General features: G+C 70.0%; 49 protein-coding genes, 1 tRNA gene and 2 pseudogenes (2 of these 52 running past the window's edge). 25 read left to right on the top strand and 27 right to left on the bottom strand.

Annotated features, from left to right (window positions below; genetic code table 11):
- The 5 genes from AB0881_RS04635 to AB0881_RS04615 form a co-directional block, all read right to left on the bottom strand.
- A protein-coding gene (locus tag AB0881_RS04635) for a hypothetical protein (RefSeq protein WP_366614187.1) crosses the window boundary here: on the bottom strand, window positions 1-250 show its 5' portion. Its footprint begins 89 nt before the window's first position; the window shows 250 of its 339 coding nt (coding positions 1-250); it begins with the start codon at window positions 248-250; the stop codon falls past the left edge of the window.
- A 51-nt stretch (window positions 251-301) separates the two neighbouring features.
- Window positions 302-682, bottom strand: coding sequence for an RRQRL motif-containing zinc-binding protein (locus AB0881_RS04630; protein WP_366614185.1), 381 nt, complete (start codon window positions 680-682; stop codon window positions 302-304).
- 609 nt (window positions 683-1,291) lie between these two features.
- Complete coding sequence (locus AB0881_RS04625) at window positions 1,292-1,489, bottom strand: hypothetical protein (protein ID WP_366614184.1); 198 nt, start codon at window positions 1,487-1,489, stop codon at window positions 1,292-1,294.
- Window positions 1,490-1,491: 2 nt separating this feature from the next.
- Window positions 1,492-1,833 (bottom strand): hypothetical protein, encoded by a 342-nt coding sequence (locus tag AB0881_RS04620; RefSeq protein WP_366614182.1) that lies wholly within the window; start codon window positions 1,831-1,833, stop codon window positions 1,492-1,494.
- 97 nt (window positions 1,834-1,930) lie between these two features.
- Window positions 1,931-2,305, bottom strand: a complete 375-nt coding sequence (locus tag AB0881_RS04615) for a hypothetical protein (RefSeq protein ID WP_366614180.1) — start codon at window positions 2,303-2,305, stop codon at window positions 1,931-1,933.
- 360 nt (window positions 2,306-2,665) lie between these two features.
- Between AB0881_RS04615 and AB0881_RS04610 the strand changes: the two genes are divergently transcribed.
- On the top strand, window positions 2,666-3,331 hold the full coding sequence (locus AB0881_RS04610; protein ID WP_366614178.1) for a GntR family transcriptional regulator: 666 nt from the start codon (window positions 2,666-2,668) through the stop codon (window positions 3,329-3,331).
- 53 nt (window positions 3,332-3,384) lie between these two features.
- Here the strand turns inward: AB0881_RS04610 and AB0881_RS04605 are convergent, their stop codons facing one another.
- Entirely contained in the window at window positions 3,385-4,218 is an 834-nt protein-coding gene (locus AB0881_RS04605) for a hypothetical protein (protein WP_366614176.1), read from the bottom strand.
- A gap of 228 nt (window positions 4,219-4,446) precedes the next feature.
- Entirely contained in the window at window positions 4,447-4,980 is a 534-nt protein-coding gene (locus AB0881_RS04600; protein WP_366614174.1) for a hypothetical protein, read from the bottom strand.
- A 508-nt stretch (window positions 4,981-5,488) separates the two neighbouring features.
- Here AB0881_RS04600 and AB0881_RS04595 point away from each other — a divergent pair.
- The 8 genes from AB0881_RS04595 to AB0881_RS04560 all read left to right on the top strand — a co-directional run bounded on the left by AB0881_RS04595 (window position 5,489) and on the right by AB0881_RS04560 (window position 12,119).
- Window positions 5,489-6,244 (top strand): IclR family transcriptional regulator, encoded by a 756-nt coding sequence (locus AB0881_RS04595; protein WP_366614172.1) that lies wholly within the window; start codon window positions 5,489-5,491, stop codon window positions 6,242-6,244.
- Window positions 6,241-6,666 carry a RidA family protein gene (locus AB0881_RS04590; protein WP_366614170.1) on the top strand — a complete coding sequence of 142 codons (426 nt, stop codon included), beginning with the start codon at window positions 6,241-6,243 and terminating at the stop codon, window positions 6,664-6,666. Before AB0881_RS04595 ends, AB0881_RS04590 begins: the two co-directional genes overlap by 4 nt.
- Entirely contained in the window at window positions 6,663-7,817 is a 1,155-nt protein-coding gene (locus tag AB0881_RS04585) for a M20 family metallopeptidase (protein WP_366614168.1), read from the top strand. Before AB0881_RS04590 ends, AB0881_RS04585 begins: the two co-directional genes overlap by 4 nt.
- On the top strand, window positions 7,814-9,052 hold the full coding sequence (locus AB0881_RS04580; protein ID WP_366614166.1) for an alanine racemase: 1,239 nt from the start codon (window positions 7,814-7,816) through the stop codon (window positions 9,050-9,052). Before AB0881_RS04585 ends, AB0881_RS04580 begins: the two co-directional genes overlap by 4 nt.
- Window positions 9,053-9,061: 9 nt before the next feature.
- Window positions 9,062-10,381: an MFS transporter gene (locus tag AB0881_RS04575; RefSeq protein ID WP_366614164.1), complete on the top strand. Its 1,320-nt coding sequence runs from the start codon at window positions 9,062-9,064 to the stop codon at window positions 10,379-10,381.
- A gap of 24 nt (window positions 10,382-10,405) precedes the next feature.
- Window positions 10,406-11,362 (top strand): TIGR03557 family F420-dependent LLM class oxidoreductase, encoded by a 957-nt coding sequence (locus AB0881_RS04570; protein WP_366614162.1) that lies wholly within the window; start codon window positions 10,406-10,408, stop codon window positions 11,360-11,362.
- Between the two features lie 56 nt (window positions 11,363-11,418).
- Entirely contained in the window at window positions 11,419-11,967 is a 549-nt protein-coding gene (locus AB0881_RS04565; protein WP_366614160.1) for a response regulator transcription factor, read from the top strand.
- 79 nt (window positions 11,968-12,046) lie between these two features.
- A tRNA-Lys gene (locus AB0881_RS04560) sits at window positions 12,047-12,119 on the top strand.
- A 299-nt stretch (window positions 12,120-12,418) separates the two neighbouring features.
- Here the strand turns inward: AB0881_RS04560 and AB0881_RS04555 are convergent.
- Entirely contained in the window at window positions 12,419-13,837 is a 1,419-nt protein-coding gene (locus AB0881_RS04555) for a tyrosine-type recombinase/integrase (RefSeq protein WP_366614158.1), read from the bottom strand.
- 100 nt (window positions 13,838-13,937) lie between these two features.
- Between AB0881_RS04555 and AB0881_RS04550 the strand changes: the two genes are divergently transcribed.
- Window positions 13,938-14,261 carry a hypothetical protein gene (locus AB0881_RS04550; RefSeq protein WP_366614326.1) on the top strand — a complete coding sequence of 108 codons (324 nt, stop codon included), beginning with the start codon at window positions 13,938-13,940 and terminating at the stop codon, window positions 14,259-14,261.
- A gap of 221 nt (window positions 14,262-14,482) precedes the next feature.
- Window positions 14,483-14,622: pseudogene (locus AB0881_RS04545) on the top strand (NUDIX hydrolase); the annotation flags it as partial.
- A gap of 26 nt (window positions 14,623-14,648) precedes the next feature.
- Here the strand turns inward: AB0881_RS04545 and AB0881_RS04540 are convergent.
- From AB0881_RS04540 to AB0881_RS04520, 5 genes are all read right to left on the bottom strand, one after another.
- The gene (locus AB0881_RS04540; protein WP_366614332.1) at window positions 14,649-14,807 is read right to left on the bottom strand and encodes a hypothetical protein; all 159 of its coding nucleotides are present in this window, start codon (window positions 14,805-14,807) and stop codon (window positions 14,649-14,651) included.
- 398 nt (window positions 14,808-15,205) lie between these two features.
- A complete protein-coding gene (locus AB0881_RS04535; protein WP_366614156.1) occupies window positions 15,206-15,787 on the bottom strand; it encodes a hypothetical protein in 582 nt (193 codons plus the stop codon).
- Between the two features lie 43 nt (window positions 15,788-15,830).
- Window positions 15,831-17,114: an ABC transporter permease gene (locus tag AB0881_RS04530; RefSeq protein ID WP_366614154.1), complete on the bottom strand. Its 1,284-nt coding sequence runs from the start codon at window positions 17,112-17,114 to the stop codon at window positions 15,831-15,833.
- Window positions 17,111-17,851: an ABC transporter ATP-binding protein gene (locus tag AB0881_RS04525; RefSeq protein WP_366614152.1), complete on the bottom strand. Its 741-nt coding sequence runs from the start codon at window positions 17,849-17,851 to the stop codon at window positions 17,111-17,113. Before AB0881_RS04525 ends, AB0881_RS04530 begins: the two co-directional genes overlap by 4 nt.
- Complete coding sequence (locus AB0881_RS04520) at window positions 17,848-19,056, bottom strand: HlyD family efflux transporter periplasmic adaptor subunit (protein ID WP_366614151.1); 1,209 nt, start codon at window positions 19,054-19,056, stop codon at window positions 17,848-17,850. The genes AB0881_RS04525 and AB0881_RS04520 overlap by 4 nt, the downstream gene beginning before the upstream one ends.
- Before the next feature lie 140 nt (window positions 19,057-19,196).
- On the opposite strand from AB0881_RS04520, the gene AB0881_RS04515 reads away from it, so the two are divergent.
- From AB0881_RS04515 to AB0881_RS04505, 3 genes are all read left to right on the top strand, one after another.
- Complete coding sequence (locus AB0881_RS04515; RefSeq protein WP_366614149.1) at window positions 19,197-20,228, top strand: HlyD family efflux transporter periplasmic adaptor subunit; 1,032 nt, start codon at window positions 19,197-19,199, stop codon at window positions 20,226-20,228.
- A 163-nt stretch (window positions 20,229-20,391) separates the two neighbouring features.
- On the top strand, window positions 20,392-20,595 hold the full coding sequence (locus AB0881_RS04510) for a nitroreductase family protein (RefSeq protein ID WP_366614147.1): 204 nt from the start codon (window positions 20,392-20,394) through the stop codon (window positions 20,593-20,595).
- Between the two features lie 156 nt (window positions 20,596-20,751).
- Entirely contained in the window at window positions 20,752-20,961 is a 210-nt protein-coding gene (locus AB0881_RS04505) for a hypothetical protein (RefSeq protein WP_366614145.1), read from the top strand.
- 402 nt (window positions 20,962-21,363) lie between these two features.
- Here AB0881_RS04505 and AB0881_RS04500 read toward each other — a convergent pair whose 3' ends face one another.
- Window positions 21,364-23,562, bottom strand: coding sequence for an MMPL family transporter (locus AB0881_RS04500; RefSeq protein ID WP_366614143.1), 2,199 nt, complete (start codon window positions 23,560-23,562; stop codon window positions 21,364-21,366).
- A 34-nt stretch (window positions 23,563-23,596) separates the two neighbouring features.
- Window positions 23,597-24,235, bottom strand: coding sequence for a helix-turn-helix domain-containing protein (locus AB0881_RS04495; RefSeq protein WP_366614141.1), 639 nt, complete (start codon window positions 24,233-24,235; stop codon window positions 23,597-23,599).
- 60 nt (window positions 24,236-24,295) lie between these two features.
- Between AB0881_RS04495 and AB0881_RS04490 the strand changes: the two genes are divergently transcribed.
- Window positions 24,296-25,072: a DUF4097 family beta strand repeat-containing protein gene (locus AB0881_RS04490; RefSeq protein WP_366614139.1), complete on the top strand. Its 777-nt coding sequence runs from the start codon at window positions 24,296-24,298 to the stop codon at window positions 25,070-25,072.
- Between the two features lie 36 nt (window positions 25,073-25,108).
- Here the strand turns inward: AB0881_RS04490 and AB0881_RS04485 are convergent.
- A pseudogene (locus tag AB0881_RS04485) lies at window positions 25,109-26,001 on the bottom strand (Tn3 family transposase).
- Between the two features lie 292 nt (window positions 26,002-26,293).
- Window positions 26,294-26,599, bottom strand: a complete 306-nt coding sequence (locus AB0881_RS04480) for a hypothetical protein (protein WP_366614137.1) — start codon at window positions 26,597-26,599, stop codon at window positions 26,294-26,296.
- Between the two features lie 317 nt (window positions 26,600-26,916).
- On the opposite strand from AB0881_RS04480, the gene AB0881_RS04475 reads away from it, so the two are divergent.
- Entirely contained in the window at window positions 26,917-27,252 is a 336-nt protein-coding gene (locus AB0881_RS04475; RefSeq protein WP_366614135.1) for a hypothetical protein, read from the top strand.
- Window positions 27,253-27,825: 573 nt separating this feature from the next.
- Here AB0881_RS04475 and AB0881_RS04470 read toward each other — a convergent pair.
- From AB0881_RS04470 to AB0881_RS04460, 3 genes are all read right to left on the bottom strand, one after another.
- Window positions 27,826-28,359 carry a tyrosine-type recombinase/integrase gene (locus AB0881_RS04470; RefSeq protein WP_366614133.1) on the bottom strand — a complete coding sequence of 178 codons (534 nt, stop codon included), beginning with the start codon at window positions 28,357-28,359 and terminating at the stop codon, window positions 27,826-27,828.
- Window positions 28,356-28,649 carry a hypothetical protein gene (locus AB0881_RS04465; RefSeq protein ID WP_366614131.1) on the bottom strand — a complete coding sequence of 98 codons (294 nt, stop codon included), beginning with the start codon at window positions 28,647-28,649 and terminating at the stop codon, window positions 28,356-28,358. The genes AB0881_RS04470 and AB0881_RS04465 overlap by 4 nt, the downstream gene beginning before the upstream one ends.
- A gap of 114 nt (window positions 28,650-28,763) precedes the next feature.
- Entirely contained in the window at window positions 28,764-29,234 is a 471-nt protein-coding gene (locus AB0881_RS04460; RefSeq protein WP_366614130.1) for an Arm DNA-binding domain-containing protein, read from the bottom strand.
- 339 nt (window positions 29,235-29,573) lie between these two features.
- On the opposite strand from AB0881_RS04460, the gene AB0881_RS04455 reads away from it, so the two are divergent.
- The 4 genes from AB0881_RS04455 to AB0881_RS04440 all read left to right on the top strand — a co-directional run bounded on the left by AB0881_RS04455 (window position 29,574) and on the right by AB0881_RS04440 (window position 38,167).
- A complete protein-coding gene (locus AB0881_RS04455; protein WP_366614128.1) occupies window positions 29,574-31,169 on the top strand; it encodes a TIGR02677 family protein in 1,596 nt (531 codons plus the stop codon).
- Between the two features lie 64 nt (window positions 31,170-31,233).
- Window positions 31,234-32,577, top strand: a complete 1,344-nt coding sequence (locus tag AB0881_RS04450) for a DUF2398 family protein (protein ID WP_366614127.1) — start codon at window positions 31,234-31,236, stop codon at window positions 32,575-32,577.
- Entirely contained in the window at window positions 32,574-36,911 is a 4,338-nt protein-coding gene (locus tag AB0881_RS04445) for a TIGR02680 family protein (protein WP_366614125.1), read from the top strand. Before AB0881_RS04450 ends, AB0881_RS04445 begins: the two co-directional genes overlap by 4 nt.
- Window positions 36,911-38,167, top strand: a complete 1,257-nt coding sequence (locus AB0881_RS04440; protein ID WP_366614124.1) for a TIGR02679 family protein — start codon at window positions 36,911-36,913, stop codon at window positions 38,165-38,167. The genes AB0881_RS04445 and AB0881_RS04440 overlap by 1 nt, the downstream gene beginning before the upstream one ends.
- Window positions 38,168-38,537: 370 nt before the next feature.
- Here the strand turns inward: AB0881_RS04440 and AB0881_RS04435 are convergent, their stop codons facing one another.
- Entirely contained in the window at window positions 38,538-39,227 is a 690-nt protein-coding gene (locus AB0881_RS04435) for a hypothetical protein (RefSeq protein ID WP_366614122.1), read from the bottom strand.
- Between the two features lie 821 nt (window positions 39,228-40,048).
- Between AB0881_RS04435 and AB0881_RS04430 the strand changes: the two genes are divergently transcribed.
- Window positions 40,049-41,827, top strand: coding sequence for a DUF262 domain-containing protein (locus tag AB0881_RS04430; RefSeq protein WP_366614121.1), 1,779 nt, complete (start codon window positions 40,049-40,051; stop codon window positions 41,825-41,827).
- A gap of 999 nt (window positions 41,828-42,826) precedes the next feature.
- On the opposite strand, the gene AB0881_RS04425 is transcribed toward AB0881_RS04430, so the two are convergent.
- The 5 genes from AB0881_RS04425 to AB0881_RS04405 all read right to left on the bottom strand — a co-directional run bounded on the left by AB0881_RS04425 (window position 42,827) and on the right by AB0881_RS04405 (window position 50,978).
- A complete protein-coding gene (locus tag AB0881_RS04425) occupies window positions 42,827-43,120 on the bottom strand; it encodes a hypothetical protein (protein WP_366614119.1) in 294 nt (97 codons plus the stop codon).
- 222 nt (window positions 43,121-43,342) lie between these two features.
- Window positions 43,343-46,198, bottom strand: a complete 2,856-nt coding sequence (locus AB0881_RS04420) for an ATP-binding protein (protein ID WP_366614118.1) — start codon at window positions 46,196-46,198, stop codon at window positions 43,343-43,345.
- The gene (locus AB0881_RS04415) at window positions 46,198-46,635 is read right to left on the bottom strand and encodes a hypothetical protein (RefSeq protein WP_366614117.1); all 438 of its coding nucleotides are present in this window, start codon (window positions 46,633-46,635) and stop codon (window positions 46,198-46,200) included. The genes AB0881_RS04420 and AB0881_RS04415 overlap by 1 nt, the downstream gene beginning before the upstream one ends.
- 60 nt (window positions 46,636-46,695) lie before the next feature.
- Window positions 46,696-47,100, bottom strand: coding sequence for a TerD family protein (locus tag AB0881_RS04410; RefSeq protein WP_366614115.1), 405 nt, complete (start codon window positions 47,098-47,100; stop codon window positions 46,696-46,698).
- 467 nt (window positions 47,101-47,567) lie between these two features.
- Window positions 47,568-50,978 carry a DUF4132 domain-containing protein gene (locus tag AB0881_RS04405; protein ID WP_366614113.1) on the bottom strand — a complete coding sequence of 1,137 codons (3,411 nt, stop codon included), beginning with the start codon at window positions 50,976-50,978 and terminating at the stop codon, window positions 47,568-47,570.
- A 1,036-nt stretch (window positions 50,979-52,014) separates the two neighbouring features.
- Here AB0881_RS04405 and AB0881_RS04400 point away from each other — a divergent pair.
- From AB0881_RS04400 to AB0881_RS04390, 3 genes are all read left to right on the top strand, one after another.
- Entirely contained in the window at window positions 52,015-52,893 is an 879-nt protein-coding gene (locus AB0881_RS04400; RefSeq protein WP_366614112.1) for an aminoglycoside phosphotransferase family protein, read from the top strand.
- A gap of 213 nt (window positions 52,894-53,106) precedes the next feature.
- Window positions 53,107-54,102, top strand: coding sequence for an aldo/keto reductase (locus tag AB0881_RS04395; RefSeq protein ID WP_366614110.1), 996 nt, complete (start codon window positions 53,107-53,109; stop codon window positions 54,100-54,102).
- A gap of 542 nt (window positions 54,103-54,644) precedes the next feature.
- Window positions 54,645-55,664 (top strand): hypothetical protein, encoded by a 1,020-nt coding sequence (locus AB0881_RS04390; RefSeq protein WP_366614109.1) that lies wholly within the window; start codon window positions 54,645-54,647, stop codon window positions 55,662-55,664.
- Here AB0881_RS04390 and AB0881_RS04385 read toward each other — a convergent pair.
- Window positions 55,661-56,494 carry an AraC family transcriptional regulator gene (locus AB0881_RS04385; protein WP_366614107.1) on the bottom strand — a complete coding sequence of 278 codons (834 nt, stop codon included), beginning with the start codon at window positions 56,492-56,494 and terminating at the stop codon, window positions 55,661-55,663. The two genes, AB0881_RS04390 and AB0881_RS04385, sit on opposite strands and share 4 nt — an antisense overlap.
- Window positions 56,495-56,587: 93 nt before the next feature.
- Between AB0881_RS04385 and AB0881_RS04380 the strand changes: the two genes are divergently transcribed.
- On the top strand, window positions 56,588-57,671 hold the 5' portion of the coding sequence (locus AB0881_RS04380; protein WP_366614105.1) for an MFS transporter. 302 nt of this gene lie beyond the right edge of the window; only the first 1,084 of its 1,386 coding nucleotides appear in the window; it begins with the start codon at window positions 56,588-56,590; its stop codon lies off the right edge, out of view.

The raw sequence follows: 57,671 nt of genomic DNA, 5'->3' as shown, positions 1-57,671 counted from the left end.
GGGTGCGGGCGGTCTGGCACGACACGTGCAGGCGCCGGCCGATCTCGGTGGGGTGGTGCCCGGCGGCCAGCAGCCGGGCGGTGGCCAGCAGCCGCTCGGCGGGCGTCAGCGCCACGCGCCGCTCACCGGCCGCGGCGATCTCCACCGCGATCGGGTCCACGAACCCGTCCTCGGGCAGTGACCACGGCGACGGCATCCCGGGCCTCCGGTCGGCCGAGGCGGCGGGCAGGGTCGGCAGGCAGGCGGTCATGGTCAGGGTCCTTTCAGCAGATCAGCCGCAGGGTGGCGGAGTCGGGGGAGGTCAGGCGGCGTCGAGTTCCCACGGCTGCGCGCACTCCAGGCAGCAGCCCAGGCGCCGGGGCAGGACGTAGCCGCGATCGGTGCGGCAGCGCGGGCAGGTGCGCCGGGCCGCAAGCGCACGGGCCAGCGCGGCCCGCTGCGCGGGCGTCGGGGTGCGCTTGGGCAGCGCGCGGCGGCGGTCGTACAGGTAGGCCACCCCGATACCGCGCCAGCGCCACCACAGCACTTGCGCCACCACGTCCTGACCACCGGGACGCAGCCCGGCAGCAGCCAGCTGGCGGCGCGTGGCCAGATGCTCAGGGGCCATCCGCCACGGATAGGTCGGAATGCCGTACCGCTCCCCGCGTGGATCCCAGAAGCGGGCCGGGCTACGGCGGCCCACAGCGCACCCCCAGCAGCTCGTTCAGAGTGCCGGTCGGCAGCGCCCGGCCAGGGCGGGCCGCGCGGGCAGTGGTGCAAAACCGCCACCACTCGCCCCCGCGGTGCCGCGCCGCAACGTAGGCGCGTACCTCAGACACGTGCTCAGCGGCGGCCTGCCGGTTCGGGAACGGGCCCAGGGCCAGCGCGGATTCGGCCATCCGGGCGCTGGTACGCACCGAGACGTAGAACCCGACCACCAGCGGCGGGCGGGCAGCCGAGGCGGGGGCGGTGGCGCGCGGAACAGGAGACAGGGACATGGGCGTGGGATCCTTTCCGGCGCCACACCGAAACAGGCCGGGCCCGCACCCCGGCCGCGATCGTCGCGGAACAAGGGGGCGGGCCCGGCCCTGAGGGGTGCGGGATTGGCCGGTCGCGGGCTACTTCTTCTTGCCGGCCCCGGACTTGGCGTCGTAGGCGTCCCGGACCTTCTGGGGCTCGCCGTTGGGCCAGGTCGAGGACTTGCCCTTGGTCGGGTTGTCGGCCATCGTGGGGACTTCCTTCCTGTGAAGGTCCCCGGGGGCGCCGTGCTTGGTAGGTGGGGCACCCCCGGGGTTTACCTGTGTGTGGACACTCAGGGACGGGCGGCGCCGTCCACGTCATCGGGGCGCGCGGGCGCGCTCACGTCGGCCTCCAGGTACAGCGAGACCAGACGCGAGTCACCGCGGCGCGGGTAGAGCCGGGAGGTCTCCAGCACGGCCACCACCCCGCCGATACGGGCGGCGGCGGCCTCGACCTCCTCGGGCTGGCCGGTCAGCCGGATCTTCACCACCCTCAGGCCACCTGCACGTTGCGCTCGTAGGACGTGCTGGCGTACAGGGCCTCCAAGGCCACGTCCCGCAGCCGCGAGAAGCCGTAGGACACCCCGCCGATCACGAACTCCACCCCGTGGGAGTAGTCGTTGGCGTAGTACCCGTGCTCGATACCGGCCGCGGCCAGCGCCGCCGCGGCCCGCTCGATCACCGCGAACGCCTCGGCCTCGCTGCCACCGAGCGCGAACTTGATCGACCCGTGGTCGTAGTACGGGATCTCCGGCACCTGCTCCAGCAGGTCGGCCAGCATCCGCAGACCCGCGATGTACCCGGACCGCGAACGGTCCTTCTCGTCGATCAGCATGGACGTTTCCCTTCTCTGGGAGTTGTGGACACAGCAAGCAGCGCCCCGGCCTGCTGGGCCGGGGCGCTGCGACAAGGGCAGAAGGAACGGTGAAAGTTCAGCGGGCGGCGGCCAGCTGGCGCACCGACGGCGCCACCGGCGGCTTCGGTCGGGGGATCACTCGGGTCCGGCGACGCTGCCCCGCCTGACGCGACGCATCGGCCAGCCGCGCTTCCCACTCGGCGACCGACAGATCCAGCCGGACCCGCTGACCGCTGCCCGCGCACCGCTGGCGCGGCGGCCGGAACTCCGCCGGCCACGCCTCGGCACCCGGCTCATACGGGGCCCGGTGCGCGGTCACCATGCCGCGCTTGATCGACTTCCACACCCCGCACGAGGGGCACGCGATCAGGGTGCAACCGTGTTCAGACATGCTCAGCAGGTTGGGAGCGACGCTACTGGCCAGGATGGGCGGGCGGCCGTTGTGACGCATGGAGCAGAACCCTCCGGAGATCGAACGGGAACCTTTGCGTTCTCCGCCCCACACAAGACACCGCCAGACCAGCGGCGCCCAGTTGTGTGGGGCAGGCAGCGCAAAGCGCTACGAAGGTCGTTCCGTTGGCATCACGCGAACCGCGCCGGTCCAGGGACCTCATTGATCGTCAACCCGAACACGCTGGGGCGCCGCTCGCCGATGCCTGTGAAGTTGTCAAACCGGTGACTCCCCTGTGCCAAGCGGAGCACCTGACCGCAGCGTATACGCAACTTCGTATACGCACAACCTCTAGGTATACGATGATGCGTATACGCTGGTGATGACGCCACCGAGAGCACAGAAGGGACTGATCAGGCAATGACAGAACCGGCCTACGTCCGCATCGCGAGCGAGTACGCCCGTCGCATTCGGGGCGGGGAACTCCCACCCGGCGTGCAGCTACCGAGCTACGCCGAGATCGCCCAGCAGAACGGCGTGTCGGACATCGTGGTCCGCAAGGCGCTCGAACTCCTCCAGAGCCAGGGCCTCGTTCGGTCCGTCCGCCGGCGCGGCATCTTCGTCGCTGACCGCCCCAACCTCGTTCGCGTGTCGCCCGAACGCCAGATGGAGACCGCCGAGCGCTCGTTCCAGAACGAGACCGATCGCCAGATCCAGGTCGAACGCGAGACCACGCAGGTACCCGCCACCGGCGAACTCGCGGAGAATCTCGCCATCCCGGCGGGGCAGGAGATCAGCCACGTCATCACCCGCGCCACCGAGGACGGGCGACCCATCTCAATCTCGGACACCTACCAGCCATCGGACATCACCGGCATCTCGGAGGCCGTCTTCCTGGAAGAAACGATCTCCGACCAGCTCCCGACGGCGGCGCACGCCGACTGGCTACGAACAACGCCCGGCGATCTCGTCAAGACGGTCCACCAGCGGTTCCTCTCCGCTGACGACCGAGTCATTATGATTTCCAAGGTCTCATATCCCCGAGACCGCTACGACGCGTTCGTCTTCCGGATGGCCCTCAAGTAGAGGGCACACCAAAGGGGTGCCGATCAGTCGGCACCCCTTTGGTATGCGTGGACTCAGGCTCGGACCCAGCCTTGCGCTACGTCCGCCTCTCTCCACCAGGAAACGAAGTCTCGATCTACGGAGTCCAGCCGCCAGTTGGCGGACAGAGCGTCGAAGAACGCATCGTTCCCCGTCTTGCCGCCCTTTGGCTCCCCGATGTAGACGAGCCGCTGTCCCCCGGCGGCCTCAAACTGAGAGAGCACCTCGGACGACATCGCATCTCCCCATCCAGGTGGCCAGCAAAGGAACAGAACACAATCTCCCGGACGAGCAAGAGCCGCAAACTCCGTCAGATTACCAACGGGATACCAGGTGTCAGCCTGTCCAGCGGCGCCAGGGAATGAAGCATTGCCCGCCCTGTCTGGCGGCTCCGAGTCATAAGCCTGAACAGTCAGTCCGGCATTTGCCAACTGCCCAGCCCAGTATCCCCGCCCGGCCCCGAGTTCTACGATCGGAAGGTCTGCACAGAAACCCGCCATCCATTCGATGGTTTGCGGGGCAGGTATCGCATACGCATAGGTGGCTTGCAAAATCATTTGAGCGAAAGCGAGTCGTGCACTCCCGTCCGCTCGACCACCGTTCACAACGCGTCGGCCGTCACACTCGACCACCAACGGCTCAACGATGTCCCAATACGGGTTCGGACTCACGGCGCGGCCGCCGGTCATGTAGTGGACGAACCGCAAGTCAAACTGTGCATCGGCTTGAGTGTCCCCGGTTCCCGCCAGCCGCCCAGCCGTGTCCAGGTACTCGGCCACCTTGGGGTACTCGGCCTGAAGTCTCTGCTCGTCCTTGAGCAGCGAGGTGAGTTCGTCCCATCGGCTTGATGTCATGGTCAGCTTGGCCATGCTGTGAGTTTCTCGCACTGAACACGTTCATGCCACCACCTTCGCGACGACGCACGGCCCTGACTCACTACGGGGCGCCGAGCGGGCCCGCACAGATGGACGGGCCACAGGTTGCGAGGTCCTGTGCGGACTCACGACGGGCCAATGACGAGGAGCAGATGTCACCGGGGTCACGCCCCCGTTCCCCTCTACCCGACACGCGACCGTGTTCACGTCACTCCGAGGACTTCACTCACTCTCACTTTCGAGGATTGTTTCAATAAGTTCGTTGAGATTCTTGAGCGCACTCCCCTTCTCTTCGTTTAGGAAGTCAATGAAATTGACCACGGCCCAGGCCGCAAAAATCCATGCCAAACTCTCATCCCGAGACACCACCCCATATCGTTCCCGCCACTCTCTCGGCTCCTGGCCAAGGAAGGTGGCGGTCAGACCTCCGGCGATCATCGGAAGTACGTCGGCCGGGACCTGTTCAACCTCACCAACTTTTCGTACCGCCGCGGGGACAAAGTCCAGCGGTGGTTCATCGAGCTGCCCCATCGAGTTGAAAAGGAAGTAGATCAGGGTCATACAGCCCGACCAAATGTCGTAGACCCCCTGATCCGTAGCCGTGATCGGCTGGAATCGCCGCATGAACTCTTCGGCGGACGGCGGTTCCTCGATCTCATCGTTGAGGAGTCTCACCATCTCGATCGCGGTATCAAGATCGCCGAACTCATCCAGGAAGTCACGATCTGGACGTTGCGGATCATCACGTGTATCCATGAGCCCGAACGTAACCCCCGCGCCGGGCCAAGCGCCGGGCTTCGCCGGAACTGGTCCCCCCGTTGAGTCGACTATCCCCAGAGCCTGGACCATCGCTGAGTCGGCTACTGCAAACTGACCGAGCGGGGGCCGCCAAGAAGGTGGGAGCGAGGCTGGGAGCGGGCGATGCCTGCATGGTGCGCCCAGGTACGGCGAAGCTGGTCCCAACTGCTGCCGGTATCGGCTCTGACCTGGCCGTACGGGCGTGACTAGCGCGTCTCGATGTGCGCGATGCCCTGTTGTGGTCCTGGGTGTCGGGGGTTCAAGTCCCCTCACTCACCCCAGCTCGCAAGGGCCTGATCCCCGTTCCGGGTGATCAGGCCCTTCGCCATTTCCGCACTTTTCTCCTCGCTCGCATTCCTTCGCGCGCCGCACTGTCGGCATCTCTGTTGCACGAGGCGCAACGACTGTTGCGCCATTTGTGGCACCTGTCCTAAGGTCTGCGGAACTCGCAGGTGAGGAGGGGTGGGTGAGCCAGAGCCTGACCCGTGTGCTGCGGATCCTCGTCGAGCTGTCCGAGGGGCCGCGTTCGCTGGACGAGCTCGCCGCGGTGACCGGCGTGCACAAGTCGACCGTGCTCCGGCAGCTGCGCGTCCTGGAGTCCGAGCGGTTCGCCTTCCACGACGCCGCGCACCGCTACCACCTCGGCTCCCGCCTCTTCGCGCTCGCCGACGCGGCGCTGGAGCGGCGCGAGGTCCGCGGCGTCGCCGCGCCGCACCTGTCCCGGCTCAGCCGGTCCACCGGGCAGACCGTCCACCTCGGCGTCCAGGAGGCGGACGAGGTCATCTACCTGGACAAGTACGAGGCCCGCCACCAGGTGCGGATGTACTCCCGGATCGGCCTGCGGATGCCGCTGCACTGCACGGCCATGGCCAAGGTGCTGCTGGCCGGGCTGCCCGCCGGCCGCCGCGCGGAGATCGCCGCCGGGATCGACTACACCCCGTTCACCCCGAACACGATCACCGAGCCGGACCGGCTGCTGGCCGAGCTGGCGCGGGTCGCCCGGCAGGGGTACGCCGTCGACGACGCCGAGCACGAGACGTTCATGACCTGCATCGCCGCGCCGATCCGGGACGCCGGCGGCCGGGTCGCCGCCGCGATGTCGATCTCCGTTCCGGACATGGTGCTGGACCGCGAGCAGGTGCTCGGGCTGCTGCCCGAACTGACCCGTACCGCACGCGCGATCTCCGCGGAGTGCGGCCACATCGAAGGAGGAAGCCGATGACCGACAGCGCGCCGAACGGCAAGACCGAGATCCGCACCGGCGGTGCCCCCGCCCCCGCGTGGGTGTTCTCGCAGGGCGTCCGCAAGGGCCCGCTGCTCCAGGTCTCCGGCCAGGGGCCGCAGGACCCGGAGACCGCCGAGTACGTGCACGCCGGCGACGTCAGGGCGCAGACCCGCCGCACCCTGGAGAACGTCAAGGCGATCCTGGAGGCGGGCGGCGCGGGCGTCGAGGACGTCCTGATGCTGCGCGTCTACCTCACCAAGCGCGAGGACTTCGCCGCGATGAACGAGGCGTACGGCGAGTTCATCCGGGAGAACTGCCCCAGCGGCGTCCTCCCCTGCCGCACCACCGTGTTCGTCGACCTGCCGCACGAGGTCATGCTCGTCGAGATCGACGCGCTCGCCGCGGTGGCCGGGGCGTGACCGTGCGGCCCGACATCGAGGACCTGCTCGGGCGGATGATCCGGATCCCCAGCGTCAATCCGCGCGAGCGCGCCGAGCCCGCCGAGACGCCGCTGGCCGAGTTCGTCGCCGCGTGGGCCGAGGAGCACGGGATGCGCGCGCGGCTGGGCGAGGTCGCCGACGGGCGCGCCAACGTCCTGGTCACGCTGGACGGCGACAGCGCCGAGACCGTACTGCTGGAGACCCACCTCGACACCGTCGAGACCGCCGGGATGACGGTCGACCCGTACGAGCCGACGATCAAGGACGGGCTCCTGTACGGGCGGGGCGCGTGCGACGCCAAGGGCCCGCTCGCGGTGTTCCTGGGCGCCATGGCCGCGCTGGCGGCGGGCGGGCCGCGGCCGCGCACGGTCGTGCTCGCCGGGGTCGTCGACGAGGAGCACGTCTACCGGGGCGTCCAGGCGATGCGGCGCGAGTTCGCCGAGCAGGGCATCGCGCCGGCCGGCGCCGTGGTCGGCGAGCCGACCTCGCTGCGCATGGTCACCGCGCACAAGGGCTGCATGCGGTGCCGGATCACGGCGCGCGGGCCGGGCGGGCACAGCTCCGAGCCCTGGGGCAAGACGAACCCGATCACCACGGCCGCGCGGATCGCCGCGTACCTGGCGGACGAGTACGCCCCCGCCCTGGACGCCCTCGCGCGTCCCCTGGTCGGCCCGCCCTCGCTGGCCGTCACCATGATCGACGGCGGCTCCGGACCGAACGTGCTCCCGGAGAGCGCCACCCTCACCCTCGACCGCCGGACGGTCGCCGGCGAGGACCCGCACGAGGTGTGGCGGGAGCTGCGCGGCCTGCTGCTGGCCCGCTTCCCGGACGGCGTCGAGGTCGCCGAGCCGCACGTCGTCGACTACGCGCTGGAGACCGACCCGGAGTCGGCGTTCGTCCGCGGATTCGCCGATGTGCTCGGCGCGTCCGGCCACGACCCCGCTCCCAAGGGCGTCGGGCACGGCACCGACGCCTCCAAGATCGCCCTGGACGGGGTGCCGGCCGTCGTCTTCGGCCCCGGCGCCATCGCCCAGGCCCACACCCCCGCCGAGTTCGTCCCGCTGGACGAGCTGCACGCCGCTCGCGACGTGATCGAGGCGCTGCTGCGCCGTACCGGAGGGGACCGGTGAACGGACCGCTCGACGACGGCACGGTCGGGCTGCGGTTCAAGGGGCTGCCGCCCGCCCTGGCCGCGGAGACGCTGGACGGGATCGGCGGGCGCGGCCTCGGCCTCTTCGACTCCGGGTTCGGCTGGCCGCTGATGGTGCTCCGCGACTCGGCGCTGCGGCACAACGCCGCGGTCATGGCCGGGTACGCCGCCGCGCGCGGCATGCTCCTCGCCCCGCACCTGAAGACGACCTCGTCACCGCACATCGCCGGATACGCGATGCGGGAGGGCGCGTGGGGCGTCACGGTCGCGACGCCGTTCCAGGCCCGGGTCTTCATGGCCGCCGGGCACCGCCGGGTCCTGCTGGCCAACCAGCTCGTGGAACGTTCCTTCGCCCGCGAGGCCGCGGCCTGGACGGCGGCCGGGAAGGACCGCGAGTTCTACTGCTACGTCGACTCCGTCGCCGGCGTCGAACTGCTCGACGGGGCGCTCGAACCCGGCACGTCCCTCTCGGTACTGATCGAGGTCGGCCACGCCGGGGGGCGCGGCGGCTGCCGCGACGACGCGACGATCTCCGCCGTCACCGCCGCCGTGCGCCGCAGCGACCGCCTCATCCTCGCCGGCGTGTCCGGCTACGAGGGCTCGGTCAGCCACGCCCGCGACGGCTCGGGGCTCTCCTCCGTACGCGCCTACCTGCGCCGGCTGCGCGCGACGATGGCCTCCGTACTCCCGTACTGCGAGAACCCCCTGATCTCGGCCGGCGGCAGCCTCTACTTCGACCTGGTCGCCGAGGAGCTGGCGAGCGACCGGTACCGCGTGATCGCGCGGCCCGGCGCGTACCTCACCCACGACCACGGCCTCTACCGGAGCCTGTCCCCGCTGGACGGCGACGCCGCCGGCCCGCCGCGGCTGCGTCCCGCCATCGAGGTCTGGGCCCCGGTCCTCACCCGCCCCGAACCCGGCCTCGCGATCCTCGGCGCCGGCCGCCGCGACCTCAACCACGACGAGGGGCTCCCCGCCGTCCTGGAGATCCGGGACCACCTCGGCCGCGACGCCCGCCCGGCCGGCGGCTGGGAGATCACCGCCCTCAACGACCAGCACGCCTACGCCCGGCTCCCCGAAGGCTCCCCCGCCGGCCCCGGCGACCTGGTGAGGCTGGGCATCTCCCACCCCTGCACCGCCCACGACCGCTGGCTCACCGCGGTCATCGCCGACGACGCCGACACCGTCGTCGCGGTCGCCCGCTGCTACTTCTAAGGACCCCCCGTGACAGCCGACCTCCTCGCCGCGGGCCGCCGTACGCGCACCCGCTTCGCCGTCCTCGGCGCCGACTTCGTCATCCTCGCCCTGAACTACGCCGACCGCGCCGTCATCGGCGTCGCCGCGCCCGTGATCATGTCGGAGCTCGGCATCTCGAAGTCGGCGTTCGGCTGGATCCTGGCGGCGTTCGCGTTCACGTACTCCCCGTTCGGCTTCATCGGCGGCTGGCTCGCGGACAAGTACGGCCCGCGCCGGGTGATGGGCTGGGCCGCGATCGTCTGGTCGCTGTTCACCGCGCTGACCGCCGCCGGCATCGGCTTCGTCAGCCTGCTGATCATCCGGCTGCTGTTCGGCTGCGGCGAGGGGCCGCAGGCCACCGTGACCGCGAAGGTCATGCACAACTGGTTCCCCAAGCGCGAACTCGGCATGGCCGTCGGCGTCGCCAACGCCGCCACCCCGCTCGGCGGCGCGATCGGAACCCCCGTCGTGGTGGCGATCATGTCGGCCACCCAGGACAACTGGCGGCTCCCGTTCATCATCTTCGGCGCGATCGGGATCTTCTTCGCGATCGGCTGGTTCGTCGTCGTCCGCGACACGCCCGAAGAGCACCCCCGCGTCTCCCCCGCCGAACTCGCGTACATCCGCCAGGACGTCGAGGAGGAGAAGGCCGCCGAGGACGCCGGCCCCTGGTGGCGGCAGCTCCGCCTCCCCGCCGTGTGGGCCACCGCGATCGCGTTCTTCGGGTACGCGTGGATCCTCTGGACGTTCCTCAACTGGTTCCCCACCTACCTCATGGACGAGCGCGGCATCGACCTCGACGGGCTCGCCCTCGGCGCGGCCGTACCGTGGATCGGCGGCTGCGTCGGGCTCGCGCTGGGCGGGATCTTCACCGACTGGCTCGTCCGCCGTACCGGCCGGTCCAGTGCCCCGCGCCGCTGGACGGTAGTCCTGTGCCTGGCCGCGACCGGCCTCCTCTTCGGCTGCCTCGGCCTGGTCACCAACACGGTCAGCGCCGTCGCCCTGATGACCGTGGTGGTCTTCCTGCTCTACTTCACCGGGGCGCAGTACTGGCTGATCATCGGTGAGGCGGTGCCCGCGGCGACGTACGGCTCGGTCTCCGGCGCCGTCCAGATGTTCGCCACCACGGCCTCGATCATCGCCCCGGCCGCCACCGGCTACCTGGTCGAATCCCGCCTCGGCTGGTCCGGCATGTTCGCCATCGCCGCCGCCATCGCCCTCCTGGGCGCCGCCGCCCTCGCCGTCTTCGGCCGCCACCGCACCACCGCGAATGTTTCCGGCGGCCCCCTCGGGCATAACGGAGCGTGATCACCAGCGCACCGGAGGGCGACCATGAAGATCGGCTACAAACTCTTCGCCGAGGCGTACGACCCCAAGGAGATCGTCCGCCAGGCCCAGAAGGCCGAGGACGCCGGTTTCGACTTCGTCGAGATCAGCGACCACTACCACCCCTGGCTCTACAGCCACGGCCACAGCGGCTTCGCCTGGTCCATGCTGGCCGCGATCGCCGCCCGCACCTCCACGATCGGCCTCGCCACCGGCGTGACCTGCCCGTTCATCCGGTACCACCCGGCGATCATCGCTCAGGCCGCCGCCACCACCGCGATCCTGTCCGACGGCCGCTTCACCCTCGGCCTCGGCTCCGGCGAGCGCCTCAACGAGCACGTCGTCGGCGGCGGCTGGCCCTCGGTCACCGTCCGCCACGAGATGCTCCGCGAGGCCCTGGAGATCATCCGCCTGCTCTGGTCCGGCGGCTACCACTCGTACGAGGGCAAGCACCTCGACCTCGAGGACGCCCGCGTCTTCGACCTCCCCGACGAGCTCCCGCCCATCATCGTCGCGGCCTCGGGCGACCGTTCCGCGAAGATCGCCGCCACGCAGGACGGCCTCTTCGCCACCGAACCGAGCCGCGAGGTCGTCCAGACCTTCGAGAACCACAACGGCTCAGGCCCCCGCTACTGCGAGATCCCGCTCGCGTACGCCAAGGACGAGCAGTCCGGCGCGGCCTGCGCCCACAACCTCATGCGCTTCGGCCTGACCGGCTGGAAGGTCCAGGCCGAACTCCCCAACCCGATCAACTTCGAGGCCGCCACCGCCCTCGTCACCGAGGACGACATCAGGAAGAACTTCCCCTGCGGCCCCGACCCCGACCGCCACGTGGAGGCCGCCCGCCTGTACATCGACGCGGGCTACGACCACCTCACGCTGATGAACGCCGGCACCTCGCCCGACGCCTTCTTCGACTTCTACGCCACCGAACTCGCCGGTCGCCTCATTGGCTCCCGTTGATCGGCCGGTTATGCTCCGAACCCTACAACCGACAATGACACCCCACCGGAGACGGGATGAGTGTCGACGAAACGGCCCCCCTGCGCGTCCTCGTGGTGGACACCGATCCCCACGCCCGCGCCGCCGTCATCACACGCCTGGCGGCCGAACCCCAGCTCGAGATCGTCGCCGAGTCCGACGGCCACGACGCGATCCCCCTCGCCGAGCGCCTCCATCCCGACATAGCCCTCCTCACACCCCCCACCTCGTCCCTCACCCCCGCCCTCACCCCCATCGCCCGCGTCTTCATCCTCACCGCCACCGACATTCCGCCCCCCGACGGCGCCTGCGGCACCCTCCCGCCCTCCCTCACCCCCATCGACCTCCTCCGCAACGTCCGCGACGCCAGCCGCGTCTCCCACGGCCTCTCCGCCCGCGAGGCCGAGGTCATGGACCTCATCGCCACCGGCCGCTCCAACGGCGAGATCGCCCGCCAGCTCTTCCTCAGCGAGAAGACCGTCAAGAACCACGTCAACCGCATCTACGCCAAGCTGGGCGTCAGCTCCCGCGCCACCGCCATCGCCCTCTGGCGCGGCCTGATGAGCGCCCTCCCCGCCAAGGATTAACCGATTCGCACTGCTCCCGACCTCCTGCTAACCTTCTACATGTCGCCAGGGAGGCCCCACCGGCCCCCCAGACCGACAAGCGCCGTTAGCTCAATTGGCAGAGCAGCGGACTCTTAATCCGCGGGTTCGGGGTTCAAGTCCCTGACGGCGCACCCGCCCTGACCAGCGACGACATCCCGTACGGGATTCGTCGCTGTCGTCATATGGGGCCGAACTGAGGCCAACCTGCGCCCGTCACTATGCGTGCATTTGCGGCGAAACGTTCTCGACCCTATTTGTGTCGTACAGCGTCCCGTACGGGGGCATGCAGCATCGTGCGTGGACCCCATCGGATCGTCACGCCGTCTGGTGTTCGGTTGTCCTTTCCACATCGAAGAATCAGTGACGGGGAGCCGTAAAGGCTCTGGTCATACGTTTCGAACCAACGCTTACCGGCCGGCGGCGGTGCGGCTCAGCGTCTTTGCGGACGCCCGATCTGGCGGTTCGGATGAGCGCTCGACCGGCCGGTCCGCACTCTCCGGTCGGCGCGGTTTTTGCGTCCGCGTCGCTTCTTGGCGGTTGATGCGCGGCGGCGGGTGCGTTTGGTTCCCGGAACGAGACGGCCGGCTTTGAGGACGTGGGCGGCGGTCTTTTCGGCCGCTTTGTGGGCGACCTCGGGAAGGACGGAGGTGTAGGTGTCGGCGGTGAGCACGATGCTGGAATGGCCGAGCATCTCCTGCACGACCTTCAACTCCACACCGGCCGCCAAGGCGAGGGTGGCCGCTCCGTGCCGCAGGTCGTGCAGCCGGATCGGCGGCAGCCCATGATCGGCGATCAGCTTCTTGAAGGTGCGCGTCAGCCGGTCCGGAGCCATCGGGTCACCGTTGAGGCAGGTGAAGACGTACCCGCTGTCGCGGTAACGCTTGCCACCCTGGGTGCGCTCCTGGCGTTGGCGATCTTTGTGGTCGCAAAGCGCGGTCACAGTGGTGCGGTCCAGCGCAATCACCCGAGCGCTGCGAGCGGTCTTGGGCGGACACGCCGTCAGGTATCCGTCATACTGCTGCAGTTGCTGGGTGATGACCGCAGCGCCCTCGTCCAGGTCGACGTCGCACCAGCGCAGCCCGGCGGCCTCGCCGCGGCGCAGGCCGCGCAGTGCGATCAGGTGGTAGGCGGCGTAGAGGCGGTGGTCGTCGATGGCGTGCAGGAACTCGGCGGTCTGCGCCGCCGTCCACACGGCCACCGCCGGCCGCTCCCCGGTCTTCTCCCAGTGCTCGACACGCGCCGAGGTCCACACCACCGCCCGCGGACGACGCGCACCCGGCAACTCCACCCGGGCCGCCGGATTGTCGAGCAGCAGGCCCTGGCGGATGGCGGCGTTGAGCGCCGTCCGCAAGGTCGCACGGATCCGATTCAACGTCGCCGGCGACATCGGCTTACCCAGCGCCTCACCGTGCCGGGCGATCGCGGTGAACATCGCATGCACATGCGCCACCGACAGCTCGGCGAGAAGGAGCTTGCCCAGGTACGGGGACAGGTACAGACGGACGTGACTGGTATAGCCGCGGACCGTTGAGGAGGTTCGGTTACGGGTCGCGATCCAGTGCGACAGCCAATCCCCCACCGTCAGCAAACTCGACCCCGCGTCGCCCGCGCTGGGCGTCCGGAGCCGGGTCAGCGCCTCCTCGGCCGCCTTGCGGGACGCGAAGCCGCCACGGCGGATACGCCTGCGGCGGCCATCCAGGTCGGCGGGGAGCTCTAGGCGCAGGTACCAACTGCCATGCCGCCGACCAGGCACGAGCCTCGGACAGGAGCGGCCCCAGGGTTTACCGGTCTTAGGGTGCAGACAGCCGCAACGCCGGTACACCCCACCGGCACTCGTCGAAATCGTCACCGCCGACACCTACACCTCAAAGAGCGCGAGGGGACGCTCAACGCGGCAAGCCGCTGATTCCTTGCTGTGAACGGAACCCGGTGGACTCCAAGTCTCTGCGCTGGTTTTCGCTTACGCCAGCCGGTATAACGTCCTGGACGGCACGACCAGGATCGACAACGAAGTCCTGGACGTCATCGGCTCCATGGTCGGCCACCAGGAAGTCGCCGCCCACCGCGGCGCGGACTGGGAGAAGGCCATCCTCTCCGGATACACCGCTTGGAAGAAGCTCCGCGATCTGGGTGGCGGCATGATCGACCTCGACATGCCGACTCAGACCCTCACCGTCACGCCGCTACCGGTCTCCCAGGCAGCTCACGGCGGCAGGCCCCCCGCTTTCAGGTGCTGGCCGGCTCTCGGTCGTGCGCCTCGTTTGCACCCTTGAGGTGGGCATCCCCACTTGCCCGGCATGGGATCTGCAGCACTCCCGCGTCTTATGACTGTGCGGGCTCAGCCGGTGACGTCCATGCATTCAAGCGTTCGGGCCGAGCGGTCACTTCGACGCCCCGATCCGATCGGAACATCACAGCAGTCGTCCGCCTTGGCATGCCGGAGAACGCCATGATGCACTCGGATCTGGCCACCTCCCATCGGTTCAGCGGGGACATGAAGCGTCGCATCGACTACTACGACGATCCCGCGGCGCCTGCGGCAAACGGCTGGTCCCGTCGGTGAACGTGGCTGCCACCAACGAGGCCGAGGAACTGTTGCTGATTCGCCGCACTGACAACGGCACCTGGGCGCTGCGCGGGGCCGCCCGGCCTGGGGGGGTTCAGGACGGGGACGGGCCGGGTGACTGGGAGGGCAGCAGGGCGCGGCAGGCCTCCAGCGCCTTGGCGATCTTCGGGTCGCTGGTCTCAAGGGCGCCGGGGCGGGCGTTCTCGGCGACCGTGGCGCCGTTCTTCTTCATGCAGTCCCTGAAGGCGACCATCGCGGCACCTCCCCCGCCTTGCCCACCAGGCCGGCCGTTCATGCCCGAGGGACGCACCGACGCGCAGGCCTCCATCGCCTTCTGCCGCTCGGGCGACATCGACCCCATGCCGCCACCGGGACCACCCGGGCCACCGGAGGGCCGCTCCCGCGGAGGCTGCCCGGAGGGCGCCCCGCCCCGCTGCCCCTCAGGCCGCTCCGGCATCTCGACGCCCTGCTTCTTCAGGCACTCTCTGTACGCTTCCATGGCGTCGCCACCCGCGTTGGAGGGAGAGGCGTCGGGCGACTTCCCGCCGCCGCAGCCCGTGAGTGCCACCGCCGCCGCCAGCGTCGCGGCGAGCAGACCAAGGCGGCTCGATGAGATGGATCGGGACATACCGTGCCTTCCTCTCCTGTTGTCTAGTTGCCGGGGCGGGCGCCTGAAGCGCCTTGGGTGATGGTGGTGGCGGTGACCTTGCCGGACGCGTCGCCCGTTCCCTGAACGGTGACCGCCGCGCCCGGTTGCAGATCCGACACCTTGCCCACCCGGCTGACCTGGACCTTGGTGGCGTCACCAATTTCGACGGTGACGACCGAGCCGTCCGTGGTCTGGACGTAGAGGGTGCCCTGGCTGACGACCTTGACGGTGCCGACCGTCGCGCCGCGGCCGGGCGCCGCCTGCCGTCCGCCCGCGCCCGGCCCGCCTCCGCCGGATCCACCGCCACCGGGCATGCCCCGGCCGTTCCCCGCGGCGGGTGCGCCGGAGGGTTCGCCGGACGTGCCCCAGTGCTTGTTCGCTTCGATGCCGCTGGCGAAGCCCGCGGCCAGCAGCAACCCGCAGATCAGGACGAGGGTCACGGACGGCCGGGATCGTTCCTTGGGCGCTGCTGCAAGCGCGGATCGCACGTCCTTTTCGAACGGGGAGGTGCTCAGCACGTCCTCCGGGTGGTCGCCGTGCGCGGGGACGGCGTCGGCCACCGAAGGGGGGCGCTTGCGTGCCACGGGGTCCTCCAATTCCATGGAAGCGGGGTCGGTGAAGGTCGGGTCATTCATGCCGGAGCGCCTCGATGGGGCGCAGGGCGGCGGCGCGGCTCGCGGGATAGCCACCGAAGAACAGGCCGATGCCGACCGACACGCCCACCGCCAGCGCGATCGACTCCGGAACGATCACGGGGTCCACGCCGGCGATGGTGAACCGGCTGCCGATGATCCCGGCGACGACCCCGCCGAGCCCGCCCAGCAGGCTCAGCACGGTCGCCTCGGTCAGGAACTGGCCGAGGATGGCGCGCCGCGGTGCCCCGATCGCCTTGCGGATGCCGATCTCCCGCGTCCGCTCGGTGACGCTGACGAGCATGATGTTGGTGATGCCGATGCCGCCGACCAGCAGGCTGATGGCGGCGACGGCACCGAGCAGCACCGTGAAGGTGCGGCTGGACTCGCTCACGGTCTCCTGGAGTGCCGCCTGGTCCTGCACCGTGAAGTCGGCCGTCCCGCCGGGGGTGATCCCGTGCCGCTGGTTGAGGATCTGGGTGACCTCGGCACCGGCGGACTCGGTGGTGTCCGTGCCGGTCGCCTGGACGACGATCTGGTCGATGCCGCCGAAGCCGGTCAGGCTCTGCCGGACGGCCGTCACCGGGGCGATGGCGATGTCATCGGAGTCCTGGATGCCGGAGGAGCCCTTCTCCTTGAGCACCCCGACCACGGTGAACGGCACCCCGTTGACGGTGATCTGTTTGCCGAGCGGGTCGACCGTGCCGAACAGGTTGTCCACGACCGTCCGTCCGATGACCACGACCTTGCGTCCTTGGTCCACGTCCGCCTGGGTGAAGGCCGCGCCGGAGTCGACCGTCCGGTCGGTCGCCTCCAGGTACGTCGGGACGCTGCCGACGAACTGCCCGACCGGATGGCTGGCGCCCTCGTGAGCGGACGTGGCCGACTGCGCCGTGACCACCGGGGACGCCGACTTGACCGACGGGGCGGCGGATCGGTCCTGCAGCGCCGCGGCGTCCTCGACCGTCAGGTCCTTGGCCTGCACGCGCGGCCCGGTGGCCTGCTGCTGCCCGGCCCCGCCCCCGCCGCGCGCCCCGGCGAATCCGCCCGGCCCGCCCCCGCCGCCCGGTCCGCCACCGGTCGTGGACGGGCGGACGGTCAGCGTGTTGGACCCGAGCCGGGCGATGTTCTCCTGGATCTGCAGTGCAGACCCGTTGCCGACGGCGACCAGCAGGATCACGGCGGCGACACCGATCAGGATGCCGAGCGTGGTCAGCCCGCTGCGGAGCTTATTGGCCGTCAGCCCGCGCAGCGCGAACACGACGATGTCGCGGTTCACCTGGGCACGCTCCCGTCGACGAGCAGGGCGGGCGGCGGCCCGTCCAGCGGCGCGTTCCGTTGATCGGCGACGATCCGCCCGTCCACCAGCTTGATCACCCGTTTGGCGCGGGCGCCGACGTCGCTCTCATGGGTGATGAGCACGACCGTCCGACCCTGCGCGTTGAGCCGGTCGATGATGGCCAGCACGTCCGCCGTGGAACCGGTGTCGAGGTTGCCGGTCGGCTCGTCGGCAAGCAGCAGCGCCGGGGCGGTGACCAGGGCCCGCGCGATCGCGACCCGCTGCTGCTGCCCGCCCGACAGCTCGTTGGGCTCGTGCCGGCCGCGGTCGCCGATCCCGACCATCCGCAGGGCCGCCTGCGCCCGGCGCCGCCGTTCGGACGTGCCGACCCCGCCGTATGCGAGGGGCAGCTCCACGTTGCCCAGGGCGCTCATTCGCGGGATCAGGTTGAAGGACTGGAAGACGAAGCCGAGCCTGCGGTTGCGCAGGACCGCCAGCTGTCCCTCCGTCAGGGTGCCGACGTCGGTGCCGTCGAGCAGGTACCGGCCTGCGGTCGGCACGTCCAGGCATCCGAGGATGTTCATCAGCGTCGACTTGCCGGACCCCGAGGTGCCCATGAATGCGACGTAGTCGCCGCGGTGCACCTGGAGGGACACGCCCCGCAGGGCGTACACGGACGTGTCGCCCTGCCCGTACACCTTGGTGACGTCCCGCACGTCGAGGACGGGGGCGGTCACGGTCGGCCGCCCATGCCGCCGCCGAGCCCGCCGCCGGGCCCGCCGCCGGGCCGACCGCCTCCGCCGCCGGGGCGCATGCCGCCGCCCTGGCCGCCACCGGTGTCGGTCGTCGTGGTGATGACGACGCTCTCGCCCTCGGTCAGTCCCGACTTGATCTCCGTGCCCTGGTCGCCGCTCAGTCCGGTCTGCACGACCTTGGTGACCTGCGCGCCGTTCTGCACGACGGTGACCGTGCTGCGCCCGCCCGCCGTCCGCACCGCGGCGGAGGGCACGTACAGGACGTTCTCCGCCTGGCCGACCGTCACCTGCACCTGGGAGGTCTGGCCGAGCCGGATGCCGTCCGGGCTGTCGGTGAGCGCCACGTGCACGCCGTAGCGGACGACGTTGTTCTCGGTCGTGGGGGTCTGGTCGATCGACGTCACCTTCCCGGAGGCCGACTCGCTCGCCAGCGCGTCGAAGGTGACCGTGGCCGACGCGCCCTTTTTGACCTTGGTGATGTCGGCCTCGGTGAAGGAGGAGGTGATCTCCAGTCGGTCGGTGTCGGCGATCGTCATGAACCCGGAGGACGACGCGGAGCCCCCCTGGACGGCGGAGCCCGAACTGCCCCCGCCCGCGCTGCCCCCGGCCGCGCCGCCCTCGGCCGTGCCGCCCTGCCCGCCCCCTGTGCCCGTGGACCCGCCGCCCGAGCCGCCCGATCCACCGGACGGGCCGCCCACGGTGCCGTTGAGGGCGGTGATCGTTCCGGCGTAGGGAGCCTTGATCATGGTGCCCGCGAGCGCCCGCACGGCGTCGTTGTACTCGGCCTCGGCCGAGAGGTGGGCGGAGCGTCCGGACGCTGTCGAGGTGTCGCCCTCGGCCGCGGCGTCCAGGGCGGCCTTGGCGGAGGTGACCGCGTCCCGCGCGGCGGTGTCGTCGAGAGTGGCCAGGACCTGCCCCTTGGACACGGTGTCGCCGACCTCGACGTTGATGGCCTCCACGGTCCCGGAGGAGCCGAAGCCGAGCTCGGCCGTCCTGGAGCTGCTCACCGAGCCGGGGGCGGAGACGGTGGCCAGCAGCGTTCCGCGCGCGACGGTGCCCGTCCGCGACTGCGGCGCGGCCTGCCCTTCATCGGACAGCGCGAAGAAGGCGTAACCGCAGGTCGCCAGCAGGACGGCCGCGAGCCCGCCGTTGACCAGCAGGCGCCTCGGAGAGATCTTGGGATGCACCTGAGGAAGGCTGGCCGACCTGCACTGGAACGTGCTGAGAGACAGATGAGAAAACCATGAGAGAAGGCGCGGCGCTTCTCATCCAGATCTCAGTGCCCATCGGACCGGTATAGCCGCAGGTTGCGGCATCCTCGACTGTCATGAACCGACTCGTTCCGCCGGCGTGGTCACGCCGCGTCCCCACCCCGGTCTGGGTGGCGCTCGCCCTGCTGGCCGTCCTTGGGGCGCTGGGGCCGTGGGCGGTATCGGACGGCGCGGCGACCCCGGCGGCGACCGGCAAGGAGACCCGGATACCGGCCGACGACGGCGTGGCCGCGGCCGGGACGGTGCAGAGCGCCGACCGGCGCGACCTGGCCTTCGCAACGTCGGGCACGGTCACCGACGTGCAGGTCCGTGTCGGCGACCGGGTGAAGACCGGTCAGGTGCTGGCGCGGCTGAACGACACCGAGGCCCGCGAGCAGCTGGCGGTCGCTGAGGCGGCACTCGAAGCCGCCGAGGCGGGAGAAGACCCCACGGCAGCGGCCCCCGGCGACTGCGTCCAGCTCATGAGCTACAGCAGGACGGCGCCCACATCCACACCCGGCACGACCTCTCCTCAGCCCACGGCCACGGCGCCCCCCACGCGCTCGGCGCGGCCGTCGCCGACCCAGGTCGAGTCTCCCCGCCGCACCCCCGCCCCCCGCCGCACCCCCGCGCCCGGCGGCACCTGCAACGGCCAGGGCGGGACGGGTTCCAGCCAGAGCGGCCAAGGCGGCCAGACTGAATCGCGCGTGGCCCGTGCCGAGACCGCGGTCAGGGAGGCCAGGCGCACCCTGGAGGGAACCAAGATCACCGCGCCCATCGACGGCACCGTCCTGTCCCTCGACGGCACCACCGGCACCCAGGTCTCCGGGGCCGGATCGACCGGTTTCATCACCCTCGGAGACCTGTCCGAACTCCAGGTCGAGGGCATGTTCTCCCAGACCGACGTCGCCAGGTTGCGGATCGGCCAGAGCGCGGAGATCACCGTCTCGGTGCAGCCGGACAGCACCTACACCGGCAGCGTGGTGCATATTGATCCGGCCGCCACGACCGATGGCGACCTGGTCCGCTACGGCGTCAAGATCGCCTTCGACGACACCCCGGACGGCCTGCTGATCGGCATGAACGCCAGCGTCACCGTCGCCCCGTGACGACTCCAGAGCGCTCCACGCGACCGCCAGTCCGCTCCTGGGAGGTAGCCCTTAGATAGCGGTTAGCTGATGCGGGCGTCAAACGCGGCCGCGTGACCTGGGACGCGCGCGCGGCGCCACCCGGCCGTGCCCGCCGGTGCCAGCCGTCCCTAGGATCGGGCGGATGGAGGAGGAGCCGTTGCGAGCACCGGTGTCGTCGCTGCGGGCCACCCGCTGGTTCGACGACCGGCCGGTGCCCGCGGCGGAGATCGTGCGGATGCTGGAGGCGGCCCGCTGGACCGGGTCGGCGCGCAACCGGCAGCCGTGGAGGTTCGTCGTCGTCCAGGACCGCGGCCCGCTGCGGGAGCTCAGCCTGCTCGGCGGGTAGGCCCGCGAGGAGGGTGAGTGCAGAAATTAGCGGTAGCGGCTACCTGGGGCCAGATGCGTTCTAGCGAGCGCGGCGTCGGGCTGCGGGGTCGGTGTCCGCGGTGACTTTGGCTGAGGTCTGTTCGCCGAGGCGGACGTAGGCACCGAGGCTGGCCAGGTGGGCGTGGCGGGATTTGGCCTGGAGTTCGGCGGCGGTGCGGCCGGCGGCCGCGAGGTGCTGCAGCGCCGAATGGCGCAACTGGTGGAGTGGCCAGCCGTTGCCGTGCGGGTCCAGGGCGCGGGTGGCGGTCTTGAACAGGTGTTCGGCGCGGGGGTGGGACAGGCGGCCGCGGCCGCGCCGTTCCAGTGGTCCATCACCGCGGCGTAGTCCTCGGGGGCCAGGTCGGCGACTGGGGCCGCGCCGCCGATGACGTCGATGAGGCGGGCGAGGGTGTCGTCGTAGCTGGCGCGGGTGGTGGCGGTGGGGATCTGGTCCAGGTAGCGGTCGACGGTGGCCGCGAGGGTAACGGCGCCGGACGGGTTCGGGCGGCCGGGGAAGGCGATGACGGGCACCGGGGACCTCCGCATGCCGGTGTGACACATAACGTTGCCGAGTCGCCTGCGCCGCGGCGGACAGCGAGGTGGGCGGACGCGAGCTGCTGCCGGTCAGCGTGACAGGCAATGCGAGTTCTGTGTCACAACCCCCGGTCCCATATTCGCCCGATCTCTCCCGACTACTACGGGGACCCCTGTTTTGCCCAGCCCGCCACGTGGCGGGCTGGGCAGGTGGTCACCTGGAGGGCTCCACCGGTTCGGTGGCGTGTGCAACGTCTTGGGCGTATGGGTGGCGGGGGTCTTGCAGGGTGGCGCCTTCGATGTCGAGGTCGGGCAGGAAGCGGTTCAGCCACTTGGGCAGCCACCAGGCGGCGTGGCCGGTGAGGGCGAGGATGGCGGGGACGAGGGTCATCCGGACCAGGAAGGCGTCGGCCAGGATGCCGGCGGCCAGGCCCAGGGCGATGGGTTTGAGGGTGAGGTCGTCGGTGGTGACGAAGCCGGCGAAGACGGCGAACATGATGAGGGCGGCGGCGGTGATGACGCGGGTGGCGTGCCGCGCGCCGGTCAGCACGGCCTCGCGCGGGCGGCCGGTGTGGACGTACTCCTCACGAATTCGTGAGACCAGGAAGACCTGGTAGTCCATCGCCAGGCCGAACAGCACGGCGATCACGACGATGGGCATGAAGCTGAAGACCGGTCCGGTGGTGGCGACGCCGAACATCTCGGCGAGCCAGCCCCACTGGAAGACCGCGACGACGGTGCCGAACGCGGCGCCGGCCGACAGCAGGAACCCGGCCGCGGCCTTGACCGGCACCAGGACCGAGCGGAAGACCAGCAGCAACAGCAGCAGCGAGAGCCCGACCACGATCGCGGTGAAGGGCACCAGCGAGTCGCCGAGCCGGTCGGAGACATCGATGGCGGCGGGCGTGGAGCCGGTGACCAGGACCTCGGCGCCGGCGGCATTGCCGAGGGCGGGGATGCGGGCGCGGATGTCGCGGACGAGCCGCTGGGTGGCCGGGGTGCGCGGGCCCTGTTCGGGGACGAGGTTGAGGACGGCGGTGCGGCCGTCGGTGCCGGGTTCGGGGTCGCTGATCGACACCACGCCGGGCAGGTCGAGTCCGTTCCCGACCTGGGCGGCGGCTCGTTCGGGGTCGCCGCCGCGGGGGGTGTGGACCAGGATCAGCAGCCGGCCGTTGCTGCCCGGGCCGAAGGCGGTGGAGATCAGGTCGTAGGCCTTGCGCTGGGTGGAGGCGGGGTCGGCGGTGCCGTTGTCGGGCATCGCCAGCTCCAGCTTGAGCGCCGGGAGCGCCATCGCGCCCAGGGCCAGCAGCACGGCCGGGATGGTGAGCAGCGGGCGGCGGGTGACCAGGCGGGCCCAGCGCAGCCCGCCCGCCCCGGCACGTTCGGGACGGGCGGCGCGTGATCCGGGGCGGGGGCGCAGGCGGTCGCCGGCCAGGCCGAGCAGGGCGGGCAGCAGGGTGATGGCGGCTGCCACGGCCATCAGCACGGTCAGTGCGGCGGCCAGGCCCATGACGGTCAGGAACGGGATGCCGACCACGCTCAACCCGGCCAGCGCGATGATCACCGTCAGGCCGGCGAAGACGACGGCGCCGCCCGCGGTGGCCACGGCACGCGCCGCCGATTCTTCGGCGGCCATCCCGTCGGTGAGCTGGGCACGGTGCCGGGAGCCGATGAACAGCGCGTAGTCGATGCCCACGGCCAAGCCGACCATCAGCGCCAGGCTGGGTGCGGTGTCGGAGATCGTGGCGAGGTTGGAGGCCAGCAGCAATCCCAGCAGCCCGATGACCAGCCCGGTGATCGCGGTGACCAGGGTCAGCCCGGCGGCCAGCAGCGATCCGAAGGTGACCACCAGCACGATCACGGCGACGGCGACCCCGATGACCTCGCCGATGCCCGCGTGCATGCCGGCGGTGCTGTAGACCGACCCGCCAACCTCGGCGCGCATACCGTTCGCGCGGGCCGCGGCGGCGATGTCCTCCAGCGCGGTGACGCTGGCATCGTCCAGCACGTCCCGCTTGATCGGATACAGCACCTGGGCGAGCGCGGTGCGGCGGTCGACCGAGATGGTTCCGGTTTCGAACGGGTCGGTGGCCTCGGCGACCTGCGGCGCCGTACCCGCCTGCCGGACCGCGTTCTGGATGCGGTCGCGGTGGGCCGGGGCGTCGACGGTGGCGCCGGGCGGTGCGGCGAACACCAGCTGCGCGGTGACGCCGGTCGCCTCCGGCAGGGAACGTTCCAGCAGGTCGATGCCCTGCTGCGATTGCGAGCCGGGGATGGTGGCCTCGCTGTCCAGGTGGGAGCCGAAGGCGGCAAAACCGCCCCCGGCCAGCACCAGCAGGACCAGCCAGCCGACTACGAAGCGCAGGCGGTGGCGGAACGCGGTCCGCCCGAGCCGGTAGAGCAGGGTCGCCAACGAAGGTCCTCTCAGACGTGCGTGTACAGGTGTGTCAGGCGCGGGTGGACGAGGGGAGCAGCGCGGTCAGCACGGTGCTAAACGCCTGCTCGATGACATCGGCGGTGACGGCCTCGGGGTCGGTGAGGTGCTCGTTGACCAGGCCGTTGGTGAGGCAGTGCAGGATCAGCCCGGCCAGTTCCGGCGGGACGGCCGGGTCGGTGCCGGTGCGGGCGGCCGCGTCGGCGACGGCGCGGGCAGCGGTGTCGCGCTGCGCGCGGCGCATCGGAGACAGCACGGCCCGGATCTTCTCGTCGCGAGCCGCGCGGGCGGCGAACTCCAGGCCGAGCTGGCCGTGCCCGGTATCGCCGGTGATCCGGGCGGTGATCAGCTCGGCGACCCGTGCTATCACCGCGCCGGCGTCGGCGGTGCCGTTGATCTCGGCGGTCATGGTGGCCAGTTCGCCTTGGGCGCCCTGGCTCAGGACGGCGCCGAACAGTTCCTGCTTGCCGCCGAAGTTGGAGTAGACGGCGCCCTTGGTGAAGCCGGCGGCGTGGGCGATGTCCTCGATCCGGGCGTCGTCGTAGCCGCGTTCGGTGAACACCCGCACCGCCTCGGCCAGCAGCCGTCGCCGGACCTCCTCGCGCGGGACCCGCCTCGCGGGCCCCGGCCTGTCAGTGGAGTTGTCGGTCATGACCGGACCGTAGCATACTGAAAGTATTCAGTACGTTAAGTATCCAATTGGGGAGGCCCGTTGACCACCTCACTCCGCCGCCGATTTCGTCGCTCGGCGCCGCTGGCCACCGCGGCACTGATCGTGCTGGCGGCCCTCGCCGGCTGCGGCGCCTCGGCCGACGACGCCCGGCCGGAGAGCCGCTCCTTCGGCCCGGTCGGCGACCGCCTCACGATCGTCAAGGACTCGGGCGATCTGGACATCCGGCCCGCCGACGTGGACGAGGTCCAGATCACCCGCCGGTTCGACCGATGGGCACTCATCGGCGGCGACCCGACCGCGACCTGGAAGCTCACCGGCGACCGGCTCACCCTGGCCACCGACTGCGGCGCCCTGATCGGCGGCTGCGCCGTGCGCTACCAGGTCCTCGTCCCCCGCAGCCTCGCCCTGAACATCGAGGGCGACAACGGACGGGTCTCGGCCACCGGCCTCAGCGCCGCGCTCGGCATCCGCACCGCCAACGGCACGATCACGGTCACCGATGCCACCGGCCCCCTCGACCTGCGCACCGAGAACGGCGAGGTGCGCTCCGCCTCCACCCGTGCAGAGCGCGTCTCCGCCACCACGCAGAACGGCCAGGTCACCCTCGCCTTCGCCGCCGCGCCACGGCAGGTGGCGGTGACGACCGAGAACGGCGAAGTCGACATCACCGTCCCGCGCACCGCCTACAAGGTCACCACCACCACCGACAGCGGCGACGTCCGCGCTGACATCCCCCAGGACGCCACCGCCCCACGATCGATCACCGCCCGCACCGACAGCGGAGCGATCACCCTGACCGCTGCGGCAAGCGGCTGACCCTCGCCCTGGACGGCCAGCGTCGACCGACGCGACTCACACCACAACCGGCGAGTCGCCCCCTCCGGGGGCGTGGAAGGGCCGCAGCCCGTCCGCCGGGTCGGTGCGGGTGAAGGCGTAGCGGCCCAGGAAGTTGATGTGCTCGAAGGAGATCGGCGACAGCCGCGCGCACATCTCATCGGTGACGCCGAAGCCGTCGGCGCGCAGCCGCTTGACCGCGGCGTCCAGGTACAGGCTGTTCCACCACACCACCGCGTTGGGCGCCACGCCGAGCGCGCCGAGCTGGTCCTCCATCCCCTCGCGGTAGAGCTGCCCGCGGTTGCCGAACGCGATCCGGCGCGCCAGGCGGTGCCGGGCCTCCTGCACGTTGAGCTGGGTGCCGATCATGCGCCGGTAGCCGTCATCGGACATGAACTGCAGCAGGTGCAGGGTCTTGAAGACCGGCCCTAGTGGGCGAATGCGTCGCCCAGGCCGGTGGGGCGGCCCTCGCGCGACAGCATCCGGATCAGGTCGTAGGCGCGGACCGTGCCGTGCGTGAGCGAGCCGGCCACCCGCAGCATGTCGGGCCAGTGGGCGCGGATGCGGTCCAGGCGGACGGTGTGCCGGGACATGTGGTCCAGGGGCCCGTAGGTGGTGCGGGTGTTGGTGCGCCACAGCCGGGTGTCGGCCAGGTCGGCGATTCGCGGGGAGAACTGCACCGCAGTGTTGCCGCCGAGGCCGTCCAGCACCCCGGTGTAGGCGCCGTCCAGCGCGCTGGCGAGTTCGGCCAGATGCCCGGCCGGCTCGGTCTTCAGTTCCAGCGCCGCCAGCACACCCGGCCGTGCCGCATCCCAGCCCGCGCCTTCCAGCGAGCGGGCGCGCGGGTCGCTCCACCGGTCGGCGCCGGCGGCGAACACGTCCCGGCGGCGCAGCGCGGCGTGCAGGTGCATCACCGCGCACAGCGTGAACGCCGCCTTGTCCACCTGACCCGCGGGCAGGTCGGGGTTGGCGAACACCAGCCGCCGCCACGACCCGACCACCAGGTCCTCGTGCTCGGCGACGTCGGCCCGGGCGCAGGCGCGGCGCGTCTTGGCCAGCTTCGCCGCCAAGTTCACCATCGCCAGCACCGGCCGCCCGGCCTCCACCGCCCGAAAGCTAATGACCTGAAGCAGCGGCTCGATGAACTGCTGCACCGTCCGGTACCGCTTGACCAGCTCGGCCCGCCACGCCGCCGCGGCATCGTCATCGGTCTGCGGCACGAACGCCGCGATCGTGAGCCACCGCCGCCGCCAGCTTCTCGCGCGGCACCACCCGCTCGATCTCGTTCCACACCTCCGCCAGCGCGACCAGCCGGTCGCCGGTGGCCTGCGGGGCGCCCATCAAGATCTCCATCGCCGAGGCCACCTCCCGCGCCGCCGACCGCATCCTCGGCAGCGTCCGCAACTGCTCGGCCCGGCCCGCCCGCTCGGCCCGCGCGACCGTGGCCAGCAGCGTCGCGGTCTGCCGCGCAGGCTCCAGATCCCGCAGCGTCGGCGCCTTGGACGCCATCCAGCGCCGCCAGCCGCGCCGCCGGCACCGGGGCCACCTCCACCCGCCCGGCGCCCAGCCCGGCGATCTCGGCCACCCGGTCCAGCTCCCGCACCAGCACCCGCCCTGAGGCCTTCACCGGCGCCGTCCGCAGCCGCTCCAGCTCTGACACCCGCCGATCAGCGGGGACCTGCAGCAGGCCCCGCAGCGCCGCCGCCGTCTGCGCAGGCGTCCGCTCCGCCAGCAGCTCATAAAGCCGCACGTTCTCGGCCCGGCGGACATCGCCGACCGGCCGGGTCAGCACTGTGACCCCCGGCAGCAGGACCCGCTCGCGCAGCATGAACACCCACCTGATCGTGATCGGTGCAGTTCGCCCATCGGTCCGCCCGTCGTCCTGTTTGGCCGCCCACGCGGTGATGACGCCGAGCGGCTTCGGGACAAAGGGACCGACCTCGGTGATGCTGAACGGCTCGTCGTTCTCATCGGTGTCGAACCGGCTGTTGATGAACGCGACCGCCTCGGCCGGCGTACTGACGACGGCCTCGGCACCACTGTCATTGTCGACAACTCGCCACAACACGCTGTTCTTCACGACGGTCTCCGATCGAGGTGGGGACACCCGGGGCTGGCAAGACGCGCCGAGTTACTCGGCGCTGACTCCAATGATGGGGTGACCGAGCGGGTGCCGAATACTGCGTCACCAGCTTCAACCTGCAGGTTCGGTGGACATGACCAACCGCCCCACGGGCACGTCCTGGGTCCTCCATGTTCGCTCGTTATTCGCTCGGGGGCACCGGCACGGGACGGTAGGCGGCGACACGGGCTGGCACGCATGTGGTGCTGGATGCGGACAAGGTGGTAGCATTTGGCAGCGAGAGCACTGATCTGATGCGAGAGCAGTCGACTCTTAATCCGCGGGTTCGGGGTTCAAGTCCCTGACGGCGCACCCGCCCTGACCAGCGACGATATCCCTAAGGGGAGTCGTCGCTCTCGTCGTATGGGGCCGCACTGAGGCCAACCTGAGCCCGCTCCTATGCATGCATTTACGGTGAGATGTCCTCAGCCCGCTTTGTGACCCCCAGCGCCCGGCACGCGGGCATGCAGCATCGCGCGTGGACCCCTTCGACTCGCCACGCCGGATGATATTCAGTTGTCCTTTCCACATCGAAGGATCAGCGACAGGAGGAGCCGTGAAGGCTCTGGTCATACGTTTCGAACCAGCCCTCGCTGGCCGACAGCGGTGCGGCTCAGCGTCTTTGCGGACGCCCGATCTGGCGGTTCGGATGCGCGCTCGACCGGCCGGTCCGCACTCTCCGGTCGGCGCGGCTCTTGCGTCCGCGTCGCTTCTTGGAGGTTGATGCCCGGCGGCGCGTGCGTTTGGTTCCCGGTACGAGTCGGCCGGCTTTGAGGACGTGGGCGGCGGTCTTCTCGGCCGCTTTGTGGGCAACCTCAGGAAGGACGGAGGTGTAGGTGTCGGCAGTGAGCACGATGCTGGAGTGCCCGAGCATTTCCTGGACCACCTTCAACTCCACCCCAGCCGCCAGGGCGAGGGTGGCCGCGCCGTGCCGTAGGTCGTGCAGCCGGATCGGTGGGAGACCGTGCTCTCCGATGAGCTTGCCGAAGGTCCGGGTCAGCCGGTCTGGGGCCATGGGATCGCCGTTGGTGCTGGTGAACACGTACCCGGATTCGCTATAGCTCTCGCCGTGTAGGCGCCGTTCACTGCGTTGACGGTCCCGGTGTGCACCCAGCGCGGCGACGGTGGTGCGGTCCAGGGCGATCACCCGGGCGCTGCGGGCGGTCTAGGCGGGCACACCGTCAGGTAGCCGTCGTACTGCTGCAGTTGCTGGGAGATGACCGCGACGCCCTCGTCCAGGTCGATGTCGCACCAGCGCAGCCCGGCCGCCTCCCCACGCCGGAGCCCGCGCAGCGCGATCAGATGGAAGGCCGCATACAGCCGGTGATTGCGGATCGCGTGCAGGAACTCGGCGGTCTGCGCCGCGGTCCACACCGCCACCGGCGGCCGCTCTCCCGTCCGCTGCCAGTGCTCGACCCGGGCGGCGGTCCACACCACCGCGCGGGGACGCCACGTACCCGGCAGTTCGGCGCGGGCGGCGGCGTTTATCGGTGATCAGCCCTTGCCGAATGGCAGCGTTCAGCGCCGTGCGCAGGGTGGCCCGGATCCGGTTCAGCGTGGCCGGAGTGACCGGCTTTCCCTCGGCCTCGTGCTGGCGGACGATCGCAGTGAACATCGCCTGCACCTGAGCGACCGACAACTCTGCGAGGAGAATCGTGCCCAGGTACGGGGCCAGGTAGAGGCGGACGTGGCTGGCGTACCCGCGAACGGTGGACGAAGCGCGGGTACGGGTTGCCCCAGCCACTCCCCCACCGTCACCATCCCGGGGCCGGTCTCGCCGTGACCCGGCATCCGTAGCTGCGCCAACGCCTCCTCGGCCGCCTTGCGCGTCGGGAAGCCGCCACGACGCACCCGCCGACGGCGGCCATCCGGGCCAGGCGGCAACTCCAGCCCGATGTACCAGCTACCGTGCCGACCACCATGAGACAGCTTCGGACACGCACTCCCCCAGGGGCTTCCCGACTGCGGGTCGATGCAGCCGCACCGCCGGTACACGCCTCCGGCACTCTTGGTGAATATCATCGACGATGCCTACGGCACGGCCAGGCCCGCGCTTCGTGAGATGACTCAGCCCGGACAAAGGATCTACCGCCGATTGGACCCGCCCGGCCCTGCATGTAAGCCATCGCACAGAATCCACCAGCTGCACATGACAGGGCGTCACCGGCTACGGATTGCAGACCCGAAGACCTTGCGGCGGGACGTGACTGACGCACCCGGTGGGCGGTGGCCATAGCCCTCGCCCTTCCAGGTATCAGGGCCTCCAGCGAACCCCTTGTGTTCCACGGAAGACCCCGGAGCGTGGCCTCTCCCGCGACATACGGAAGGCGCGGGATTCGTTTGGATGATACTTGTTGCGAGATGTCTGAGACCACGAGTGAACGCGCGCTTGGGTTGGATGCGCTGGCGATCAGTGATCGGTTCCGGCTGCTGCATTTCGTCAGGCGCGACGACCACCTTGCCTATTTGTGGATCTTGCGGGCGATTGACCGGCTTCGTGCCGTCCACCGGGTCCAAGTGGGTGTCGATGATGTCGCGGCGGTCCTGCAGGAGTTCAGCAGCGACTACCGCGATGTACCGCTCCTGGACGACGTGACGTTGCGTCAGCGTCTGGACACTCTCGCTGATGACGATCGGGTGCTGCACCGGCTGGATGATGTTTCGCGGGCGGGGTCGCTGGCCCGGTACCGCAATCGGCAGTCGGTGTACCAGTTCACTGAGCTGGGGTACCGGGCGTTCGCGCTGCTGGAGGATCTGCTGACCGTACGGGTTCGGGACGCCAACCTGTCGCGGCTCGCCTTCTCCGACATCCTTGATGACCTGCGATCCTTGGCGGAGGCGAACCGGGTAGGCGATGGTGAGCAGATCCACCGGCGGCTGACCAGGTTGGACGGCGTGATGCAGGACATGTCCCGCCGTTCCGCGCAGTTCCATGTGACGCTGGGTGAGATTGTGTCTTCGAACGAGACGTCCCAAGAGCTGTTTCTGCGCTATAAGAACGCATTGCTGTCACACATGAGCGACTTCATGGCCGAGCTCGACCGCTACCTGCCGCGCTTGGAGTCGGCGGTTGGTGAGGTGCAGGCATCGGGCGTCGCCACGATGCTGGCCCGCGCGGCCGAGGCCGACGACCGTCCGTTTCTCAGCCGCGCTGATCGGCTGGCCGATTGGGAGCGGCGCTGGGAGGCGTTGCGTGGCTGGTTCACCACCCCCGCGCCGGGGTCCGCGCCGGTCTCGGAGGGGACGACCACCGTGGCGGCTGGATCGGGGGTCGCGCAGTTGCGGGCGGCGACCCGGGCCGCGGTGTCGGCCGTGATCGCGCTGCTGCGGCAGTTGGCCGAGGCCAACCGCAGCGGCGTCAACCGCTCCTCCGAGTTGCGCCACCTGGCCGCATGGATAGCAGCGGTCCCCGATGAGGACGCCGCCCACGCCTTGGCCACCGCGGCGTTCAACCTGAGTTCCGCTCGGCATCTGGGCGGGGCGCACGATGATGAGGAGCAGATTCCTGCGAACCGTACCTGGTGGGACGCACCAGGCGTCGAGGTGGCACTCACGGTCTTCCGTACTGGGCGCAGCGCCGGCCCGGGGGTCCCACAGCCGGTCCGCGCCGATACTGGCGCGCGGGCGGAGCTTCGACGCCGCCAGATGGAGGAGTTCACCGCTGAACGCGAGGCGGCAGCGGGCCTTGCCGAAACCGGCCCACATGGCCGGCTGCTGTCTGAGCCCGAAGCCCGGGTGTTGTTCCGGCTGTTGACCAAGGCGTTGGAGGCCCGGACTGTGATCTCCGGGCGGGTGTCGGGTGGGTCGGGCAGCGACGACACCATAACGCTGCGGCTGCGGCCCGCCGAGGTCGGCGAGGTGGTCCAGATTCCTGGCGGGCTGCTGCATCTGCCCGGGTTCAGCCTGGAGATCACTCCTGCGGTCAAGCGTCGCCCGGTGGGAGGGCGTCGTGGGTGAGCCTCGCGCTGCCGCGGACATCCCCGTCAGCGAACTTGGTTCTTTCCAAACCGCGGTTCGATTGGTGCTGACCAACGACATCATCACTCCCTCCCATCCGCGGCCGGGGGTGTTGGAGCGGGTGCTGCCGTGGGCTGATCAGCTCACACGCGACCTGGGTGAGCTGTTCGGCTACTCCCTCGTCGCCACCACCCGTCAGATCCGGCTCGTCCGCAGACTGGATGTGCTGGATCCCTCGCGCGGCAAGGTGTTCGTTTCCAAGACCGGGCGGGCTTGGGATCGGCGCCGGATCGCCTACTTGTGCTTGATCATGTCTACCTTCCAGCGGTCTCGGGTAGAGATCAGTCTCGCCGATATGGTTCGCGCCTTTGCGCCGTTGGCCGCGGCGACTGCGGGGCTGGGGTTCGACCCGCTGATCCAGGGCCATAAGGCTGCCGTCGTGGACGTGGTGACCTGGCTGGTGGACCGGGGCGCGCTGCGCCTGTCGGACGGGTCTGCCGAAGCATGGGCCCGCTCAGCCGACGGCGATGCCCTGTACGACATCGACCATGACATCTGCACGGCGCTGCTGCGGCCCGCCCGTCCGATCCAACATCTCACCACTGCCGCAGGCCTCCTGGAGGACCCGGTGTCTTCGGTCGAGCAGCGGGTACGGCGGCTGCTGCTGGAACGGCCCGTGGTGTACTTCGACGACCTTGACTCCTCAGCCGCGGCGGTGCTTCGTCGTGAGGATGTGACCGAGAACCTGGCCCGCTTGACGGGACTGGTGGTGGAACGGCGCGCGGAGGGCGTTGCGCTCATCGATGCGGGCGGGTCGTTCACGGACCGGCCCTTCCCGGGGCGCGGCGGAGCGGTCAGTCGCGCGGCCGGGCTGCTCCTGGCCAAGATCGCCGATGAGCTGGAAGGTCGGACCCTGCACAAGGTCGAGGCCGCCTCCCATGCCAGCCTGCAAGCTGACCTGTTGGACCGTATCGACACCGGCCTCCCAGCCGACGGAGTGGTCCACGAGCTCGCCTGGACTCCTCCAGAGGGCACTTCTTCACCCGGCGTTGCGGTCGGCGCTCACCATTGTTTGTATTTCGTGGAGCGGCATCGGCTGGAGCAGATGATCAGCGAGCTGTTTGAGGAGTTCGGGGCCGTCTCGTTCACCGCAACCTGGCAGGCCGACCCGATCGGTCTGCTCGGCGTGGCCCTGACGCTGCTCACCGATCTGGCGTTGGTCCGGCCGATCCCCGGCGGGGTGGTGTTGTTGCCGGCGGCGCTTCGCTACCGCAACATCACCATGGCTCTGCCCAAAGACGATGGCCAGCTCGATCTGTTCGGCGGGGGCGACAACACCACCGCCACCAGCAGTTACTCCAGCGATATCAGCTCCGCCAGTAACGTCCGTGAAGGGGAGGGCGCATGACCCGGTTCCGTCCGACGCGCGCCGGACTGATCAACATCTGGGACTACGTTGATGAGGAGCTCGTCTTCGCCGACGGGCGGCTGGTGCTGCGCGGGCACAATGGATCGGGCAAGACCAAAGCTCTGGAGGTACTGTTCCCCTTCATTTTGGACGGCGTCGCCGACGCTCGCCGCCTGGACCCCTTCAGCGGCGAGAATCGGACGATGAAATCCAACCTGCTCTACCGCGGGCAGGAGTCGGAGTATGGGTTCGTGTGGATGGAGTTCGCAGGCGGCGACATCCCCGATGCGGACGCGGTCACGTTGATCATCGCCTTGCGTGCGCACAAGGACAAGCCGACCGCCAGCACGTCGTTCTTCGTCACCCGCAGGCGCATCGGCCTGGACTTCGGTCTGCTGTCGGCCGATTCCCGGCCGCTCACCGAACGGCAACTGGAAGCGATCTTGGGCTCAGAGTGCTGTTTCGACAGCGCGACCAAGTACCGCGACGCCATCGACCACGCCCTGTTCGGGCTCGGTCGGCAACGGTACTCCCAGTTGTTGGACCTGCTCCTGGCGCTGCGCAGGCCGCTGCTGGCCAAGGACCTGGACCCGGCCAAGGTATCGGACACGCTCACCGCGGGGCTCAGCCCTATCTCCGAGGACCTGATCGAGCAGGCGGCACGGGATTTCGAGAACCTGGCGGCAGTGCAACGCCTGGTGGAGGACCTGAACGCCGCCGACAGCGCGGCGTCGGCGTTCCTCCAGGTCTACAGCGACTACCTGATGGTGGAGGCCCGCAGCAGGCTGAACCGCTTTGCTGAACGCACCAGGCAAGCGACCGAACATGCCGCTCAGCTACGCGAAGCCAACCTGGAGATCACCCGGGCGACCACCGCCGAGGAGAAGGCACACGCCGCTCTGGCCGAGGCGGACAAACGACGGACCACTCTTGAAGGCCTGCTTGCCGGTCTCAAACGCGACGAGGCCTACACCAGTCAACGGCAGTTGACTGGTCTGCGCGAACGTGTCGCCGCCGGCGAACGCGATCTTGAGGAACGGCACCAGAAGCAAGCCACGAACCTGCGGCACCTCACCGATCTGACCGGCGAAGCCGACGACCTCGCCGAGAAACTGAAGCAGCACCATCTCACCGCCGGTCGCCACGCCGCCGACCAAGCCCGGGCAGCACAGACGGCAGGCATCGACGACAGCGAGACCGACCTGGAGACGGCCAAGGCACGCGCGGCCACACGCCGCGACGACGTCGACCACGTCCGCACCCACCTCAGCAACGTGGCCGACGCCGTTACCTGCCAGAAGCAGGCCGCAGACGCGGCATCAGCAGCCGACACCAAGCTCCAGAGCGCCGAAGACGCATGCCTGGAGGCCGAGGAGGCACTTGGTCAAGCACGTGCCAGTGCGCAGCAACTCCTGAATGACTGGATCGGTCGGTGGGGCACTCCCATCGGCGGTGAGGTCTTCGGTGACGTTGAGGTCAATCCCGCCTCAGCGATTGTGCTGGCCGACGAAGTCGCCGCCCTCACCCATGCGCTGGCCGCCCTCGACGGCGAGACCGAAGCGGTACCGCTGCCAGCGTTGTTCGGTGAGCTCACCGAACAACGACGTTCCCTCCTCGGGAACGAGCGGACACGCCTCGTCATCGAGCACAAGCGGATCCGTGGTGACCGCGACGTCCTCCACACCGAACGCGAACAGGTCGCCGCCGAACGTGACGACGCTCCCATGCTCGCCGCCACCCGCAACAGCGACCGCACCGGACGTCCCGGCGGCCCCCTGTGGCAACTGGTCCGCTTCGCCGACGGCGTCGACGACCCCCGGGCCGCGGCGATCGAGGCCGCGCTGGAGTCCGCCGGGCTATTGACCGCCTGGATCCATCCCGATCCCGCGCTTACCGATACCGCTTACCGCGACGGCGAGCACGACGCCTACCTGCGGCCGCTCCCACCGGCCCAGCGCATGGCCGAACCCACACTCGCCAGCGTCCTGACGCCTGAGGATCAGGGCTTGGTCCCCGCGAAGGTGATCAGCGACATCCTGGCCAGCATCGCCCTCTCCCCTGTCCTGGAATCAGCGGGTGAAGGCCCGGCGGTCAGCTCGGCCGGACAGTTCACCTTCGGCATCCACTTGGGCGCCTACAGCAAGCCGATCCCGGAATTCATTGGCGCCACCTACCGGGCCAGGCGCCGCGCCGCACGTATCGCCGACTATGACCGACGGATCAGCGAGCTGGACCGCGAACTCGAGCAGCTGCAACACCAGCAGCAGCGGATTGACGAGCATCTGGACCAGCTGCGGCAAGCCCGCAGGGAGCTCCCGACCATCGCGCCGATCCAGTCCGCACTCACCCGGCTCTCCACCGCGTCGGCGCTCTTGGCCCAAGCCCGTACCGAGCAAAGCGCCGCCGCGAAGACGCTGGATGCCGCCACCGCCGAAACCGACGCCGCCCGCCGGCGGCTCCGCCAAGCCGCCGCCGAACGGAGTCTCCCAGCCGAAGCCCGCCCGGTGGACGTCGTCGCCCAGGCCATCGACGACTACCTACAGGCGGCGCGAGAAGCAGACGAGGTGAAGGCGACGATCCTTGCCGTCTCCGAGGAGGTCGATCGCCGCACAAACATGATCAGCCGGATGCGAGATGAGTACGCCGAGGAGACGGAACGAATCGAGGAGAAAGCCGCCGCCCACCTTCACCTGGCCGAAGAACTGGCGGGCTTGGAGGAGAAGCTGTCCGCACCCCTCAAACAGGTACTAGACAAGATCGAGCAAGCCGAGGCGGGCATCACGGCCGCGCGCAGCGACTGGGACTCAGCCGATGGGAGGGCCCGCCAGGAACACGACGCACGTGTTCAGGCAGAGACGGCCTACCGATACTGTGAGAAGGCCGTGCGGGAGGCGGTCACCGCACTGCTCGAGTCCGCACATCCACTCGCCATCTTCACCGAGACGGATCTGCGCCCCCTCCTCGGCGTCACCGCGACCACGTCATGGCCTCACAGCTCCCAATGGCCCCCAGATGAACAAGCCATCGCACAGCTGATCCCCCTGCTGACCACGCCGGATACCTCCAACGCCGATCCTGCCGAGGCCCCTTCGGTCGCCGCCAACGCGATCCAAACGCTCATCCCTGGCGACGCGGCGCAGCTCATCAACCTCCTCGACACTGCCGCCACCAGCCGATCGGTAGGTGAGAACGCCCGCAAGGCCGCGCGGCAACGCCTGTCGGACGCGCTGAAGGAGTTCAACGAGGCGCTCGCCACCCGCCAGGAGGACTATAGGCTGGACTGGCAGGCTGGCGACACCGTCATCACCGTGGACGTCTACGACGCCGACGGCCGCCACCCCGTCGCTGACTTTGCCGCCCGGGTCCGCGACCGGTGCGAGGAGCAGAAGTTCCTGCTGGAGGAACGGGAACGGACCGTCCTGGAAGACGAACTCCTCACCGAACTGGCCCAGCAGGTGTTCGACCGCGTGTATTTCGCCCGAGACCTGGTCAAGAGCATGGACGCCGACATCCGCTCCCGCCCCATGACCAACGGCCTGACCTTCGGCATCCGCTGGGTCGCTTCCGACAAGCTCACCGACCTGCAACGCCAGGTGTCCGACCTGCTCGGCTACCAGCAACTCGGCCCGGACCAGCTCGCCGACCTCCGCCAGCTGCTACGGCAGATGCTGCGCGAATACCGAGCCGCCCACCCACGCGATACCTACCAGGAAGCCTTGTCGGCGGTACTGGACTACCGCGCCTGGCGGGCCTTCGAACTCCGCCTCAAAGTCCCCGGCGAGGAGGAGGTGAAGCTCAGCAAGAAGCAGCACACCCTGCTGTCGGGCGGGGAGAAGTCAGCCGCGATCCACCTACCATTCTTCGCTGCCGCCAACACCATTTACACCTCTGCCCATGCCGCCTGCCCCCGCATGATCGCCCTGGACGAGGCGTTCGCCGGTATCGACGACCGCTACAAACCCGACCTGCTAGGACTCACCGTCCAATACGACTTGGACGCCTTCATGACCGGTCACGACCTGTGGATCCGTTACGACACCGTTCCCGCCGCCGCGCACTACGACATGCACTCCGACAAGCTGTCCCACACCGTCTCCGCCATGCTCATCCTCTGGGACGGCACCGAACTCCTGGATGCCGGCGCCGGCTACGCGGGCAACGAGGAACTCGCCGCCGACTTGCTCGGTTTCACCCCCACCCGGCACACCCCCACCGACGACGGGCTCCTGGCCGCCATCCAAACCGCCACCGATGAAAGTCCTCTCGCCGATACCGACGCCGATAAGCCCCAGCAGCAGGACTCCGATCAGGATTCTGAGGAGGCCGTGCTCTGATGGCGACACCCGCCGATAGCCCCGTCAACCCCATCACCGACACCCCCGATCTGGTACGGCTGCTGGCAGCCGCCCGCCGCTCCCTGGAACGCACCGGCGGCGACCTGAATCGCACGATCGGACTCACCCAGCTCACCGACGCCGAACGGCGAGCCGTCGGTGGCCTCCTAGGCCGCCATATCGCACCGGGCACCAAACGCGTCGAGATCAACCTGGACCAGATAGACACCCGGCTACGTGCCCTGTCAGGGCACGGCCTGGCCGAGACACTCGGCCGCGACAAGCCCCTACGGGACCGCCCCGCCGAAGCAGCCCGCGACAAGGCGGCCCGCGAACGTCTACTGGCCATCGCCCACACCAGCGGCCTTTACCACCAAGACTGGTTCACGGCCTGGATCGAGGAGATCCGAGGCAACGGCACCTTCACCCGGCTCCTGAAGACCCCGGCCAGGCTCAGCCATGCCATCGCGGCACTGGAACTCATCGACACGCTCAACGGCTCGACCGTCACCTTGCCCAAACTCGCGACCCGAGCAACAGGCCACTCTCACGCCCTCGACCACCGCACCCCACTGTCGGTGCTGGTCCTGGACGCGCTCGCCTCGCGCACCAGCGCGCCCCGCCCCACCACCACCGAACAGCGCCGCGAGCTGTGGGACCGGTTCAACGTCATCGTCGACGACCTGGCCAGCACCGTCCTCGTCCTCAACCTCCCCGCCACAGGCGCCGGACTCGGCGCCTGGCTCACCAGCGCCGCTGCCACCGCCACGCCCTTCCACATCACCCTTCACCAAATTCTCACCCACCCCCTGCACCTGGCACCGCAGTCCGTGCACGTCTGCGAGAACCCCGCCGTACTCCGGGAAGCCAGCGACATCCTCGGCCCCGCCTGCCCGCCCCTGATCTGCACCCAAGGCCAGCCCTCCACCGCCTTCCACCGCCTCGCCACCAAGATCACCAGCAACGGCGGCCAACTCCGCTACCACGGAGACTTCGACTGGCCCGGCATCACCATGACCGCCGCCATGGCCAACCGCCACAACGCCCAACCCTGGCGGATGACCAGCGCCGACTACACCAACGCTGTCAACCACACCCTCAACGACGACGAACCCACGATCGGCGGCCTCAAAGGCGACCCGGAACCTACCCCATGGGACCCGCCGCTCAGCGACACCATGATCCGACTCAACCGCGCCATCTACGAGGAAGCCGTCGTCGACGTGCTCATCGCCGACCTGGGCGATCTCCAGTAGCTCTCAGCTCGGCTCGTCTCTGCCCGCACCTACCTGGGCATACTGCCCGCGGTCTGCCTGGGACCCCCGACCGAGCTCAGAAGCCCTCGGGGGCAACCTCAGATGTGTCAGGGTTCGACGGCGGTCTCGACCCGCGTCAGGGATCACTGGTCAGTCGACCGCTGAGAGGTTGCGCTGGCATCGCTCTAAGCGTTTGCGGAGCCGTTCCCGCGTGCTCGTCGCCTCGGGTGGGTTGCTCAGGGCCTGAGCTAGCGCCGCTGCCGCTTCTGCGTAGAGCTCCTGCTTGACAAGCCAGAGGCTGAGCCGGTCGATGACTTTCGCATTCGTGCTTCCAGCGGCGACGCCCCTACGGCAGGAGGCGATCGCCTTCTCAAGGTCGCCGTTCCTTCTCCGCGCGCACTCCGGCGTCGGCGGCCAAGACGGCGACCGCTGCCTGGTCGTTCTGGCTGACCGCCAAGCTTTCCAACACCGCCCGTAGAGCTGGCCCACTGTAGGCGCGGAGGCTGCTGCCGCCTTTGCCATAGGAGATGTTGAGAAGGTATGTGGCTATGGCGGGACGGGCGGGGGCGGGTACGCGCGCATAGAGGTCGAGAAGCATCGGGATATACGGCGGCAGGCAGACGTACTCGAACACCTCTAACCAGGCGTCGGGGTTCACACGGTCCAAGTGCAGCGCGTTGAAGTAGGCCCGCAGCGTGTCGTCGCGCCTGCCCTTCTGGAACCGGGTGCAGCGCGCCAGTGTCAGCCACGCTCGCGCCACCCACGGGTCTGCCGCCGCTCCCAGTTCGCCGACCAGCTTGCCGGCGCTGCGCTCCAGGCCAGGCCAGATGTGAGGCGACCGCTCCTCAAAGCGCTTCGCTGTCTCGGCGACGCACTCGGCCTCGACGGCCTCCAGTTCCCCACGCACCGCGAGGTGATGGCCACGCAAGATCGGAGCAGGCTGGTCGACCAGCCAGAACAGGCCCGCAACGCTTCGGGCCATCTCCGGCAGCTTGGCCAATAACGCATGCGGTAGCCCCCAGCGGCTGTACATCGAGCAGAAGAACCACCTGCCGGCCATGTTCATAGTCATAGAACACCGCCGGACACGACGGCAGCCGCCCACCCCACGCACTCGCGAAGTCCAACACCGCCCGATGCACCTGATCACAGACGTCAGGCGGCAGGCGCCCGACCAGATGCGTCTGCACGTAGACGGCTACCGCGGTCGGGAATCTCGAGTGCGGCGGCGCCGGTGCCAGCACCGCCGCCCGCACACCCTCCACCCCGGAATCGGCAGCAGCAGCATGCACCGCGACCTGATGGAAGGACTCCCCGACGACCTCGACCTCGACTTGCCCCGGCAGCCACGCCGACGCAGCAACCAACCGAGGCAACCGCGCAGGCATCTCGGCAGGAGGATCGACTGCCGGCCACCAACCTCCCCGGTTGACACCAGTGCCGCCCCTCGACCAGGGCAAACCGGCCCCGTTACTCATACGGCTCCCATGGCCACGCTGGGCCGCTCGCGCGGCGGCCCCTCCCGTGATGGCCGGGCAATCACGCTCGTTGATGTTCATTGAGCGACGGTCGCCGGGAGACAGGCGAGACCCCTGGCCGCCTCACCCGGCCCACAGGCCCCAAACTCACCGTGGACATCGCGGCTGGAGCCCTCCGCAGCGTGCGCTCTTCCTCGGTGCTGGGCCACACCTGCAAGTTCTGGCGATAGATCTGGTCAGCGAGAGTCGGCGACTGAACCGGTGGTCACTCGAACCTCTCGCCAGCCCGACTCTGCTCACAAGTCCCAACTTCTCAGTTCGCCCACGGGGGCACCAGCCCCGCCTAAACTCGAAGCTTCATAGAGATCTCGCCCGCCTTCGCGATGCATGGAGGAAGCCGAGCATGTCCTTCCAGACCCCACGCAGCGTCGAGGAGATGCTCACCGCGATCCACAGGCACGAATACCTCATGCCTGCCATCCAGCGGGAGTTCGTGTGGAGCACAGCCCAGATCGTCAAGCTCTTCGACAGCCTCATGCGCGGCTACCCGGTCGGTTCTTTCCTGCTCTGGGACGTCAAGCCTGAGACGGCGCAGTCCTACACGTTCTATCAGTTCCTCACGCACTTTCATGAGCGCGATAATCCGTACGCCGACAAGGCGACAGTTCCTGCGGGCTCGGGGACGACCGCCGTCCTTGATGGTCAGCAGCGGCTGACGTCGCTCAACATCGCCCTCTACGGCAGCATCGCCGAGAAGAAGAAGTACGCGTGGTGGAACAGCCCGGACGCGTTCCCGGTCAAGAAGCTCTATTTGAACCTCGTCGACAACCCCAAGGACGAAGAGCTCGGCCTCAAGTACGACTTGCGGTTCCTCACCGACAAGGAGGCAGCGGCCGAGCAGGACGCGGAGGACAAGTGGTTCCGCGTCGGCGCCGCGCTCGATCTCCCCAACGCAGGCCCTGCGATCATGAAGGAACTGGAGCAGCGGCGGATCGCGAACTCCGGCGACGCGTTCCAGCGGCTCTACGACCTGTACGAAGCGGTCCGGGTCCTCAAGCCCATGAACTACTTCCTCGTCACCGACCAGGACCCCGACAAGGTCCTGGAGATCTTCGTCCGGGTCAACAGCGGCGGCACCACACTGTCCTACTCCGACCTGCTGCTGTCCATGGCGACCAACCAGTGGAAGGAACTCGACGCCCGCGAGGAGGTCCGCTCGCTCGTGCGCGACCTCAACAGCAACGCCGGACGCCAGTTCTCCTTCTCCAAGGACGTCGTCCTCAAGACGGCCCTGACCATCGCCGGCGTCGACGTTCGCTTCAAGGTCACCAACTTCACCCAGGCGAACATGGCCAAGGTCGAGACAGCGTGGCAGCAGATCGAGGGCGCCCTCCTGCGAGCGGCGACGTTGCTTCAACAGTTCGGCTACAACGAGCGCAACCTCACCGCCAACAGCGTCATCGTTCCGATCGCCCACTACCTCCACCTTCGGAACGCAGGTGACGGCTACCTCGACTCCAGCAGCGACGCCGCCGACCGGCTCGCGCTCCAGGGCTGGGTCACCCGCTCGCTCATCAAGCGGGGCGTGTGGGGTTCCGGTCTCGACACCACCCTCACCCGGATCCGGGACGTACTCAGCGGCAACACCACCGGTCGCTTCCCGGTCGCCGAAGTGGAGGCAGCGATGGCCGCGGCCGGCAAGAGCCTGTCGTTCGACCCCGCGGAGATCGATGAGCTACTGAACCTCAAGTACGCCGGGCAGCGGACCTTCCCGGTCCTCTCCGTGCTCTATCCGGGGCTGGACCTCAGCAAGAAGTTCCATGAGGACCACATCTTCCCAAGATCACAATTCACCAGAAAGAAGCTCGCCGCGGCCGGTATCCCCGGAGATCAGATCGACGCCTACCTGCAGACGGTCAACCTCCTGCCCAACCTCCAACTCCTCCCCGGCACCGTGAACATCGAGAAGCAGGCCACGCTTCCCGTCGACTGGACCGGATCCGACACCGTGTTCCCGAGCGCCGAGAAACGCGAGGCCTACCTCAAGGAGAACGACCTCGACGGGCTCCCGCTCGGCCTCACCGACTATCTCCTCTTCTTCGAGGGACGCAAGAAGAGGATGAGAAACCGCCTCCTCAACGCCCTCGGAGCAACGACGGCCTCAGAGTCCGCCGCGGAATGATGTGGAAGATTCCCACGTGGTCGACGGTTTCCTTTACGGGCGGAAGCGCCTTACAGAGCTGCCCAGCGCCACGGTCGTCGCCCGCACCTGTTAACAGCCTCCGGTTCTCGCCCGCTCCGCACGGACCAGGCCGCAGGGCGGACTTTGCCGTATTCTCGCGTTTCGTGATCGACGAACGGCTGCGGCGCTGAGGACATCGCCGACCGGCTCCTCGCCGAGGCCCGCTGGGCTCGACTCAAGGATTGGCCGATCGCCCCCTCGCCAGCGGCGCCACGGTCCCGCTCTGGCGCCTGGAGTCGGTACAACCGGCCCGCGCCGTCCGGGAGGCAAACTTCGACTACAACTACCCCGACTATCCGTGCCGGTGCTCCACCTACCGCCTCACCATCCCGGAACACCCCTACGGCGAGCAGACCCGCATTCGAAACAGTCAGGGTGAGCTCATCACCTCCACCCGCTTCTACGACGGCACCGCCATCCGGCCCATGGCGACGATTTCTGGGAGTACGCATGCACCGAATGCGGCGACGGCTACCGGTGCAACTGCGACGGCGACCGCTGCACCAGGTGCGGCGCCCGACGCCTACGGGTGCGGGTGCGCATGACCGGCCTGGAGTCGGGCAGGGTCGTACCGGACCCGTGCCTTGCGGTCGCGCTCGGCTTGGCGGTGTTCCCGCTCCCGCCCGCCGCAAGGGGGCCGCCGCCCCGCGGGTGGCAGCGAGCCGCGACCCGCAACCCCGACCCGGCGGCCTGGCCGCCCGGCGCGAACCCGGGTCTGTAGTCGGCCAGCACACTACCAAGTAACCGCAGACGCGCCGATGGCGATGCTCCCCGAGTGGATCGCCCGCCTCTTGACGCTCAAGCCGCACCGTGCGCCCCAGCCTTCAGCCAGCTGCTTACCGCAGCTGCCATGGCATGACCGGCCCCCACACGACCGACTGCGATAAGACCGTGTACGAGGTCCCAGGTTCGGTGAAGATTCACCGAACCCGGGGCACCTCACTCACTCAGGCGTGCTCGAACGGTGCCAGCTAGAAACTGCTGATGAACAGGACGGAGTTGATATAGCGGCGACCGGGGCGCAGGACCCTGGCGGCGAAGCCGCGGTTTCAGTTCGCGCACTGTGGCCCGCTGGTGGGCGACCAGGTCGAAGCCGGCCGGTGGTACCCAGCCCGAGTCCAGCAGCACGAGGGCGATCACGTCCGGCATCTGCCCGTGCCGCTTCTCCGCCTCAACCAGCAGGTTAGGACGGTCACGCTCGATGATCCCGGCAGCCCCGAGCAGCGCGTTCAACTCGTGCCCTCGACGTCCAGCTTAATGAAGCTGACATCCGTGAGCCCGAGGCTGTCCAAGGTGACCCCGGGCGACGCTCACCGCCCGGCTGCGGCGGCAGGAGGCGCGCGAGGGGTTCGCCGCCGGGCTCATCAGCCCGGACGAGTACCGAAAGAACGGCAGCCCTCGGCCCGCCGCTCCTCCGGAACGAGCCGCGCCGCCGGGCCAGGCCATCCGCCGAGGTCAGCGAGGGCGTCCGCGGCCTCGCGCGAGGGCCGCCCTGCGCTCCAGCGCGATGAGAAGCGGACGCCTCTCCAGCCACGAGCGCGCGGTGTCCCCTTCGCCGAGGCCGAGCGCCTCCGGCGTGACGGAGAACGCGGCCTGGACCTCCCTCAGGAGATCGTCGGCCTGCCTGAGGATGAACGCGCGGACGTTGGCGCAGTACCTCGGGTCCATCTCCGCGATGCGCAGCCGCCGGTCCGAGGCGTCCTGCCACTCCTCGTCCTGGTTGATCAGCGTCGACCAGTGGTCCTCGGGGGTCCAGCCCTGCCTCCGCTCGGGCGGGAATCCCAAGGCCGCCTCCCGGACTTCGAAGACCAGGTCATGGACGTACCGGACGTTGTCGTAGTGCGCACCCTGATGCGCCAGGTTGAGTCGCTGGTAGATCGCCAGAGCCTGCTCGGCCGCCTTCCGCGGGCCCGCGAGCTCGCATCCGCCGTCCACGCCCGCCTTGGCGTAGATGATGCAGGCCTGCGCCAGTTCCTCCTCGTACTCGCCAGGGTCGGCGGCCACGAGTTTCGTGTAGGTCGCGATCGCCTCCTGCGCGACGGCGGCGGCGTCCCGGGGACGATCGAGGCACCAGAGGTGGAGAGCGAGCCGCTTGGCGATCCGCGCCAGATAGGCCTCGTAGGCCTCGGGGACGGCCTCGGCCAGCCTCCGGCAGATCTCCAGCGCCTCCTCGAGCGCCTCGATCGCCTCCTCCCGGCGGCGGGCGCCCCAGCGGCTCCTGGCCAGGGTGACCAGGCTCCAGACGAGATGCGATCCATCGGCCGTGAGCGATCGGGCGAGGGCGGATCCCGGCGCGGCCGGGCCTGCGGCGAGCCGCTCGCGGAGGATCCCGACGGCCTTCTCGGCTCCGCGGAGGCTCTTGGCCGGCTGGAGGACGCGCTGGTAGAAGTCCGCGAGGTTGGTGATCGCCATGGCGAAGCCGGAGGAGTACGCGGCGGGATCCTTCCGCGCCAGGCGCGCGAACATCCGGACCGCCCGCTCGGCGTCGGCGAGCGCGCCCGCGGTCAGGACGCTCTGGGCCTCGCTCATCGCCTGGTTGGTGAGGGACAGGGCCAGGCCGGGCTCGTGGACGTCGGGGGCCACCGCGGCCAGGTCCCGGAAGAGCTCCGTGGCCTCCTTGGCCGCGGCGAGGCTGCGCGGGAGGTCATCGGCGAGGTCGGCGCACTCGGTGAGATGGACCAGCGCGACGGCGAGCGTGGAGTCGTCCACCGAGCGGGCGCACTCCACGGCGCGCTCGGCCGCGTCGGCGGCCTCCTGCGGGCGCCCGGCGCGCGACAGCCGGAACGCGAGCTCCTGGTAGTGCCCGCATCGGACCGCCGGATCGCGGTCGGCTTCGACCCGCGAAGGCGTCAGGCGCTCGATGAGCGCGGCGGCACCGACGTCCACGTTGATGTCCCCGTATCCGGGGAGTTCGGCCGCGACCCGTTCGAGCACCTCGGTGTGGACGTCGAGCCCGGCGACAAGATCGAGCACGGGGCTTCCGGCGGCGACGGCCGAAGCCGGATCGTCCCGTAGAAGGCGCTCCACGAACGGGGCGACGTGCGGCCACCTGTGCCCGGCCGCGGCGGAGGCGAGGAAGACCAGGGGCCGGACGGGCACGCCGCCGTCCGGGGAGCGGGAACCGAGTTCCCGTACGGCCGCGGGCGCCCAGGCCGCGGCCGGGCTGCCGCCGACGGCGTGGCCCGGCAGGCTCAGCGCGAGGAAGTCCTCGGCCAGCCGGTCGGGGTAGAGCGGTTCGAGGACGTCGCCGGGGTTCTGCGGCGGGTAGCAGACGCCGTGGTCGGCCAGCACGCTCGCCGGTTCTTCGAGTCCGATCCGGCCGAGGGTCGCGACCCCGTTCTCATGGTCGACGGCACCGGAGAGGGCGGCCGCGAAGACCGCCTGCCCCATGGCCCCCGGCGGCGTCCGGTGATCCACCCCTTCCAGCCTGTTCTCCCAGAGGCGCGTCCAGTGGACGCGCTCGCGGCCCAGCAGGTAGCTGGTGATGCCGTCCATCTCGCCGGGCGGCCGGACGCCTCGCGCGCGGGTGTCGACCGCGACCAGCGCCGCCATGTGCAGGGCGAGGACGAGCCCGAACTCGGGGAGCTCCAGGTCCTCCGGCGGAGCGATGCCCGAGCCCTCGATCCCGTAGACGGCCGCGAAGCAGTCCCGCGCCGTGCCGAACATGGCCAGACGCTCACCGGCGGACGCCGGCGCGGACAGCTCGACGTCCCGGGTCCCCGCCGAGTGGCCCTCCAGCACCGCCCGTACCGCGGGCCAGGGAACGGCCGAGCGCGCGAGCAGTACGACCCGCACAGGGCGCGGCCCGTGCAGAAGGGCGTTACTGAACAGCCAGGTCAGATGGGACAACGGCCAACGGTCGGCGTAGTCGACGATGAGCAGCACGCCTGCGGCGTCATCGGCGCGCAGGTCCTCGGACCCCTGCGGACGCATGATCCCGCCGTGGGAGGCGGTGATGACCTTCCATCCGGCCGTGGCGCTCTCGGCCGCGAACTCGGCGGCCAGCCGCGTCTTGCCCTGGCCTCCCGGGCCGTGCAGCCAGAGGGCCGACAGCCGCGGACCGGAGCCGTCGCGCCAGGCCGCCAGTTCGGCCCGCTCCGCCGTCCGCCCCAGGTAGTCGACGACCTGGAACCGGGCGTTCAGCATGCGACTCGGCTGCTCCAGCAACCAGGACCAGGCGGGAGCGGGCGGCGGGCGATGCTCGGCGAGGAGGTAGGCCGGGCCCCTGTCCGGGAAGACGTGGAGGTCGGCCCCGATGACGCCGTACCCGAACCCGCTCTCGACGACGACGCTCTGGTGGACGCCCCCCATCACGCCTCCGTCTTGCTCGCACCGCCCTCTTCGCGCGCGGCGGGAGCCGGTGCCTCGTGGACGACCACATTGCCGTCGAGGGCGGCGAAGACGCGTCCGTTGTCCCGCGCGATGTTGGTCTGGGTCCGTGCCCCGTCCTGCACGCCGGCCTGCCGGACCAGCACGTCGAGCTCGGCGGCGACTTCGGGGCGCTCTTCGAGCAGCCGCTCGAACTCCAGGGCCCAGAGGCCGGCGAGGCTCTGCCGTGCGTGCTCCACGTCCGCCGACCGGGCCACCAGGGCGGCGTTGCCGTCCAGCTGCGCCTCGACGGCGGCCAGTTCCTCTTCACCGCGGTGCCGGAAGAGGCGCATGACCCTCCCCCGGACGACCGTCCACGAGTCGGTGGCCATGGCTCCCACCACCGCGCCCCCACCGGCGACCACGAGCTCCTGCAACATGCCGCTCCCTCCGCTGCTACAGGAACAGACGACCCGTGCCCCACCGCGGTTCCGCTCGGCTCATGGTGTCCTGCCGCTCGGGGTCAAGGGCGGCACCGTGAAGGTCGTAGACTCCCCTGTCTCCGGAGTTGCCCATACTTGAAGGTGGTCGACCGAGGCGAAGGTCTGGCTCATGTCGTCGGGATCGCAGCTGGCGACCAGGGCCACCTGACACACCGAGGACGGCAGTACGCGCAGATCGATGATGATCCGTTCGCCGGTCCCCAAGGAAGCGGCAACGTGGTGCACTGTGCCGTCCTCGGCCATCGGCTGGTTGAAGAACACCATGTCATCGTCGGAGCGGACCTTGCCGTCGCCGTCCAGCAAGAGAGTACTGAGGTCTACCGCCAGCCCAGCACAGTGCCTGGTGAACGGTGTCTGGCCGGGACTGGCCTGGTGCCAGGCGCCCGATCTCGGCGACGGCATCAGCTGTTTAGAGTCGGTAATCGCATGAGATGTAAGGTGCTCCGGGGCAGGGCCGGGGGCTGCTGCCCTGTACGTGGTTCAAGTCCCTGACGGCGCACCCACTCCGACCAGCGACGACATCCCGTACGGGAGTCGTCGCTGTTGTCGTATGGGGCCAAGCGGGGCCGATCTGCGCCCGTCACCATGGGTGCGTTCGAGGCGAGATGCTCTCCGCCGTTTGAGGTCCTCGAACGCCCGGTTGCAGGCATGGGGCATTGGGCGTGGGCCCGGCCAGGTCGTCACGCCGGAGGGTGTTCAGTTGTCCTTTCCGCATGGAAGAGTCAGTGACAGGAAGCCGTGAAGGCTCTGGCTCTACGTGCCCGAACCGGCCCTGTTGGCCGCAGTCGGATATCAGAACTGTCCGAATGGGCCCGCGTCTGGCTGAGGGCCGCACCAGCGCGGCCCGGTCGACGGGCTGCGCGGGCCGGTCAGCGGGCGAGGGCGATCAGGTCGGTGAGGGCCTCGCTGACCAGCACCGGGTCGGCGGCGTCGAACGTCTGGTTGTCGATCGGGTCGTCGGCCGGCTCGCCGGTACCGTCGTCGAGGTAGACCCGGCGCAGGGTCTGCTCCGGAAAGGTCTGGACGGTGCCGGCGGCGATTCCCGGATCCAGCTCGATCACCAGATCGCAGGAGCTCAGGGGACGGGAGAAGGCGTGCACCATACCGCCATCTTGCGGGGTGCCGCGCCGCCAGTCCCGGCGGGTGAGTCCGAGGATCGTCCCGGTCGGCACTCTCAGCCCTTCGAAGCGCGGCAGCCGCCCGGTGGCGTGCTCCTGGTCGTCGAGTCGGTGGACCTCGCGGCCGAGTTGCGGGAAGGGTTGCAGGCACTCGTAGTCGGCGAACACCTCGGCCCAAGCCTCGACCACGGGCTTCGGCAGTTCGACCGGGTGAGGAATGAACACCGTGGCGTGTCCGGGGAAAGCGACGGTCTCGTCCTTGAGGTCGGCGAAGGTGCGGTCCTCGGCGATCCGGAACAGGGTGTGGCTTCCGCCGCCCTCCCGGCTCAGCCAGAGCAGGCGCCGCGCCAGGTGGCCCATCAGTGGGTGCTCGACCAGCAGGGTCCGGAAGTCGGCCAGGCTCCACGACCGCCGGGAGAGCATGGCCGTCTCCAGGCGCCGCAGCTGCTCGGCCGCGATCGCCTGGACGTCCTGGCGCAGCTCAGAGAACCGCCGGTACGCGGCCGGGGCCAGCTCGGCGTCGTCACGGGCGCCTGGCCGGGGCAACGTCGCACGGCGCTCGCCGTCCGGGCCGGTGACCACGGCACGCAACCGCTCGTCGAAGCCGACGGTGAACGAGCGCCGCCCGTAGTCGAGGGTGAGAGTCCCCGAGGCGTCCAGCCCCAGGTCGGGGACGAGCCGGTCGGCCAGTTGCGCGGTGGACAGCCCCTTCCGCCGCGCGGCGTCCCGGATCGTCCGGCCGGCTTGATCGCGCAGCGAGGGGTACCGGGACTGCCGGGTCACCCCGTCCAGGATGAGTAGGGCGCGGTCGGTGCCGATCGTCGCGAGCACGCCTAAGGCTGTGGACGCCCACCTCGGAGCACCCGTCCGCGGCCAGCGCGCGACGATCGGAGCCAGCCTGCGGGTGGCGGTCTCCCCGTCGAACGCGGTGAGCTGGGTCAGTGCCCACAGGTCCTTCCCCGGCGCTCCGTGCTGCAGCCACTGGCCGAATACCGCCATCGAGAACTCCGCCAGGGAAGCGGCGTCGCACGCTTGGCGCACCTCCGGGAGGCCGGGGTGCGGTTCCTCCAGCGATGACGCGGCCAGCATGGTGATCAGATGCCGTACCGCCCCGGGCGGCAGGACGTGCGCGCGGTTGCTCAGGAGCACCCGCGGCAGATCGGCGGGGTCGGCCCACGCACCGGCCTCGGGCATCTCGGGAGACCGGGCGGCGATCTCGGCCAGCAGGCCCGCGATCGCGCCGGCGGCGTCGCCCCCCAGCTCTCGGGCGGCGTTGACGATCTTTCCGGAGCCCACCCCAACGGCCAGGTGTGCCAGCGCGTGCTCGGCGTCGGCGCGCCGGCGGCCGCGCTTGCCGAGCGCGTCCGGCAGCAGCAGGGCGGCGGCCCGGATCCCGTACCGGGCGAACCACTCTTCGGCGATCGGACGGCAGGTCGCCCTGTGCGCCAGCCAGAACGCCATCAAGCGCGCCACGTCCGCGGACAGGAACGGCAGCAGCAGTTCCCTGCCCTCGGCTCGCACCTTCTCGTGTCGGCGAAGCAGGTGGGGCAGCGCCGCCAGACCGTACCGGTGAACAATGAGCGGCTGGTAGAGCACGGGGTGCCCGGCGTCGCCGCTGTCGGCCCACCGGGCGAGCAGCGCACCGGCGACCTCCACGGGGCCCTCGATGAGCAGGCTCGCCATCAGCAGATGGCCGCCCCACATCATGCCGTCGGGCCCACGGTAGCTGGCGTCCGGGTCCACGTCCTGCACCGCCCGCTTCCAGTCCACCGGAACACTCTTGGGGTACAAGGGCCGGTACTTGCTCTGGAACTCCTCGATGCGTGCCAGGTCCTCGCCGGTCCAGTGCATCTCGGGGGCGGGCGGTGCGGGAGGATCGGCGAGCACGAACGGCTTGGCCGCCTTCTTTCCGCGGGGCGCCTCGGCCCACGGCGGCGCCACCAGGATGCGCGGCAGCATCTCCTCCGTCGCCTCGGCCACGGAGCCACCCGCGATGGCTTCGACCGCGTTCCGCGTCTCCTCCGTCAGCCGGGCGAGCGCGGACCGGGTGCGCCCGGGGTCGGCGGCGGCGAACGCGCCCAGCAGTTCGGCGGCCTGGACCGCCCTCCGCGAGCCGCCCTGGGCACGGGCCGCCAGCACCCGTAGCCCGCGAACGGGGAACCGTTCCAGCGCGGCCCGGACGGCGGGCCGCACGTGCGCCTCCTCCAGCCGGTCCAGCAGCAGGGTCAGCGCCTCGTCGGTGGGGATGCGGGCCAGGGCTTCGAGAAGTTCGTGCCGGGCGCCGGTGTAGTCGCGGCCCCGGCGGCCGTGCGGGTCTTCGTCGAGGGCCCGCGCCAAGATGGGTGCGATGCCCGGCCCGACCCCGTCGAGCAAGGTGGCCAGCAGAGAGACGTCCCGTCTGCTCCCGAGGTTGTCGAAGCTGACACGGCCGGCTTGTTCCACCGTGCCCAGGGACGCCAGCAGCATGTGCCGGACCTCACTGTGGTGCTGCCCCGTCCCGAGGTCACGGCAGGACTCGTCCACCCAGTCGGTGCGGTCGGGCAGCAGGTACGCGGCGGCCAGGCGGCTGCGCGTTCCGGTGCGCAGCGCCCCGAGCCGCCGCTCGGCGAACCGGTGGGTCTCCTCGTCCGCAGCGGCGAGCCACCGGCGCAGAAGCGGACCGGCCGCCGACCACGTGCTCCACTCCGCCAGGCCGTCGGCAGCGGTGGCGTACCGCAACTCGTACCGCTCGGCGAGCGGGATCCCCTTGGCCGCGGGCCCCCACACCCGAGGCTTGCAGATGATCTCGCCGCTCGCCACGAAAGCGGCGGCCGGCCACGCCGGGTCGTGCTCGGCCGTCCAGGCGTGCGCCACACGGTGGTAGTGGTCTGCTCGGCCGCCGAGGCGCGTGATCACCGCGACCGCGGCGGCCCCGGTCACGGTGTCCCGCCCCGCCAGGAAGTCGCGCACCGCCCCGGCCAACCCAGGGTCGCAGTGCCCGGAGCCGAGCATGGCATCGATGTGGTCGCGCCGGTCGACGAGCAGCGCGCGGACCTCCTCCACCGCCTTCGCGTCGACCTCGGGCGGCGAAACCGCCAGGCCGCCGCGGCGCGGCTCCAACTGCGCATGCCAGTCGTCGGGAATGTGCAGGATGTCCTCGCCCAGAGGCAACACATCGGTCATGGATGAGCACCGTAAGGGATCGGGCCGACGAAAACGGGCCCAGCGGTACCAGTTGAAGAGTACGCAGTGCAGGTGGCGTTCGCCGGCGATCAGGAGCCGGTCGGTGTACTCGCGGCGGGCGCTGCCGACCCGGCGTTCGGCGATTGCGTTGGCTTGCGGAGCGCGTACCGGCGTCACGATGACCCGAGCGCCGATCGAGGTGAACACCGCATCGAATGTTGCGGTGAAGCTGTTGTCGCGGTCGCAACGCCGACTACATCGTGATCGTCAAAGGCAACTCCAAGCACCTGAACCAGCAGGTCAAGCGCCTGCCCTGGCGGGATGTGCCGCTGGGGACGCGCACCCGCGACCACGGTCACGGCCTCGACGAGATCCGCCGCCTGAAGGTCTGCACCGGCACCGGCCTGCTGTTTCCCACACGCCGCCCAAGCCATTCAGATCGAACGGCGGCGCACCGACACCGGAACCGGCAAGACCACCATCACCACCGTCCACGCAATCACCGGCCTGACCGCCGAACGCGCCACCCCCGCCGACCTGGCCGCCCGCGTCCGCGGCCACTGGCAACTGGAAGCCCTGCACCACATCCGCGACGTCACTTACGCCGAAGACGCCTCTCACATCCGCACGGCACCGCACCCCGAGCCATGGCCAGCCTCCGCAACCTGGCCATCGCCCTCCAGCACTCCATGGGCAGGACCAACCCCGCAGCCGCCTGCGACCACTACCGCGACCATCCCCACCACGCAGTACAACTACTCGGTCTCGCCATATGAGTTCAGCACCTTGCGCCACAACTCGGGGATAGACCCGTGAGGGCACATTCTGACCGCGGGATTCAAGATCTCCCGGTGGGCGGACGACTCACTCACCGGCGGCTAGCAGCCGCCGAGTCTGCCTGATCAGCCGCTCCGATAGCTCCCATTAGGTAGGTGCAAGGGTGAACCGGAGTCCATGAGTCGGCCGGCTAAACGAGTTGACGGGGATGGCGCCCGAGCGATCACCTTTGCGGGTGGTCCGGATGCACGGTGATGAGGTGGACATCGAGGCAGGTCTTGTCGAGCGGCTGGTTCGTGGGCAGTTCCCGCAGTGGGCGGACCTGCCGGTCGAACGGCTTTCCTCCGGCGGCACCGTCAATGCGATCTATCGGCTCGGTGATGCGTTGACCGTCCGGCTCCCCCTCACCGAGGGAGGTGTCGAGCCTCTGCAGCGCGAGGCACGGTGGCTGCCCAAGATCGCACCCGCGCTTCCCGTCACGATCCCGACCGTGGCCGCGACGGGCGAACCCGCCGAGGGTTATCCGTGGAGGTGGTCCATCCATCAGTGGATCCCAGGCGAGAACCCGATCGAGGGTCGTCTCACCGAGCCCGAACTCTTGGCACGTGATCTGGCGGAGTTCGTCAAGGCCATGCGCGGGGTCGGCATCGAGGGCGGGCCGGGTGCCGCCCGAGGAGGACCCCTGGCGACCGTCGACGCGGAGACGCGCACCGCGATCGAGGAGTTGCGCCACACCGACGAGCCGTTCGATGCCGACGCGGCCACGGCCGCTTGGCAGGATGCGCTCGCCGCGCCGCCATGGACCGCACGGCCCTGCTGGCTGCACTCCGACCTCATGCCCAGCAACCTGCTCGTCGTCCGAGGCAGGCTCGTCGCGGTCCTGGATTTCGGCACTCTCGGGGTCGGGGACCCCGCCTGCGACCTGATCCCCGCATGGAACCTGCTGCCGGCCATGGCCAGGGACGTGTTCCGAGACGCCGTGGACGTCGACGACGCGACCTGGACGCGCGGCCGCGGTTGGGCCCTGTCCATGGCCCTCGTCCAGCTTCCGTACTACCGGGACACTAACCCGGTCATTTCCGCCAACGCCCGCCACGTCCTCCGGGAGGTCCTTGCCCCGTATTGCCCTGCCCAATAGGCCTGGGTGTCCTCCTTCCTTATGCCGATGGGGCGGTTCGGCACTGTCGGGGCGCCGGAACCTTCTGCAGCAGCCCGACCGTCGAGGTGCCCGAGCCGGCCCAGGGCTACCGGCGGACCATCCAGAACCGCGACCGCCGGCCGCCGCGGGCAAGGTGTGCGGCGTTGGACGGCCTAGCGAGGAGTCAGGAAACTTACGAAGGGGAATCGCCGTATGCGTACCCACAAGCTCGGCCGGACCACGGTCGACGTCACGGAGCTCGGATTCGGAGGCGGCCCGCTGGGCGGCCTGTTCGCCCCGCTGGACGATGCCACCGCGGCACAGGCGCTGGCTTCGGCCTGGGATGCGGGGATCCGCTACTTCGATACCTCGCCGCACTACGGCATCGGCCACTCCGAACGCCGCATCGGTGACCTGCTGCGCGGAAAGCCGCGGTCGCAGTTCACGCTGTCGACGAAGGTCGGCCGACTGCTGGTGCCTCAGGATCCGGGCGGACGCATGGACCTGGACGAAGGGTTCGCCGTTCCGGCTACCCACCGCCGGGTGTGGGACTTCTCCCGGGACGGCATCCGGCGCAGCCTCGAGGACTCCCTCGCCCGCATCGGCGTCGACCGGATCGATGTGCTGTTTCTGCACGATGCCGAGGAGCACTTCGAGGCCGCGCTGCGCGAGGGCTACCCGGCGCTGGCCGAGTTGCGCGCCGAGGGCGTAGTCGGCGCGATCGGCGCGGGCATGTACCACTCGGGCAAGCTGGCCCGCCTGGTGCGGGAGACCGATGTGGACGTGGTGATGCTCTCCGGCCGCTATACGCTGCTGAACCACAGCGCCCTGGAGGACCTGTTGCCCGCCTGCGCCGAGCGTGGGGTCGCGGTCCTGGCGGCCTCTGTCTTCAACTCCGGCCTGTTGGCGACCGGCCGACCCGCGCCCGGCGCCCGCTTCGACTATGCCCCCGCCGCGCCGGAGATGCTGCGGCGGGTGCACCGGATCGCCGACATCTGCGAGGCTCACAGAGTGACCGTTCCACAGGTGGCCATGGCCTTCCCGCTGCTGCACCCCGTCATCGCCGGCATCGTGGTGGGCATGCGCAGCACGGACGAGGTAGGAAGCGACGTCGCCGCGTTCGGCGCGCAGATCCCGGCGCAGGTTTGGTCCGACCTGCGCGCGGAGAACCTGCTGGACGAGCGCGCCCCGACCGCGACCACGCAGTGAAGGGCTGACCCCGCACGGCACCGTGGTCGGCGACCGCGTTCTTGAATCCCGCGCCCACCCACGCGGTGCGCACGCCCGGGTTGCGGATGGCGCGGACGGCCACGAGGAGTCCCGCACCGGAGCATGTGCGAGGGGGCCGCCATACGCACACGCCTCCCCTTGCCGGTCGATTGAACGGTGCCGGTCCTCACTCCTGGGGTTGATCCTGAAGATCAGCAGCATTGGCGATGTCCGTCCGGTGGGCCCCGCAGATATCTGGACGGTGTTCGCGTTCATCGATCCAGAGGAACTCCGCCATGAATCGCTTCCTTTCCCCTATCGCCGTGGGTGTCGCGGCTTCGGCCATCGCCGCGGGCCTGACCGTCTCGGCCGCGCCGGTGCGCGCCGCCCCGAAGCAGGACGGAAAATCTCCCGCTCAGGCTCAGCCGGCCTCCTGGAGGGGGCAGTTCGTCTCGTCGGTCCATTTGCGCGGCTTCACTGCCGGGCAATTGCGGGAATGGTTGGCAAGCGACGGTTTCGACACCGGTACGGTCCGCTATGGCGTGGACGCTTACCGGGTCGTCTACCGCACGGTCGACGTGCGCGACCGGCCGACCACCGCCAGCGGCCTGCTCGTCCTGCCCCGCAACGGTGAGCGGCGCCTGGCCACCGTCTCCTACGGCCACGGCACGAACATCAACAAGGCCGAGGCTCCGTCCATGTTGGGGAACGTGTGGACCGGGGCGCCCGCGGCCACATTCGCCGCCGGAGGCTTCGCCGCCGTCGCCCCCGACTACCTAGGCATGGGCGTGGGACCCGGCGCGCCCCCGTGGAAGCACGTCCCGTCGGAGACGACCGCCTCGCTCGACCTGTTGCGCGCGGCCCGCCGGTTCGTCCCGCGGCACGGGAGGACCCTGGAACGGGACGTCATGGTCACGGGCTTCTCCCAGGGGGCGTCGGCGGCGCTCGGGCTGGCCAGGGTGCTCCAGGACGATGGCTGGTTCCGGCTGCGCGCGATCGCCCCGATCTCCGGTGCCTACGACTTCCGAGGGGCCGAACTGCCGGCACTGGTGAGCCAGGAAGAGCCCCCTCAGATCAACCCTAAGGCGGCCGTCGTCTACTCCTCGTACCTGCTGACGTCCTGGAACCGGATCCACGGTCTGTACGACGACCCCTCAGAGATCTTCGAGGCCCCCTACGACGCGCGCGTCGAGGGATTCTTCGACGGCACCACCCCCGCCCAGGACGTCGTCGAAGGCCTGCCCGACACACTGGACGAACTGCTCACCGAGGACGGGCTGGAGATGCTGCGCAACCCGCAGGGGCGGTTCGCGGAGGCGCTGCGGCAGGACGAGGTCTGCACCGGGTGGGTCCCGCGCGTTCCGATGCGTCTCTACAAGATCAGCGGCGATGAGGAGGCCGTGACCGCCAACACCGACCACTGCCACGCCGCGTTCGCCGCGTCCGGCAGGGACGTGCCCGTGGTGGACGTGGGCGAGGCGACCTACGAGGGCTCGCGCCACCTGGGCTCCAACCTGGCCGGAACCGCTCTCGTCGCGCGCTGGTTCGCGGCACTGCGCTAGGGTCGATCATCGCGCCGGCGCGTTGTCGCCGGATCGGCCGGTCCCCAGGCACCACCGCCGGACAGGAGAGCGCGGACCCGGCCGGGTGTGCGGCCGAGCTCGTCGCGCATCACGCGCGTGAGGTGGGCCTGGTCGCTGAAGCCGAGGTCGGCGGCCAGCGAGGCGAGGTCGGTCTCCCCCTGCTCGATCCGTTCCAGCGCGTGGCTGACGCGCACCCGGTTGCGGTAGCGGCTCACCGGTACGCCCACGTGGTGGCGGAACGTACGGCTCAGATGGGACGGGGAGACCTCCAGGGCCTGGGCCAGCTCCACCAGGCCCGCGCTCTCCGGGCCTCCGGCGAGGATGGCCTCGCGGGCCAGGGCGGCCAGGTCCTCGCGTCCCGGCGCCGGCCCGGCGTCCGGCCGTTCGCGCAGGGCCAGCCGCAGGAGGGCGGCGACGGCCTCGGCGGCGGCGAACGCCGGGTCCGGGAGGGCGCGCAGGAGCGCCCGGTGGGCCAGTTCGAGCCGCGCGTCCACGCGTACGGCCGGGGAGCGGACGGCGTCGATCACGTCCGTCAGGGCGTCGCTGGTGAACGTGACGGAGGTGCACGCGTCCCCACCCGCCGGATGGGCGAAGCGCGTCTCCTCCCCGGGGCGCTGTATGTAGCCCGTGGTGGGGTCGGCCGTCACCCGGTGCCCCTGCGAGTCCAGCCGGAACAGGCCCCGCCGTACGAGCACGATCTCGGCACCGGACGACGTCTCCGGCGCGGACCAGTGGGCGCGGTCGTCGGCGCACTCGACGGCGCGGACTGTGAAGTACGGCGTCTCGACCACCCCGCCGATGGTGCGCATGATCCGACCTTAAGCGGCGTTCCCGGCATCTTCGGCGTCGCGTCCGCATATTCCTTCAAGACCCGGCGGGCCCGCCCGGCGGATGCTCGGGGCATGCTCACCTCGAATCCGCCGGCGCCGCCGGCCGCCCGCCGTGGCGCGATGCTGGCGGTCCTGCTCACGGGGCAGGTCATGGCGTCCATGGACGGTTCCATCGTCTCGGTGTCCGCGCAGGCCATCCGCGAGGACCTGCACGCCGGCGGCGCGGCGGTCCAGCTGATCGTGTCGGGCTACCTGCTGACGACCGGTGTGCTGCTGGTCACCTGCGCCCGGATCGGCGACGTCGTCGGGCAGCGGCGCGCCTTCCTGGTGGGGCTGGGCTGGTTCACCGGGGCGTCGCTGCTGTGCGGGCTGGCCCCGAACGTGCCCGCGCTGGTGGCCGCGCGCGTCGCCCAGGCCGTCGGGGCGGCGCTGATGACGCCCCAGGTCTTCGCGCTCATCCAGCTCCACTTCGGCGGGGACGCGCGCAGGCGGGCGATCGGGCTCTACGGCATGGTGCTCGCCCTCGGCGTCGCGCTGGGGCAGGTGGTCGGGGGCGTCCTGGTCAGCGCCGACCTCTTCGGCCTCTCCTGGCGGCCGGTCTTCCTGGTCAACCTCCCGATCGGCGCGGTCCTCCTGGCGCTGGGCCCGCGGGTCCTGCCGGACGTCCGGACAGGCGGGAACGCGCGCCTCGATCCGCTCGGGGTGGTGATCCTGACCGTGGCGATGACCGCGTTCACGCTTCCGCTGATATTCGGGCGGGAGTTCGGCAGGCCCGGGTGGGCGCTGCTGTCGCTCGCGTCCGGCGCCGTGCTGCTCCTGGCGTTCGCCCGCTACGAGACGCGGGCCCGTGACCCGCTGCTGGACCCGGCTGTGCTGCGGCCCGGCGGGGTGAAACCGGGACTGGCGGCCTGCTGGATCGTGATGGGCTGCTACACGGTCCTTCTCCTGGTCCTGACCCTGCACATGCAGTCCGCGCTGGGGTTCTCCGCGCTCCAGGCGGGGCTGGCGTTCGTTCCGTACACCCTCGGCTTCGCCGCGCTCAGCCTGACCTGGACCCGCTACCCGCGCCGCCTGCGCGACGCCCTGCCGGTGGCGGGGCCGATCGTGTTCGCCGTCGCGGCGACCACACTGGTGCTCCTCTTCCGCGCGCGGTGGA

The organism is Spirillospora sp. NPDC029432 (genome assembly GCF_040703975.1).
In the GTDB taxonomy this organism is placed as follows: domain Bacteria; phylum Actinomycetota; class Actinomycetes; order Streptosporangiales; family Streptosporangiaceae; genus Spirillospora.
The sequence above is the reverse complement of the archived record's forward strand: the minus strand, read 5'-3'. Positions and strand labels throughout refer to the sequence as shown.

Excerpts from the sequence above, each read along its gene's own strand:
- AB0881_RS04420 (WP_366614118.1), bottom strand. The coding sequence starts at position 46,198 with ATGGGGGGCGTCCACCAGAGCGTCGTCGTCGAGAGCGGGTTCGGGTAC.
- AB0881_RS04410 (WP_366614115.1), bottom strand. The coding sequence starts at position 47,100 with ATGCCGTCGCCGAGATCGGGCGCCTGGCACCAGGCCAGTCCCGGCCAG.
- AB0881_RS04440 (WP_366614124.1), top strand. The coding sequence starts at position 36,911 with ATGGCGACACCCGCCGATAGCCCCGTCAACCCCATCACCGACACCCCC.
- AB0881_RS04610 (WP_366614178.1), top strand. The coding sequence starts at position 2,666 with ATGACAGAACCGGCCTACGTCCGCATCGCGAGCGAGTACGCCCGTCGC.
- AB0881_RS04395 (WP_366614110.1), top strand. The coding sequence starts at position 53,107 with ATGCGTACCCACAAGCTCGGCCGGACCACGGTCGACGTCACGGAGCTC.
- AB0881_RS04495 (WP_366614141.1), bottom strand. The coding sequence starts at position 24,235 with ATGACCGACAACTCCACTGACAGGCCGGGGCCCGCGAGGCGGGTCCCG.
- AB0881_RS04620 (WP_366614182.1), bottom strand. The coding sequence starts at position 1,833 with ATGCTGATCGACGAGAAGGACCGTTCGCGGTCCGGGTACATCGCGGGT.
- AB0881_RS04430 (WP_366614121.1), top strand. The coding sequence starts at position 40,049 with ATGTCCTTCCAGACCCCACGCAGCGTCGAGGAGATGCTCACCGCGATC.
- AB0881_RS04540 (WP_366614332.1), bottom strand. The coding sequence starts at position 14,807 with ATGGTCGCCTTCAGGGACTGCATGAAGAAGAACGGCGCCACGGTCGCC.
- AB0881_RS04510 (WP_366614147.1), top strand. The coding sequence starts at position 20,392 with ATGGAGGAGGAGCCGTTGCGAGCACCGGTGTCGTCGCTGCGGGCCACC.
- AB0881_RS04475 (WP_366614135.1), top strand. The coding sequence starts at position 26,917 with ATGAACACCCACCTGATCGTGATCGGTGCAGTTCGCCCATCGGTCCGC.
- AB0881_RS04455 (WP_366614128.1), top strand. The coding sequence starts at position 29,574 with ATGTCTGAGACCACGAGTGAACGCGCGCTTGGGTTGGATGCGCTGGCG.
- AB0881_RS04605 (WP_366614176.1), bottom strand. The coding sequence starts at position 4,218 with ATGGCCAAGCTGACCATGACATCAAGCCGATGGGACGAACTCACCTCG.
- AB0881_RS04590 (WP_366614170.1), top strand. The coding sequence starts at position 6,241 with ATGACCGACAGCGCGCCGAACGGCAAGACCGAGATCCGCACCGGCGGT.
- AB0881_RS04435 (WP_366614122.1), bottom strand. The coding sequence starts at position 39,227 with ATGGCCGGCAGGTGGTTCTTCTGCTCGATGTACAGCCGCTGGGGGCTA.
- AB0881_RS04415 (WP_366614117.1), bottom strand. The coding sequence starts at position 46,635 with ATGTTGCAGGAGCTCGTGGTCGCCGGTGGGGGCGCGGTGGTGGGAGCC.
- AB0881_RS04600 (WP_366614174.1), bottom strand. The coding sequence starts at position 4,980 with ATGGATACACGTGATGATCCGCAACGTCCAGATCGTGACTTCCTGGAT.
- AB0881_RS04565 (WP_366614160.1), top strand. The coding sequence starts at position 11,419 with ATGAGTGTCGACGAAACGGCCCCCCTGCGCGTCCTCGTGGTGGACACC.
- AB0881_RS04385 (WP_366614107.1), bottom strand. The coding sequence starts at position 56,494 with ATGCGCACCATCGGCGGGGTGGTCGAGACGCCGTACTTCACAGTCCGC.
- AB0881_RS04445 (WP_366614125.1), top strand. The coding sequence starts at position 32,574 with ATGACCCGGTTCCGTCCGACGCGCGCCGGACTGATCAACATCTGGGAC.
- AB0881_RS04480 (WP_366614137.1), bottom strand. The coding sequence starts at position 26,599 with ATGGCGTCCAAGGCGCCGACGCTGCGGGATCTGGAGCCTGCGCGGCAG.
- AB0881_RS04460 (WP_366614130.1), bottom strand. The coding sequence starts at position 29,234 with ATGATATTCACCAAGAGTGCCGGAGGCGTGTACCGGCGGTGCGGCTGC.
- AB0881_RS04615 (WP_366614180.1), bottom strand. The coding sequence starts at position 2,305 with ATGCGTCACAACGGCCGCCCGCCCATCCTGGCCAGTAGCGTCGCTCCC.
- AB0881_RS04515 (WP_366614149.1), top strand. The coding sequence starts at position 19,197 with ATGAACCGACTCGTTCCGCCGGCGTGGTCACGCCGCGTCCCCACCCCG.
- AB0881_RS04405 (WP_366614113.1), bottom strand. The coding sequence starts at position 50,978 with ATGACCGATGTGTTGCCTCTGGGCGAGGACATCCTGCACATTCCCGAC.
- AB0881_RS04570 (WP_366614162.1), top strand. The coding sequence starts at position 10,406 with ATGAAGATCGGCTACAAACTCTTCGCCGAGGCGTACGACCCCAAGGAG.